The organism is Sphaerisporangium sp. NPDC051017 (genome assembly GCF_040683095.1).
In the GTDB taxonomy this organism is placed as follows: Bacteria; Actinomycetota; Actinomycetes; order Streptosporangiales; family Streptosporangiaceae; genus Sphaerisporangium.
On record NZ_JBFBCI010000060.1, the window covers coordinates 1 to 50701 of the forward strand.

The window sequence follows — 50701 nt, forward strand, 5'->3', positions numbered from 1 at the left end:
CTTACCGGGTCTCCACAGGCTTTCGAACCCGAGGGCTCCGTTCCCGCCCATCCGGCGGTACCTGACGCGAGCAGGCTAACAGACGCCGATCCGCCTTGGCGGCGGATCGGCTTTCCCTGCCCCGCTACGCGGGAGAGCCCGCATCACCCCTGGCCCGAAGGCCGGAGCACTACGGACGAATCCGGTAGCGCTTGTAGAAGTGCCAGCCCTCGTCGTCGTGGTAGTAGAAGTCGGCCCAGCCGTACTCGCGGTCACGGTCGAACAGGTCGAGTGGCGGCCTGGGCGGCGGTGCCGGTGGCGGCGAGTCCTGCGGCCAGCGAACCGGCGAGGGCGGTGCCGACGACCAGGTTGCGAATCTTTCGCACGGTGTTCCTCCTGATTGCGAGCCGCCCTCGGGATGAGGACGGTTTCCCCGTGCCGGCCGAGCTTTCGGTGCCGCTCGTTCCGGACATCGCTCACGTTAGGAAGATCTGACCGCGCGTTCCGCGTACGAATACACACTCGGGGCCGAACGTGCACTACTGCACGGAAGCGGATATCAGCCCTTACTGCCGCGGTTCTTTGGGTTGCTGCCGAATATGGTGCTGACCAGCAGAATCGCGCCCCAGGGCCCGGCGACCCACATCGGCCAGAAATATCCGCCGAAGTCAGACATGGCCCAGATGACCGTACACACCGCCACCGCCCCGGCCCAGGTCGCCCACGCCGCCTTGAGCCCCTTCTGAGCCTCGGTGGGCCCCTGGACGGCGCCTGGAGCGGGCGCGGGGACGGGGACGGGCCGCGCCTGCAGGTCGATGTCCGGCAGGTCGGCCGTCAGCTTCTGGAGATCGCCGTACGTCCTGCCCTGGTAGACGAGCTCCAGGCGCTCCTGGAACTCCTCCATGGTGAGCCGGCCCTGGGCGCAGTGCTCGCGGAGCGTGGCCGCGATCCTGTCCCTGTCGCCGTCGGACGCCCTCATGTCCGGTGTCGCCGCCATCGATCCCTCAACTTCCGCGCTGACGTCCGCCGCGGGGGCGCGGCGGGTCAAAGGGACTCAACGCCCTGTCTCTCCGCCGGCCACGGCCTGCCCACCCAGCAGTTCGCTGAGCCGTGCCTTCCCCCCATCAAGGGCGGTAAGCACCCAAGGACCATTATCGGTCACGGCGACGCTGTGCTCGAAGTGCGCGGACGCCTTTCCGTCGATCGTCACGACGGTCCAGTCGTCGCCGAGCACGCGGGTGCGGTCGGTGCCGAGGTTGAGCATCGGCTCGACCGCGAAGCACATGCCCGGCTCGAAGCGCGGGCCCTTGCCCGGCCTGCCGTGGTTGGCCACCCACGGCTCCATGTGCATCTCGGTGCCGATGCCGTGCCCGCCGTACTCCTGGGGGATGCCGTAGCGGCCCTGAGAACGAACGTAACGCTCTACCTCGTGCCCGATGTCGGAAAGGTGCCGCCCCACGGTCAGAGCGGCGACACCGCGCCACATGGCCTCTTCCGTGACCCGCATCAGCTCGGTGAGGGCGGGGTCCACCTCGCCGACGCTCACGGTGATCGCCGAGTCGCCGTGCCACCCGTCCAGGATCGCCCCGCAGTCGATGGAGATGATGTCGCCCTCGCGCAGCGCGCGCCGGGCGGTCGGGATGCCGTGGACCACCTCGTCGTTGACCGACGCGCAGATGGTGGCGGGAAACCCCTGATAGCCCTTGAAGGACGGGATCGCCCCCTCGTCGCGGATGGCCTTCTCGGCGATCGCGTCGAGGTCTAGCGGCGTGATCCCGGGTCGCACGGATTCCCGCAGGAGCTCGAGCGTCCGCCCGACGACGAGGCCGGCGGCCCGCATCTTCTCCACCTGCTCCGGCGTCTTGATCTGGATTCCGTGCTTGTTCTTCTTGAACACTTACTGGCACCCCCTGGGGTGATTCAACGGACGGCGCGGCGGCCCGATTCCCCCGATTGTCCCCCAACATGCCGAACGCCACCCCTGGAAAAATCCCCAGAAGTGGCGTTGGCACCGAATCGGATGTGTTCGGCGGTATTACGTCATTCCGCGAAGCGGCGAAGCTCTGCCATCGCGCGCTGAGTGATCTCCTCGACCGGCCCGGTGGCGTCCACGCCGCGCAGGATGCCCTCGTCGGCGTAGAACCTGATCAGCGGAGCGGTCTGGTCCTGGTAGACCTCCAGCCGGTGGCGGATGGTCTCTTCCCGGTCGTCGTCCCGCTGGAACAGATCGCCGCCGCACGCGTCGCAGACCCCCTCGTTACTGGGAGGGTCGAACACGACGTGCCACACCTTGCCGCAGGAACGGCACGTGCGCCGCCCCGCCAGGCGCCGCACGACCTCCTCCTCGTCGACGACGAGCTCCAGCACGACGTCGAGCGAGGTGTCGAACTCGGCCAGCATCTTGTTGAGGATCTGGGCCTGTGGCACGTTGCGCGGGAAGCCGTCCAGCAGGAAGCCCACCTGCGCGTCCGGCTCCGAGAGGCGGTCTCGGACCATGGCGACGGTCACCTCGTCGGGTACGAGGTCGCCGCGGTCCATGTACTCCTTGGCAAGCTTGCCGAGTTCCGTACCGCCCGACACGTTGGCACGGAAGATGTCCCCTGTCGAGATCTTCGGGATGGACAGGTTCGATGCGATGAACTGGGCCTGTGTCCCCTTGCCCGCTCCGGGGGGCCCGACCAGGACGACGCGCACTACTTGAGGAAGCCCTCGTAGTTCCGCTGCTGCAGCTGGCTCTCGATCTGCTTCACGGTGTCCAGCCCAACACCAACCATGATCAGAATGCTCGTGCCTCCGAACGGGAAGTTCTGGCTCGCTCCTGCCACCGCCAGTGCGATGATCGGCACCATGGAGATCAGGCCCAGATACAGCGAACCGGGAGCGGTCAGGCGCGTGAGTACGTAGCTCAGGTACTCAGCGGTCGGCCGTCCCGGGCGGATGCCCGGGATGAATCCACCGTACTTCTTCATGTTGTCGGCCACTTCAACGGGGTTGAAGGTGATGGACACGTAGAAGTAGGTGAAGAAGATGATCAGCACGAAGAACGTGAGCATGTAGACCGGGTGGTCGCCGCGCACGAAGTTCTGCGCCAGCCACTGGACCACCGCGTTCGGCTCCGCGCTGTTGCCGAACAGCGACACCACGAGCTGCGGGAGATAGAGCAGCGAGGAGGCGAAGATGACCGGGATGATGCCGGCCTGGTTCACCTTCAGAGGGATGTAGGTCGAGGTCCCGCCGTACATGCGCCGGCCCACCATGCGCTTGGCGTACTGCACCGGGATGCGCCGCTGCGCCTGCTCGACGAAGACGACCGCCGCGATCATGAACACCCCGACGACCATCACCACGACGAAGGTGAAGGCGTTCTGGCGGAAGATGTTCAGGAGCTCCGACGGGAAGACCGCGATGACCTGGGTGAAGATCAGGATGGACATGCCGTTGCCGACGCCCCGGTCGGTGACGAGCTCGCCCAGCCACATGATCACGGAGGTGCCCGCCGTCATCACGACCACCATCGTGACGATGGTGAAGACGTCGTTGTTGACCAGTAGCGGCTGACGGCAGTTGGGGAAGAGCTGCCCGGTACGCGCCAGCGCGATGAAGGCGGTCGACTGCAGGACCGCGAGGCCGATGGTGAGGTAACGCGTGTACTGTGTGATCTTGGTGGTGCCGGCCTGGCCTTCCTTCTTCAGAGCCTCGAGCCGCGGGATCACCACCGTCAGCAGTTGGAGGATGATGCTGGACGTGATGTACGGCATGATGCCCAGCGCGAACACTGAAAGTTTCAGCAGCGCGCCGCCGCTGAACAGCTGCACCATTCCGTAGATGTTGGCGGCGTCTCCGGCCTGCGCCTCCTTGAGACACTGCTGCACGTTGATCGTGTTGACGCCCGGCGTCGGCAGGACCGACCCGAGCCGGAACAACACGATGATGCCCAGCGTGAAGAGAAGCTTGTTGCGCAGGTCGGGCGTACGGAACGCCCGGCTAATCGCGGTCAGCACGGTCCCTCCTGCGCGCCTGTACGGCGGTATCGGTCAGCGAAGGTCTGCGGGTGATCCATCGGCACATCTCTGATCAACGAGCCCTGGACACCGTTTGTCCAGCGCACTCTAACGCACTACGGGCGCGGCGGCTCTCTCCGAGCCCCCGCGCCTCGTATTGCCTGCCTACTACAGCTCGGTGACGGAGCCACCGGCCGCAGCGATCTTCTCCTTCGCGGAGGCGGAGAACGCATGCGCACTCAGGTTCAACGCCACCGTGATCTCGCCGGTTCCCAGGATCTTGACCAGCTGGTTCTTGCGGACGGCGCCGCGCTCGACCAGCGTCTCCACGGTGACGTCGCCGCCCTCGGGGAAGAGCTCGCCCAGCCTGTCCAGGTTGACGACCTGGTAGGTCGTCTTGAACAGGGCGTTGGAGAAGCCCTTCCGCTTGGGCAGGCGCCGCTGGAGCGGAACCTGGCCACCCTCGAAGCCGTAGGGCACCGTCGTACGGGACTTGGTGCCCTTGGTGCCACGACCGGAGGTCTTGCCCTTGGACGCCTCGCCGCGACCCTTGCGGATCTTGGCCTTGTTGGCGCCGGGAGCCGGACGCAGGTGGTGGACGCGCAGCGGCGTGCCGCCGCCGGTGTTCTCAGCGTTAGCCATGACTAGTCGACCTCTTCCACCTCGACGAGGTGCGTCACCACGGCGACCATGCCCCGGATCTCCGGGCGGTCCTCCTTGACGACGACGTCGCCGATTCGCTTCAGGCCCAGCGAGCGCAGAGAGTCACGCTGGTTCTGCTTGCCACCGATCTTGGATCGGACCTGGGTGATCTTCAGACGAGCCATGGGCTAGCTCACCGCCTTCGCCGCGGCCGCGGCCTCGGCGATGCCCTCGGCGCGGGCCTTGAGCATGCGCACAGGGGCGACGTGCTCGATCGGCAGCCCACGACGCGCGGCGATCTCCTCGGGCCTGCTGAGGCCCTTCAGCGCCGCGACGGTGGCGTGGACGATGTTGATCGGGTTGTCCGAGCCGAGCGACTTGGACAGCACGTCGTGGATGCCGGCGCACTCCAGGACGGCGCGCACGGGGCCACCCGCGATGACACCGGTACCGGGCGAGGCCGGGCGCAGCAGGACGACGCCCGCGGCGTCCTCACCCTGCACGGTGTGCGGGATGGTGCCCTGGATGCGCGGCACCTTGAAGAAGTGCTTCTTGGCCTCCTCGACGCCCTTGGCGATCGCCGCGGGCACCTCCTTGGCCTTGCCGTACCCGACGCCGACCAGGCCGTTGCCGTCGCCGACGACGACCAGGGCGGTGAAGCTGAAGCGCCGGCCGCCCTTGACGACCTTGGCGACCCGGTTGATCTTTACGACGCGCTCGATGTACGAGACGCCCTTCTCGGCAGCGCCGCCGCGGCGATCGTCGCGACGGTCACGCCGCTCACCACCGCCGCCGGCACCGCGACGCGGAGCTGCAGCCATCAGTGGTTCCTCTCCTCGTTGCTCTTGATTGCGATCCTGGCCGGTTCCGATCCTCGGACACAGTGGCGTTCCTCGGACATCAGAACTCCAGCCCGCCTTCTCGGGCGCTGTCCGCGAGGGCCGCGATGCGGCCCGCGTAGCGGTTGCCACCGCGGTCGAACACGACAGCGGTGATCCCGGCGGCCTTGGCCCGCTGAGCGACGAGCTCGCCGACCTTCTTCGCCTTGTCCGTCTTGGTGCCCTCGGACGTACGCAGCGAGACGTCCAGGGTGGAGGCGCTCGCCAGCGTGTGGCCCGCGGTGTCGTCCACGATCTGGACGAAAATGTGGCGCGCTGAGCGGTTGATGACCAGGCGCGGACGGGCCGGAGAGCCGACGACCTTCTTGCGGACGCGACGGTGACGGCGCGAGCGCGACAGCGCACGGGCGGCCGTGTGCTTGGCAACCTTGGTGAAGGCCATGACTACTTACCAGCCTTTCCGACCTTGCGGCGGATGACTTCGCCCTGGTACCGCACGCCCTTGCCCTTGTAGGGGTCGGGCTTGCGCAGCTTGCGGATGTTCGCGGCGACCTCGCCGACCTTCTGCTTGTCGATGCCGTCCACGTGGAACAGGGTCGGCCGCTCGACGCGGAAGGAGACGCCCTCGGGGGCGTCGACGATCACCGGGTGGCTGAAGCCCAGCGAGAACTCCAACTGCGTCGGGCCCTTGGCCTGGACGCGGTAACCGACGCCGACGATCTCCAGCGTCTTGCTGTAGCCCTTGGTCACGCCGTCCACCATGTTGGAGATCAGCGTCCGGGACAGCCCGTGGAGCGCGCGTACCTTGTTCTCATCGTTCGGACGGGTGACGGTGATGTTGCCGTCATCCGCACGGGCGACGTCGATCGGCTCGGCGATCGTGTGCGAGAGCGTGCCCTTCGGCCCCTTGACCGTGACATCCCGGCCGTCGATGGTGATGTCCACACCATTCGGTACGGGGATGGGCAGCCGTCCAATTCGCGACATGCTGGATTCCTCCCCTCGTTACCAAACGTAGGCGAGGACTTCCCCGCCCACACCACGCTTGCCGGCCTGCTTGTCGGTCATGAGGCCACCGGACGTCGAGATGATCGCGACGCCGAGACCGCCCAGGACCTTGGGCAGGTTGTCCTTCTTTGCATAGACCCGCAGACCGGGCTTGGAAACCCGGCGCAGGCCCGCGATTGACCGTTCACGCGTGGGCCCGAACTTGAGCTCCACCACGAGGTTCTTTCCAACCTTGGCGTCCTCGACGGTCCAAGCCTGGATGTAACCCTCCTGCTGGAGGATCTCGGCGATGTGCGCCTTGATCTTCGAGTACGGCATGGCCACGGTGTCGTGGTATGCCGAGTTCGCGTTACGCAGACGCGTCAGCATGTCTGCGATCGGGTCGGTCATCGTCATGGCCGGTGGCCCTCCTCACCGCGGTTTCCCGAGAGGGACCTACGGTGTGGTCGTGGGCGCCTCGATCGGCGCCCGGTTGATATGACTTTGAAATGAGCCGGTACGGCGCGGGCCCCCTGGAGGAGGCCCGCACGCGGGCTACCAGCTCGACTTGGTGATGCCGGGCAGTTCGCCCCGGTGCGCCATCTCGCGGAAGCAGACGCGGCAGAGGCCGAACTTGCGGTAGACGGCGCGGGGCCGGCCACAACGCGAACAACGAGTGTACGCGCGGACACCGAACTTCGGCTTGCGCTCGGCCTTGGCGATCAGAGACTTCTTGGCCATTGCTCAGGCCTCCTTGTTGCGATCCACAGCCATCGTGACTGCCTACGCTTCCTTGAAGGGAAAGCCGAGAAGCTTGAGCAGCGCCCGGCCCTGGTCGTCGTTCGTGGCGGTGGTCACGACCGTGATGTCCATGCCCCGCTGGCGGTCGACCCTGTCGGGGTCCACCTCGTGGAACATGACCTGCTCGGTCAGCCCGAAGGTGTAGTTCCCGTTGCCGTCGAACTGCTTGGGCGAGAGGCCGCGGAAGTCCCGGATACGCGGAAGCGCGAGGGAGAGCAGCCGGTCGAGGAACTCCCACATGCGGTCGCCGCGCAGCGTCACGTGCGCGCCGATCGGCATGCCCTCACGCAGCTTGAACTGCGCGATGGACTTGCGGGCGTGGGCGACCGCCGGCTTCTGGCCGGTGATGGCCGTGAGGTCGCGGACCGCGCCCTCGATGAGCTTGGAGTCCCGGGCCGCCTCGCCGACGCCCATGTTCACCTTGATCTTGGTGAGCTTGGGGATCTGCATGACGTTCTCGATGCCGAACTGCTCGCGCAGCTTCTCCGCGATCTCCTCGCGGTACCGCTGCTTGAGGCGCGGCACGGGGCGCTCGGTCTCAGTGGTGGTGGCGGTCATCAGTTGTCCTCACCCGATTCGCCGGCCTCGGCGGCCTTCTTCGCGGGCTTGTCGTCCTTCTTCGCCTCGTCCTTCTTGGCCTCATCCTTGAGCTTCTTCACGTTGCTCACGTGGATGGGGGCCTCCAGGATCTGCACGCCGCCTTCCTTGGCGCCGCGCGGTCCCTGGTGGGTGACCTTGGAGTGCTTCTTGACCAGGTTCACGCCCTCGACGACCACGCGGTCCTCGGTCGGAATGGCGCGGATCACGCGGCCCTTGGCACCCTTGTCCTTACCGGCGATGACCTGGACGAGGTCACCCTTCTTCACATGCAGCTTCGGCATCTACAACACCTCCGGCGCGAGCGAGATGATGCGCATGAACTTCTTCTCGCGCAGCTCGCGACCCACCGGACCGAAGATACGCGTGCCCCGAGGGTCACCGCTGTCCTTGATGATGACCGCGGCGTTCTCGTCGAAGCGGATGTAGGAGCCGTCGGGGCGGCGGCGCTCCTTACTGGTGCGCACCACGACAGCCTTGACCACATCACCCTTTTTGACACCCGCGGCGGGAAGGGCGTCCTTCACCGTCGCGACGATGATGTCGCCGATACCCGCGTAGCGCCGACCCGAGCCACCGAGCACGCGGATGCACAAAAGCTCCTTGGCACCCGTGTTGTCGGCGACCTTGAGTCGCGACTCCTGCTGGATCACGTCAACTCCCGTGTGTCACGCCGGTTCTCATTCTCTGAGCCTGGCGGAACTAGATTCGGTCTTTACACCCCCGGCGGCGGCCCTGCCGGCTCCGAGGGGGGACGCCACACGGGAGACCCCCTTCCGGGGGGCCTCCCGCACGGCGACTTACTTGGCCCGCTCGAGGATCTCCACGACCCGCCACCGCTTGGTGGCGGACAGCGGCCGGGTCTCCATCAGGAGGACGCGGTCGCCGACGCCGCAGGAGTTCTGCTCGTCGTGAGCCTTGTACTTGGTCGTACGGCGGATGACCTTGCCGTACAGCGGGTGCTTGACGCGGTCCTCAACGGCGACGACGACGGTCTTGTCCATCTTGTCGCTGACGACCAGACCCTCGCGGGTCTTGCGGTAGTTCCGCGCCTGTGCGGTCTCGGTGGTCTCAGTTGTCTCAGCCATCGCTCGGCTCCTTCTCGACCGTGATGATGCCGAGCTCCCGCTCGCGCATCACGGTGTAGATACGGGCGATCTCGCGGCGGACGGCGCGGAGCCGCCCATGGCTCTCCAACTGACCGGTCGCCGCCTGGAAGCGGAGGTTGAACAGCTCCTCCTTGGCTTCCTTCAGCTTCTGGACCAGCTCTTCCTGGTCAGAAGTCCGCAGCTCACCGGCGGTCAGGCCCTTAGCCATCACGCCTCACCCACTTCACGCTTGACGAACCGGCACTTCATAGGGAGCTTGTGCATCGCGCGGCGCAGGGCCTCGCGGGCGACCGGCTCGGTGACGCCGGAAAGCTCGAACATGACGCGGCCGGGCTTGACGTTGGCGATCCACCACTCCGGCGAACCCTTACCGGAACCCATGCGGGTCTCGGCCGGCTTCTTGGTCAGAGGGCGGTCCGGGTAGATGTTGATCCACACCTTGCCGCCACGGCGGATGTGCCGGGTCATGGCGATACGAGCGGCCTCGATCTGGCGGTTGGTCACGTAGTGGTGCTCAAGCGCCTGGATGCCGTACTCGCCGAACACGACCCTGGTGCCGCCCTTGGCGGCGCCGCTGCGGTCGGGCCGGTGCTGCTTACGGTGCTTGACCCTGCGCGGGATCAGCATGGTCAGCTCCCCTCAGCACCCGGCTGCTCCGCCGGGCCGGTCTCGGGCGCCCCAGCGGGCGCGGTGTTCTCGGTCCTGGCTCCACTGGCTCCGCCACGACCGCCGCCACGAGGCGCGCCGCCGTCACGTCCACCACGACCGCCGCCGCCCGCGCCGCCACGACCGCGCTGCGGCCGGTCGGTGCGGTCACGACGCTGGCCGCCGGCGCGCGCACCGGCGGCGGCCGCCTCGCGCTCGGCGCGGCTGGTCGGGGCCTCGCCCTTGTAGATCCACACCTTCACGCCGATACGGCCGAAGGTGGTGCGGGCCTCGTAGAAGCCGTAGTCGATGTCCGCGCGGAGGGTGTGCAGCGGCACGCGGCCCTCGCGGTAGAACTCCGAGCGCGACATCTCGGCGCCGCCGAGACGGCCGGAGCACTGGACACGGATGCCCTTGGCGCCGCTCTTCATCGCCGACTGCATGGCCTTGCGCATCGCCCGCCGGAAGGAGACCCGGCTGGAGAGCTGCTCGGCCACGCCCTGGGCGACGAGCTGGGCGTCGACCTCGGGGTTCTTGACCTCGAGGATGTTGAGCTGGACCTGCTTCTTGGTCAGCTTCTCGAGGTCGCCACGGATGCGGTCCGCCTCGGCGCCGCGGCGGCCGATGACGATGCCCGGCCGGGCGGTGTGGATGTCGACCTGGACGCGGTCGGTGGTGCGCTCGATCTCGACCTTGGAGATGCCGGCGCGCTCCATGCCCTTCTGCAGCATGCGGCGGATCGACACGTCCTCGGCGACGTACGACTTGTACAGCTTGTCGGCGTACCACCGGCTCTTGAAGTCGGTCGTGATGCCGAGCCGGAACCCGTGCGGGTTAACCTTCTGGCCCACTAGCGGGTCCTTCCCTTCGGCTTGCCCTGGCGCTCGGGCCGGGACTCGACGATCACAGTGATGTGGCTCGTCCGCTTGTTGATCCGATAGGCACGGCCCTGGGCACGGGGGCGGAACCGCTTGAGCGTCGGGCCCTCGTCGACCCACGCGCGGCTCACGACCAGAGTGTCGCGCTCGAGCTTGAAGTTGTGCTCGGCGTTCGCCATCGCGCTCGACAGCACCTTGTAGATCGGCTCGCTCGCCGCCTGAGGGGCGAACTGCAGCACGGCCTGCGCCTCCGAAGCGGGCAGCCCGCGAATGAGGTCCACCACACGGCGGGCCTTCTGGGGCGTGACGCGGACGAACCGCGCCTGAGCCCTGGCTTCCATCGCTTACTCCTCGTTTCTGAAAGGCGCTTACCGCCGGCTACGCCGGTCTTCCTTGACGTGGCTGCGGAAGGTCCGCGTCGGCGCGAACTCGCCCAGCTTGTGGCCGATCATCGACTCGGTGACGAAGACCGGGACGTGCTTGCGCCCGTCGTGGACGGCGATCGTGTGGCCGAGCATGTCGGGCACGATCATGGAGCGCCGCGACCACGTCTTGATGACGTTCTTGGTGCCCTTTTCGTTCTGCGTGTCCACCTTCTTCATCAGGTGGTCATCGACGAAGGGGCCCTTCTTAAGGCTACGTGGCATTTAGGCTGCTCCTACCGCTTCTTCCTCTTGCTCCGCCGACGGATGATCAGTCGGTCGCTGGCCTTGTTGGCCTGACGGGTACGGCCCTCGGGCTTGCCCTTGGGGTTCACCGGGTGGCGACCGCCGGAGGTCTTGCCCTCACCACCACCGTGCGGGTGGTCGACCGGGTTCATGGCGACACCGCGGACGGTCGGGCGCTTGCCCTTCCAGCGGTTACGACCGGCCTTGCCGATGTTGATGTTGGCCTGCTCGGCGTTGCCGACCTGGCCGACCGAGGCGCGGCAGCGCACGTCCACCTGGCGCATTTCGCCGGAGGGCATACGCAGCGTGGCGTACTGCCCCTCCTTGGCCAGGAGCTGGATCTGCGCGCCGGCGGACCGGCCGAGCTTCGCGCCGCCACCGGGCTTCAGCTCCACGGCGTGGATGAAGGTACCGGTCGGGATGTTGCGCAGCGGCAGGCAGTTGCCCGGCTTGATGTCGGCCGCGGGGCCGTTCTCGATGCGGTCGCCCTGCTTGATGCCCGTGGGAGCGAGGATGTAGCGCTTCTCGCCGTCCGCGTAGTGCAGGAGCGCGATGCGCGAGGTCCGGTTCGGGTCGTACTCGATGTGAGCGACCTTCGCCGGGATGCCGTCCTTGTCATGGCGCCGGAAGTCGATGATCCGGTAGGCGCGCTTGTGCCCGCCGCCCTGGTGACGCGCGGTCACACGGCCGTGGACGTTACGGCCACCCTTGCTGTGCAGGGGAGCAAGCAGCGACTTCTCCGGCGTGCTGCGCGTGATCTCGGCGAAGTCCGAGACGCTCGCGCCGCGACGACCCGGAGTCGTCGGCTTGTATTTACGGATGCCCATCTTTTTCGTTCATCCCTCGTCGGTGTTGCGTGGCAATGCGGTGGTGATCAGCTGATCTGACCGAAGATGTCGATCCGGTCGCCTTCCACCAGGCTCACGATCGCCCGCTTGGTGCTGGGGCGCTGGCCGTAGCCGAACCTCGTGCGCTTGCGCTTGCCCTGCCTGTTGATCGTGTTCACGCTCGTGACCTTGACGCCGAAGATCTGCTCGATCGCGATCTTGACCTGGGTCTTGTTGGCCGTCTTGCGCACCAGGAACGTGTACTTGTTGTGCTCATCGATCAGGCCGTAGCTCTTCTCGGAGACGATCGGCTTGATGATGATGTCGCGCGGGTCGGCGATCTTCTGCATCAGGCGTCTTCCTTCCCGCTGCTGCCCAGCCGCTCCACGACCTGGTCGTAGGCCTCACGGGTGAAGACCAGGTCGTCGTAGCAGAGCACGTCATAGGTGTTGAGCTGGCCCGCGTCCAGGAGGTGGACCTCCGGGGCGTTGCGCAGGCTCAGCCAGGTGAACTCGTCACCCTCGTCGACCACGACGAGGACGCTGCGAGCCTTGGTGATGGTGCGCAGGGCCGCGAGCGCCGCCTTGGTCTTCGGGGTCTCCCCCGTGACCAGGCTGTCGACGATGTGAATCCGGCCACCGACCGCGCGGTCGCTGAGGGCTCCGCGAAGCGCCGCGGCCTTCATCTTCTTGGGCGTCCGCTGCGAGTAGTCGCGCGGCTGGGGACCGTGGACGGTGCCACCGCCGGTGAACTGCGGCGCGCGGGTCGAGCCCTGGCGGGCGCGGCCGGTGCCCTTCTGCCGGTACGGCTTCTTGCCGCCACCGCTGACATTGCCGCGGGTCTTCGTCTTGTGGGTGCCCTGCCGGCGCGCGGCCAGCTGGGCGACGACGACCTGGTGGATCAGCGGGATGTTGACCTTGGCCCCGAAGATGTCCTCGGGCAGGTCGACGCTTCCGGTCTTCGCGCCGGCCGCGTCGAGGATGTCAATGGTCGTGCTCACTTGGCAGCCCCCTTCTTGGCGGCGGTGCGAATGAGGACCAGGCTGCCGTTGGCGCCGGGGACGGCGCCCTTGAGCAGGATGAGGCCCTTTTCGGCGTCGATGGCGTGAACCTTGAGGTTCTGGACCGTGGTGCGGGTGTTGCCCATGCGGCCGGCCATGCGCAGGCCCTTGAAGACGCGGCCCGGGGTGGCGCAGCCACCGATGGAGCCGGGCGAGCGGTGCTTGCGCTGGGTACCGTGCGAGGAGCCCAGACCGCGGAAGCCGTGACGCTTCATGACACCCGCGAAGCCCTTGCCCTTGCTCTTGCCCGTGACGTCCACGAACTGGCCGGCCTCGAAGGTGTCGGCCAGGACCTCCTGGCCGAGGGTGTACTCGGAGGCGTCGCTGGTGCGGACCTCGACGAAGTAGCGGCGCGGGGTGATGTCGTGCTTGCGCAGGTAGTCACCCAGGGGCTTGTTGACCTTGCGCGGGTCGACCTGCCCGTAGCCGAGCTGAACAGCCGAGTAGCCGTCCTTTTCTTCACTGCGGACGCGGGTCACCACGCACGGACCGGCCTCGACGACGGTCACCGGGACCATCCGGTTGCCCTCGTCGAAGACCTGGGTCATGCCGAGCTTCTTGCCCAGGACGCCCTTGATCTGCTTAGCCATGTCAGTGCGTTCCCTCAGAGCTTGATCGAGATGTCGACGCCGGCCGGGAGGTCGAGGCGCATGAGCGAGTCGACCGTCTTCGGCGTCGGATCGATGATGTCAATCAGCCGCTTGTGCGTGCGCATTTCGAAGTGCTCACGGCTGTCCTTGTACTTGTGCGGCGAGCGGATGACGCAGTACACGTTCTTCTCGGTCGGCAACGGCACCGGGCCCGCGACCTTCGCGCCAGTCCGCGTCACCGTCTCGACGATCTTCTTGGCCGAGCTGTCGATGACCTCGTGGTCATAGGCCTTAAGCCGGATGCGGATCTTCTGTCCCGCCATAGTGGCCTCGGTGTCCTTCGCTGTCGTCCTGCAAAAGTTTCGTGCGGCCTTGTGCCGCTGTCAGGTGTCCCGGCCTGGGTGCCGCTGACCCGTCTCATACTTCCGTGATCTTGCAGTCGACTCGGTCCTGGGACCGAGACGGCTGCGAGATCACGGGCCTGGGTCGGGCTCGAAGCCTCGCCGGGGCTCGGGGGCCGACGTTCTCGGCCCCGTCGTGGTGCGGCGGTCGGACCCGGATTTCCGGCTCCGACCGCCGACCCGCGGTCGTGCTACTTGATGATCTTGGTGACGCGGCCCGCACCGACGGTGCGGCCACCCTCGCGGATGGCGAACTTGAGACCGTCCTCCATCGCGATGGGCTGGATGAGCTGGACGGTCATCTCGGTGTTGTCACCGGGCATGACCATCTCGGTGCCCTCGGGCAGGGTCACGACGCCCGTCACGTCCGTGGTACGGAAGTAGAACTGCGGGCGGTAGTTGTTGAAGAACGGCGTGTGGCGACCGCCCTCGTCCTTGGACAGGATGTAGACCTGAGCCTCGAACTCGGTGTGCGGGGTCGTCGTGCCCGGCTTGATGATGCACTGGCCGCGCTCGACGTCCTCGCGCTTGATACCGCGCAGGAGCAGACCGACGTTGTCACCGGCCCGGCCCTCGTCAAGGAGCTTGCGGAACATCTCGACACCGGTGACGGTGGTCGTGGTGCTCTTGTCCTTGATGCCGATGATGTCGACGGTCTCGTTGACCTTGACGATGCCGCGCTCGATACGGCCGGTCACGACGGTGCCGCGGCCGGTGATCGAGAACACGTCCTCGATCGGCATCAGGAACGGCTTCTCGGTGTCACGAACGGGCTCGGGGACGTTCTCGTCCACGGCGTTCATGAGCTCGATGATCGAGTCGCCCCACTTCTCGTCGCCCTCGAGCGCCTTCAGCGCCGAGACGCGCACGACCGGCAGGTCGTCGCCCGGGAACTCCTGGGCGGACAGCAGCTCGCGGACCTCGAGCTCGACGAGCTCCAGGATCTCCTCGTCGTCCACCATGTCGGCCTTGTTCAGGGCGACGACGATGTAGGGGACGCCGACCTGGCGGGCCAGGAGGACGTGCTCCTTCGTCTGCGGCATCGGGCCGTCGGTGGCGGCGACCACGAGGATCGCGCCGTCCATCTGGGCGGCACCGGTGATCATGTTCTTGACGTAGTCGGCGTGACCCGGGCAGTCCACGTGAGCGTAGTGACGCTTCTCGGTCTGGTACTCGACGTGGGCGATGGAGATGGTGATGCCGCGGGCCTTCTCCTCCGGCGCCTTGTCGATCTTGTCGAACGGGGTCGCCTCATTGAGGTGAGGGAAACGGTCGTGAAGCACCTTGGTGATCGCCGCGGTCAGAGTGGTCTTGCCGTGGTCGATGTGCCCAATGGTGCCGATGTTCACGTGCGGCTTGGTCCGCTCGAACTTGGCCTTGGCCACTGCTCTGTCTCCTTAGAGATTCTGACGTGCCTTGCTACTCACTCGGGCTCGGAGCCCGATCCCCGGGCGGCGATCGCTCGCCACCCGAGTCGGTCGGGGTCTGGGACCTTCGCCCCGAGCCCCTCGGCCCGCGGGCGGCGATCGTCTCGCCGCCCCGGCCTGAAGGGCGTCGGAACTATTCGCCCCGAGCCTTCGCGACGATCTCCTTGGCGATGCCCGGAGGCACCTCCGCGTAGGAGCTGAACTGCATGCTGTAGACCGCCCGGCCCTGGGTCTTGCTTCGCAGGTCGCCCACGTAGCCGAACATCTCTGACAGCGGAACCAGAGCCTGGATGACCTTGGCCCCGGTCCGGTCTTCCATCGCCTGGATCTGCCCGCGGCGGCCGTTGAGGTCGCCGATGACGTCACCCATGTAGTCCTCGGGCGTGGTGACCTCGACGGCCATCATCGGCTCCAGGATTACGGCGTCCGCACGGCGCGCGGCCTCCTTGAAGGCCATCGAACCGGCGATCTTGAAAGCCATTTCGGACGAGTCGACCTCGTGGTAGGCACCGTCCTGCAGGGTGACCTTGACGCCCACCATCGGGTAGCCGGCCAGCACGCCGAACTCGGCGGCCTCCTGCGCCCCCGCGTCCACCGACGGGATGTACTCCCGGGGGATGCGGCCACCGCTGACCTTGTTGGAGAACTCGTAGCCGTCGTTGCCCTCGCCCAGCGGCTCCAGGTCGATGATCACGCGCGCGAACTGGCCGGAACCACCGGTCTGCTTCTTGTGCGTGTACTCGACCTTCTCCACCTTGCGGCGGATGGTCTCGCGGTAGGCGACCTGCGGGCGGCCGACGTTGGCCTCGACCTTGAACTCGCGGCGCATGCGGTCGACGAGGATCTCCAGGTGGAGCTCGCCCATGCCCCAGATGACCGTCTGCCCGGTCTCATCGTCCCGGCGGACCTGGAAGGAGGGGTCCTCCTCGGCCAGGCGCTGGATCGCGGTGCCGAGCTTGTCCTGGTCACCCTTGGTCTTGGGCTCGATCGCGACGTTGATGACCGGCGCCGGGAAGTTCATCGACTCCAGGACGACCTGGTGCGCGGGGTCGCTGAGGGTGTCACCGGTGGTGGTGTCCTTCAGGCCCATGACGGCGACGATCTGACCGGCGATGGCCGACGGGCGCTCCTCGCGCTTGTTGGCGTGCATCTGGTAGATCTTGCCGATGCGCTCCTTCTTGCCCTTGACGGAGTTCACCACAGAGGTGCCCGTCTCGAGCGTGCCGGAGTAGATCCGGATGAAGGTGAGCTTGCCCAGGTGCTGGTCGCTCATGATCTTGAAGGCCAGAGCGGAGAACGGCTCGTTCGGGTCCGCGTGGCGCTCGATGACCTGCTCCTCGTTCCCGACCGCGTGCCCCTGGAGTCCGGGGATGTCGGTCGGGGCCGGGAGGTAGGCCACGATCGCGTCGAGCAGGGGCTGGACGCCCTTGTTCTTGAACGCGGTGCCGCACAGGACCGGGTTGAGCGCGCTGGAGAGCGTGGCGCGGCGAATGGCGGCCATGAGCTGCTCCTCGGACGGCTCGACGCCCTCCAGGTAGAGCTCCATGAGCTCGTCGTCGTTCTCGGCGACGGTCTCGATGAGCCTGTCGCGCCACTCGCGGGCGACCTCGGCGTGGTCGGCCGGGATGTCGACGGTGTCGTACATCTCGCCCTTGGCCGCCTCGGCGCTCCAGAGCAGGCCCTTCATCTTCACCAGGTCGATGATGCCCTTGAAGTCGGCCTCGACGCCCCACGGAAGCTGGATGACCAGCGGGGTGGCGCCAAGACGCGACACGATCATGTCCACGCAGCGGTGGAACTCGGCGCCGACGCGGTCCATCTTGTTGACGAAGCAGATGCGCGGAACGCCATAGCGGTCGGCCTGACGCCACACCGTCTCCGACTGGGGCTCGACGCCGGCGACGGCGTCGAACACGGCCACAGCACCGTCGAGAACGCGGAGCGAGCGCTCGACCTCGACGGTGAAGTCGACGTGGCCAGGGGTGTCGATGATGTTGATCGTGTGGTCAAGCCAAGTACAGGTGGTCGCGGCGGAGGTGATGGTGATGCCGCGCTCCTGCTCCTGCTCCATCCAGTCCATCGTGGCAGCGCCCTCGTGGACTTCACCGATCTTGTAGTTGATACCGGTGTAGAACAGGATGCGCTCGGTCGTGGTGGTCTTGCCCGCGTCAATATGGGCCATGATCCCGATGTTGCGGACCCTGGCCAGGTCAAGAGCGGTCGATGTGGCCACTTCTCTCGCGTCCTCGTCGTCTCGTCGTCGCCGCCGGGATTACCAGCGGTAGTGGGCGAAGGCCTTGTTGGACTCGGCCATCTTGTGCGTGTCCTCGCGCCGCTTCACGCTGGCACCGAGGCCGTTGCTCGCGTCGAGCAACTCGTTCATGAGGCGCTCGGTCATGGTCTTCTCGCGGCGGGCGCGGGAGTACTGCACCAGCCAGCGCAGCGCCAGCGTGGTGCTGCGCGCCGCGCGCACCTCCACCGGCACCTGGTAGGTCGCGCCACCGACACGGCGGCTGCGAACCTCGAGGGTGGGCTTGACGTTGTCGAGCGCCCGCTTGAGGGTGACGACCGGGTCGTTGCCCGACTTGTCCTTGCAGCCCTCGAGGGCGTCGTAGACGATCTTCTGAGCCAGAGACCGCTTGCCGCTCAGCAGCACCTTGTTGATCAGCGCGGTGACCAGCGGCGAGTTGAACACCGGGTCTGCGACAAGCTGTCGGCGCCCAGCGGGACCCTTGCGCGGCATCTCAGCTCTTCTCCCTCTTCGAGCCGTAACGGCTACGGGCCTGCTTACGGTTGCGGACACCCTGGGTGTCCAGCGCACCGCGGATGATCTTGTAACGCACACCCGGCAGGTCCTTCACACGACCGCCGCGCACGAGCACGATCGAGTGCTCCTGGAGGTTGTGGCCCACACCGGGAATGTAGGCGGTGACCTCGATGCCGCTGCTGAGGCGGACACGCGCGACCTTACGGAGCGCCGAGTTCGGCTTCTTGGGGGTCGTGGTGTAGACGCGCACGCAGTTACCCCGAAGCTGCGGGCTTCCCTTGAGTGCAGGAGTCTTGGTCTTACTGACCTTGTCCTGGCGGCCCTTGCGGACCAACTGCTGAATCGTGGGCACCGCGTCTCCGTTCATGCTTGGCCGGTGATTCGAAAAGTCATACGTTTCGCAGGCACTGCCGGTGTCATGACCTGCTGGTTTTGCTCCGGCTCCGACCCACGCGCTCGGGCGTGTCGCGCCCGGCTCACAACAATGCCTCTGATGCGGCCGAGCTTGTGGAGGAAGCCGACGGTGCCCCCCGAACGGGGACACCAGCGAGTGCCCACGAGACCGCAGGCACGACGACCAAGGCTACCCAGCCCGCCGTGGCTCGTCAAAACGACGGCCCCGCATGTTCCGTCCCGGCGCCGCGTGGACCCCGGACACCGGAGGCTGGGCGGGGCAGACCCCCTGTGACGCGCGGGACCCGCACCCTAGATCTTCGTGCCCACCTGCGCGAACCAGGCGGCGGACCCCTATGGGCCTCGCGGGCCGGAAATCAATGACCCCGGCCTAGGCAATCCTTAAGACTAGCACGGGAGATCAGGCCAGTCCACGAGAACGGCGCATGAGGACGGCGGGGCGCCCCGCCGTCCTCATGTACGTTCACGTACCAGGTATTCGCCGGTCACCACCCGCTCGCGGAAACGTCGAACGCGGGTGGCAGGCCCCCCTCCACCAGGTCCGCGACGTGCCGCAGGAAGCCGCCGGCGACGTCGCCGTCGCACACCCGATGGTCGAAGGTCAGCGAGAGCTGGGCGATCGCTCGCGGGCGCACCTCGCCGGCGACCACCCAGGGGCGCTCGATGACGCGTCCCATGCCGAGCATCGCGACCTCGGGGTGGTTGATGATCGGCGTGGAGCCGTCCACGCCGAACATTCCGTAGTTGTTGACGCTGAACGTGCCGCCGTTGGTCCGCACAGGGCGGCGTGCGCGGGCGGCGTCCACGACGCGCCGCACCTCGTCGGTCAGCTCGCCCGGCCCGAGGTCGTGGGCTCCGGGCAGCACGGGAACGACCAGGCCGTGCGCGGCTTGGACGACGAGGCCCAGGTGGACATCGGAGGACTCCACGATCTCCCGCCGCTCGGCGTCCACCCAGCCGTTGAGCGCGGGGAAGCGCCGCAGGCCGTCCAGGGCGAACCACGCGAGCAGCGCCAGCAGGCCGGGCCGGGCGGCGCGCCCGGCGCGGCGCCCCTCCAGCAGCCGGGTGGCGTCGGCGTCCACCCAGACGGTCACGTCGGGGATCTCGCGGCGGCTCGCCGTCACCTTCTCGGCCACCGCGCCGCGCGCGCCGCGCAGGGGGACGCGGCGAGTGGATGGTTCCACCGGCGCGGCGGAGGGTGGGGCGGCGACGTTCAGGGACGGCGGGGCCGGTTCGTCCTCCGGGCCGAGGGTGACCAGGGGTGAGCCGACGCCGATCGTGTCCCCTTCCTCGCCGTGCAGCCCGATGACCCGCCCGCGGTAGGGGCTCGGCAGTTCCACGACGCTCTTGGCGGTCTCGACCTCCACCACCGCCGCGTCCACATCGACCAGATCACCGGGCGCGACCAGCCAGCGGATGATCTCCGCCTCCACGAGCCCCTCGCCGAGGTCGGGCAGCAGGAACCGCCGGGCCGTGACCCGCTCGGAGACCGGCCGGGCGACGGCGACGGCCTCCGCGTGTTCCCTGTATTCCCGATGTTCCCCGTGCAGGTCGGCGAGGGCCGCGGTCACCCGTTCGACGGTGGGCAGGTGGAACCGTTCCAGCCGGGGCGGCGGGTAGGGCACGTCGAACCCGGTGACCCGGCGTACCGGGGCCTTGAGCCGCCCGAAGCACTGCTCACCGATCAACGCCGCCAGCTCGGCTCCTACCCCGCCGAACCCCGGGGCCTCGTGGACGATCAGCACGCGGCCGGTGCGGGCCGCGCTCTCGGCGATCGCGTCCTCGTCCAGCGGCACCAGCGTGCGCAGGTCGATCACCTCGACGTCCCAGCCGCGGGCGCTCCCCTGCTCGGCCGCGGCGAGCGCGGTGCTCACCATGGCCCCGTAGCAGATGATCGTCGCGGTGGTGCCCCTGCGGCGCACGGCGGCCCGGCCGAACACGGCGGGGGTGGCGGACACGGCGGCGGGCTCGGCCCAGTAGAGCTTCTTGGGCTCCAGGAAGATCACCGGGTCGTCGGAGGCGATACCGGCCCGCATCAGGGAGTACGCGTCGGCCGGACAGGAGGGCACGGCCACGTGCAGGCCGGGGGTGTGGACGTAGTACGCCTCGGAGGAGTCGCTGTGGTGCTCCACGGCGCCGATGCCGCCCCCGACCGGGATCCTGATCACCAGGGGCAGGCCCATCGCGCCTCGGGTACGGGAGCGCATCTTGGCGACGTGGCTGACGATCTGCTCGAACGCGGGGTAGGCGAACGCGTCGAACTGCAGCTCGACGACCGGCCGGTAGCCGTACATCGCCATGCCGACCGCCGTGCCGACGATTCCGGACTCCGCCAGCGGGGTGTCGAAACAGCGCTCCTCGCCGAACAGCTCGGACAGTCCCTCGGTGACCCGGAACACCCCGCCGAGCGGGCCGACGTCCTCACCGAAGACGACCACCCGGTCGTCCTCGGCCATGGCGTCGCGCAGGGCGGCGTTGATCGCGCGGGCGACCGTCATCTCGGCCGGCATTGCTCTCCGTTCCCGGGCGACGGCGGGTGGTCCGGCCTTCCCCCCGGTTCCGCCCCCAGCGCCGCGGCCTGGCGCCGCAGGCGGGGAGTCGGCGTGGAGTAGACGTGGGCGAACAGCTCGGCCAGCTCGGCGGGCTCGGCGGGGCCGTCCTCGGCCAGGCGGCGGCGCAGGTCGCCGGCGAGCCGTTCCGCCTCGCCGGCGATGTCGTCGTCGAGGGCGTCGTCGAGCAGGCCGCGACCGCGCAGGTGCGCCCGTAGCCGCTCGATGGGGTCGCGGCGGCGCCAGGGCTCCACCTCCTCCTCGCCGCGGTACCGGCTGGGGTCGTCGGAGTTGGTGTGCGGGCCGACCCGGTAGGTCAGCGCCTCGATCAGGCTCGGCCCCTCACCGGCGCGGGCCGCCTCCAGCGCCTCGGAGACGACCAGGGCGACGGCTACGGCGTCGTTGCCGTCGACGACGTGGGCGGACATGCCGTAGCCGATGGCCTTGTCGGCGAGCCGCTTCGCGGCGGTCTGCCGGGAAAGCGGGACGCTGATCGCGTACTGGTTGTTCTGCACCAGGAACACCACGGGCGAGCGGAACACGGCGGCGAAGTTGCACGCCTCGTGGAAGTCGCCCTCGCTGGTGGCGCCGTCGCCGATCAGGGCCAGCGCCACCGTGTCGTCGCCGCGCAGGCGCGCTCCGTGGGCGAGCCCGGCGGCGTGCACGGCCTGGGTGGCGAGCGGGGTGGTCTGGGGGGCGGTGCGGTGCAGGTAGGGGTCGTAGCCGCAGTGGTGGTCGCCGCGCATCAGGGTGAGGGCCTCCACCGGGTCGACGCCGCGGCTCATGACGGCGACGCAGTCCCGGTAGGTGGGGAAGAACCAGTCCCCGGGGCGCAGCGGCGCGACCGCGCCGACCTGGCACGCCTCCTGGCCGAGCGAGGATGGGTAGACGGCGAGCCTGCCCTGCTTGGCCAGCGCGGTGGCCTGCTGGTCAAGGCGGCGGCCCACCACCATGCGGCGGTAGAGGTCCAGGCACAGCTCAGCGGCGGGCGGGGCGACCCCGAGGCGGGCCGGCTCACCGGAGGGGCCGATCACGCGGCGGACGCGCGGATCGTCGCCGGCGAACAGGCCGACGTCGTTGACGGCCTGGGCGGTCATCCGGCGTCCTCCAGGGACGACTCCAGGGACGACGCGGTGCCTGCGGGTACGGCGCCGAGGGACGGGGCGAGGGCGTCCGGCGCGGCTTCGGGGGCACGCGTGCCGGGGGCTCCGGCGGGCGGGGAGTAGGGGTCGAGGGTGTCGGCGGGGTGGTACTCGACGCGCAGGGTCGAGCCGGCCCCCACCTCGTCGGCGGCCTCCAGCAGGACGTCCATCGCGAGGTGGTCCTCCAGGGCGAACCCCGTGGAGTCGAAGACGGTCAGACGGCCGCGGAGGCCGGTCGCCAGGTCGGGGGAGGCGCACAGCTCGGCGAGGCTCGGCCCGATGAGCTCGGCCGCCGAGGGCTCGTCCACGAGCTGCTGGCACTCCCCCTCGCGGTACGCCTGCTCAAGGTGGTCGGCGGTCACGAACGCCTTCAGGATCAGGGGCCTCGGCAGCTCGGTCTTGCCCACCAGGTCGGATCCCACGGCGTTGATGTGCAGGTGGGGACGGTAGGGCCCGGACGGCAGGACGGGGTCGCCGCCGACGGCCACCGAGGTCACCGTGCTGATCACGTCGGCGCGGGCCAGGATCACGCCGGGCGGGGCCACCTCGACGGGCAGGCCGAGGAACGCCACCCGCGACGCCAGGCTTTCCGCGTGGGCCGGGTCCACGTCCCACACCAGCACCTTTTCAAGGGGGAAGACCCGGGACAAGGCGTGGACCTGCGTGACGGCCTGGGCGCCCGCCCCGATCAGACCGAGCACCGAGCTCCGCGGGTCGGCCAGCAGGCGCGAGGCGACCGCGGAGGCGGCGCCGGTGCGCATGGCGGTGAGGACCACGCCGTCGGTGAGCGCCACCAGCCGGCCGGTCGCGCTGTCATAGCGGGCCAAGTTGCTCAAAATAGTAGGAAGGCCATAGCGCTGCGGGTTCATCGGGCTGTAGGAAACGGTCTTGATGGTGATGCTGTCGCCCGACACGTAGTGGGGCATCCACTCAAGGACGCCAGGTGTCGGATAATCCCGGTCGAAACCGCCACGCGGCGGGGATATCTCCCTTTTCTCCCGGCCGAGCTCGGCCAGGCCCTCGGCCAGCCGGTCGATGACCCGATCCATCAGATCGTGCCGCCCGATGGCCCGAACGATCCGTTCGATGTCGAACTGACTGATCAGTCGCGTTTCCATGATTCCCTCGCTCGCTCCGGAGTCTTCGTCCCACGGGGGTCGCTCTCACGCGACTCGCCAAGACCGGGCTCACGTGACCTCCCGACCCACTTCCGTTCCAGATTGACGATCAGCTCCGGGCTGTACAGCAGCCGTGACTGCTCCAGCGCGTAGCACGCCATGTACTCGCGGAACAGGGCGAGCGGCTCCTCGGCCATGCGCAGCATGCGCCGGTTGACGATCGCGGCGGGGCCACGCAGCCGTCTCGCCGCCTCCTCGATCGCCGTGTCCATCTCCGCCGGGGGGACCACCTCGTCGCACAGCAGGCGTCCCTCGGGTCCGTCCGCCTCGTACCTGCGGTCCCCGAAGATGACCTGCCGGGTCCGCCTGCTGCCCATCACGCGGTGCAGCCGGAAGTTCGCGGCGCCCGGGATGATGCCTTCCCGCATGGCCGGCAGGGTGAAGTAGGCGTCCTCGGCGGCCACCACCCAGTCCAGCACCAGCGTGATCTGGGTGCCGCCGCCGATGGCGAAGGTGTCGACGGCGCCGATCCATGGCTTCTCGTCGCCATAGGGACGGCCGGAGTCGGGACGCTCCAGGCCCCGGACGAGCTTGCTGATGTACCCGACCTCCCGGCGCAGCAGGAAGTCCAGGAAGCCGATCTTCCCCTGGTGGAGGTGGGTCAGGTTGATGCCGGCGTTGAACACCCGGCGGCCCGCGTACCGGGGGTGGGTCATGGTGCCGCCGCGCAGCGCGCCGACCTCGATGCCGTCGTCCAGCAGGGCCAGGTCGACGGCGCTCTCCAGATCTTCGACGACCGTGTCGTCCTCGGCGTTGAGGTAGCGCTCGTTGCGCACGGTGATGTAGCCGATGCCGTCGCGCCGTTCGAGGGTCGCGGTGGGGAACTCGGCCTTGCCGCTCCGGGCGAAGCCGGCGGCCAGCTCGACGGCCGCGCGGGTAGGCCGCAGCATGGCCCGCAGCAGGTGCTCGCCGGCCACGGGAGCGGCGAACAGCCCCCAGAAGAGGATCCCCTGGTCCAGTTCCCAGCCCTGCTTGTCCGCCTGGACGGCCTTGCGGTCGCCGGCGATCTGCTCGCGGGTGGGCGTCAGCCCCGGGTACCGCTCCGCGGCGGCGTAGGCCAGCTCGTCCAGGCGCGCGTACCGCCGGCGGCCGTCGGTCAGCTCGTCGTAGACGCCCTCGGCGTGCGCGGCCATGAACCGCGTCCGGGCCGCCCGGCACGCCCTGGTGACGGCGTCCCTGCGGCGGTCGGGCAGGGGGCGGGCGAGCAGGTCGCCGCCCGCCTCCAGGTGGGCCCGGACCCGGGCCCAGTCGCGCCGCACGTCCCCGGACATCTCGAGGGCGGAGTCGAGCACCCGGTCGGCCGGGCTCGGATGGTACGCGGGGGAAACGCGCGGCCGGTCGAGGGCCCGCCCGTCCGTTCCTGTGTGGGCCAACGTTCCTATCCTTTCTCTCGCGCCCGGTCAGGCGCGGCGAACCGAGAGGGACGTGCTTTTGATCCCGAGCACCCCGGGCGTGGTGTGGAAGACCGGGTCGACCAGCGAGATTTCGGCGTAGCGGGTGAACAGCAGGTCCAGGGCGACCTTCGCCTCGATGCGGCCGAGCAACGCGCCGAGGCAGTAGTGCACGCCGTGCCCCCAGCTCAGGTGGGCGTTCGGCGTCCGGTCCGCGTGGAAGGTGTCGGGATCATGGAACTGGTCCGGATCGCGGTTCGCCGACATGATCCACGCGACCACCGCCATGTTGGGGGCGATCGGCTGTCCCAGGAGGGTCGCACCCGGCTTGACCAGGCGGTGCGCCAGCATCACCGGCGGCCGGTAGCGCAGGACCTCCTCCACGGCCCGCGGGATGAGCGAGCGGTCGGCGCGCAGCGCGGCGTCCACGCCCGGCTCCTCCTGGAAGGTGTGCAATGCCGTGCCGAGCGTCACCGTGGAGCTGATCTGGCCGCCCATGAGAATGGCCGAGGCCATGCCGTAGGCCTCGGTGTCGCTCAGCCTGTCCCCGTCCACCTCGGCCGCCAGCAGGCGGCTGATCAGGTCGTCCCGCGGCTGCCGCCTGCGCCGGACCACCTGGTCGCGCATGTACTCCTCGAGGGCCCGCAGATTCTCCACGACGATGTCGGCCACCGTGACGTCCGACAGGTCCCCGATGGGGTTGTCGAACGAGTTGAACGCGTCCTCCATCCACTTGCGGAACATCGGCTGGTCCTCGAACGGCACGCCGAGCAACTCGGCGATCACCAGAGCCGGCAGCGGGTTGGCCAAGGTGTCCACCAGGTCGAACCGGTCCTGGCCCTCGACCGCGTCGAGCAGGTCCTCGGCGATCTTGCGGACTCGCGGCTCCAGCGCGGCGATCTCCTTCTGCGGGAACGCCTGGTTGACCAGGGTGCGCAGCCTGCGGTGCGCGGGCGGGTCCACGGTGCCGAGGTTGACGTACTCGGGCATGTCCTCCTGCGGCGGCGCGAAGGAACTCCAGTCGGAGGAGAAGTGGGCGTGGTCGTACATCACCCCCTTCACGTCGGCGTAGGTGAAGACGTGGTGGGCGCCGGTGCGCTCGTCCACCCAGACGGGGGACTGGTCTCGCATGCCTTTCAACCACGACGCCAGCTTGGCTCCGCCGTCCTCGGCACTCGGTATCTCGGCGCTGTCGAAGGTCAGGAACTGCATGCGCGGTGCTCCCCTCGTCGGGACTGCTCTGGCTCTGTACCGCGTCCGGTCATGAGTCCGGTCATGAGCGGGCGCCGGCCCCGGGGGCGAGGCGGGGTCGTACGGGCAGCCGGGTCAGGCCGTTGATGAAGTTCGACGCCAGGTGCTCCACCTCACCGGCCGGCTCGAACGCCTCGAAGTCGGCGGCCAGCTCCTCGACCATGACGTTCAGCACCGCCCGAGCGGCGGGCCCGCCGATGCAGTAGTGCGGGCCGATGGAGAAGGCCATGTGCGGGTTGGGCTTGCGGTCGGGCTTGAACTCGTACGGGTCGTCGAAGTACTGCTCGTCCCGGTTGGCCGAGGCCAGCCACGCGCAGACGATCTCGCCCTCGCCGATCTTCACGCCCTCGATCTCGACGTCCCGGGTGGTCTTGCGCATCAGGTGGTTGGTGGGGGTGGCCCAGCGCAGGGCCTCCTCCACGCACGAGGACGCCAGCCTGGGATCGGCTCGCACCAGGCGCCAGGCTTCCGGCCGCTCCGCCATGGCCGCCACAAGGTGGGAGGCCACGTAGGGCGTCGTGGTGTTGGCGCCCATCACCATCGAGTAGCAGTTGAGCAGCACCTCGTGGTCGTCCAGGCCGCGCCCGCCGAAGTCCAGGCCGACCAGCACGCTGATCAGGTCGTCCTTGGGGTTGCGGCGGCGGTCGGCGATCACCTCGGAGAACATCGCGAAGAGCTGGTAGTGGGCCTTGCGCAGGGTGCGCTCGGTCGTGCCGGCGCTGTAGACGGGGTCCTCGGGGGCGACGCCGGACATGGTCCACGCCGGGATGTCCGGCCACACCGACTCCGGGATGCCGAGGATCTCGCCGACCGCCAGCATCGGCAGGTGCAGCATGATGCCGGCGATGTCGACCACCCCGCCGTCGTAGCAGGGCTCCAGCATCCGGCGCAGCCGCGCGCGGATGTCCTCCTCCCTGCGCCGCACCACCAGCGTCGACATGGTGCGGATGGACGGCCCGCGCAGCCAGCCGTGGGACGGCGGGTCCATCAGCGGCATCGTGTAGCCGCCCGCGCTGTCCCCGCCCTCGGCCACGTCGAGCACATTGCCGTGGGTGGAGGAGTACGACCCGGTGTCCTTGATCATGGCGCGCACCGCGTCGTACCGGGTGACGTTCCAGAACGCGGGCCGGCCGGGGCGCTCCTGGCGCCAGACCGGCGCCTGGGCCCGCAGGGTGGCCCAGTCCAGGTGCTGGGGGTGTGTGCGGTAGCGGTGCGGGTCGAACAGGTCGATCGAGTCCAGGGACACGCGCTCATGGCCCTTGGGGCCCGTCATCAACATGGTCGTCCTCTCTCGAGATCGCTTACGGCGTGCGTCCGTCAGGCCGTCACGGCGCCGGGCGTGAAGCGCATGGGCATGCTGGTGATGCCGTTGATCCAGTTGGAGTAGAGGTGCCGGATCTCCCCGGTGACCTCGAACCGGACCCGGCGCAGCGCCAGCGCCTCAAAGATGACCGACAGGGCGAAGCGGGACGCCGGCGCGCCGATGCAGTAATGCGCGCCCGCGCCGAAGCCGAGGTGCGGGTTCGGCGAGCGTCCGAGATCGAAGTCATAGGGGCCGTCGAACACCTGCTCGTCCCGGTTGGCCGAGGCCACCCAGGCGCACACCCAGTCGCCCTTGGCCATCTGGGCGCCGCTCAGCTCGACGTCGGTGGTGACGCGCCGGATCAGGTGGTGGGTCGGGGAGGTCCAGCGGGCGCCCTCCTCGACCAGGGCCGGGATCACGGAGGGGTTCTCCACGACGGTCCGCCAGATGTCGGGACGCTGTGCGAGGGCGAGCAGGGTGTGGCAGGCGACGTGCGGCGTGGTGGAGTTCGCGCCGAGCGCCACGCTGTAGCAGTTGAGCATCACCCGGCGGTCCTCGAGGGGCCGCCCGTCGATCTCCAGGCCGAGCAACGCGGAGACGACGTCGTCGCCGGGGTCGCGCCGCCGGGTCTCGATCGCGTCGGTGAAGCAGGCGAACAGCTGGTGGTGGACGCGCCGGAGGGTGTCGCCGACGTTCCTGCCGACGGCGTACTCGGGGTCCTCCGGGGCGATGCTGGCGGTGGTGTTGAAGGCGATGGTCTCCCAGTACTTCTCCGGGATGCCGAGGATGTCGCCGGCGGCCACCATGGGCAGCAGCCGCATCAGCCGCGCCACGTCGTGCTCGCCGCCGTGCAACAGCGGGTCGATCAGCGCCAGCACCTTCTCGCGGACGGCGTCGGCGCGGCGCCGCACCACCGACTGGCGCATGGTGCGCATGAGGGGACGCCGGAGCGCGCCGTGGTCGGGCGGGTCCATGAGCGTGATCGTCTGCCCGCCCGCCGAGTCGCCGACGCCGACCGAGGCCAGGATGGTGCCCTCCTCGGAGCTGTACGTCGCCGTGTCCTTGACGATCTTGTCGCAGTCCGCGTAGCCGGCGAACGACCAGTACTTGGTGCCGTCGGGCATCTCGTCCACCCCGACCGGCCGCTGCCGGCGCAGCGCCAGCCACACGTCGTGCCGGCACTCCTCCACGTAGGACGCGGGATCGTGGAGTCTCAGCCCTTCCAGCGAGTCGAGGGGTTTGGGCTCCCCGAAGTCGATACGCATCGTGCACCTCCTCCTGCGGTAGAAGCCGTCATCCCGCGGCCGCGGGGGTGCCCGCCGGCCACGCCGACCGGTCCTCCCGGCCGTCCTCTCCCCGGGCCGCGGCCTCGACGGCGGCGGCCAGTTCGGCGATGGTCTGGTAGTCGAACAGGTCGTCGGCCAGGACCTTGATGTTCTGGTCCTCCAGCCGCTTGAGCAGGGTGACGCTGCGCAGCGAGTCCCCGCCGAGCTGGAAGAAGTTGTCGTCCACACCCACCGTGTCCAGGCCGAGCACCTCGGTCCACACCGTCGACATGGTCCGCTCCAGCGGCGTGCGCGGCTCGGCGTACTCCTCCTCCAGGCCGAGCGCGGCCCGCCGGGTCCAGGGGTACGGCAGCGCGCGCCGGTCGGTCTTGCCGTTCCGGTCGCGCGGCATGTCCGTCAAGATGATCATGCCGAGCGGCTGCATGTACGCGGGGAGACGCTCGGCGAGGTAGCGGTTCAGGTCACCGGTGGTGACCTTGGCGCCCTCCACGGGCACGACGAACGCCGCCAGGCGCTTGAGGTCGGGGCCGTCGTCGAACACCTCGGCCGCGCCCGCGGCCACCTGCGGGTGGGAGTTGAGCACCGCCTCCACCTCGCCCAGCTCCACGCGGTAGCCGCGGATCTTGACCTGCCGGTCGACGCGCCCATGGAACTCGAATTCCCCGCCGGGCAGTTCGGCGGCCAGGTCTCCGGTCCGGTACATGCGCGAGCCGTCCGCGGCGAAGGGGTCGGCGAGGAAGCGCTCGGCGGTGATCCCCGGGCGGTCCAGGTAGCCGCGCGCGACGCCGTGCCCGGACACGTACAGCTCGCCCACGGCGCCCGGCTCGGCCGGCCGCAGCCCGGCGTCCAGCACCCGCAGCGTCATGCCCTGAAGCGGCGAGCCGATCGGCACGCGCTCCGGCTCCGCGTCCGGGTCCACCAGGTGCAGGGACGCGAACACCGTGGTCTCGGTGGGGCCGTAGGCCGCGTAGGCGCGGCGGCGGGTGACGCCCGCGCCGGCCCGCACGGTCCGCGGCGACAGCACGTCACCGCCGGTGATCACCGTGCCGACGTGCGAGAGGGCCTGCAGGTCCTGCTGTACCAGCACCTGGAACAGGCCAGAGGTCAGGAACATCCAGTCCGGCTCGATCTTGCGAAGCTGCTCGCCGAGGCCGCCCGCCGACTGCTGCGGGTTGGAGAGCAGCGCCACCTGGCCGCCGCGGCACAGCGCCGACCACAGCTCGAACACCGACGCGTCGAAGGAGAACGGCGCGAGCTGCGCCACGACCTCGCCGGGCTGAACGTCCAGCCGTGGGTCGGCCACCAGCCGCACGACGTCGGCGTGCTCCACCATGACGCCCTTGGGCACCCCGGTCGAGCCGGAGGTGTAGACGATGTAGGCGAGGTTCCCCGCCCGGGCCCCGTCGCCGAGGCCGGCGAGGTCGCCGGGCTCGGCGGTCACCGCGTCCTCGTACGTCAGGACCTTCAGGTCCCCGCCGTCCAGCTCGGCGGCCGGCGCGTCATCGGTGATCACGGTGGCGGCGGCGGAGTCGCTCAGCAGGAAGGCGCGGCGCCCGGCCGGGTACGACGCGTCGACCGGCACGTACGCGCCGCCGGCCTTCAGCACGCCGAGCAGCGCCTCCACCAGTCGCGGGGAGCGCGCCATGACGACCCCGACCCGGTCGTCGGGCCCGACGCCGCTCGCGCGCAGGCTCGCCGCGATCCGGTCGGACCGGTCGTCCAGCTCCGCATAGGAAACGGTCTCCTCTCCGGACGACACCGCCGTCGCGGTGGGCGTGGAACGAGCCCACCGCCGCACCAGGTCGTGCACGCGCGTGCCGGTCAAGTCCAGCTCTCGTTCGTCCATTCCACACCCATCCACTCGGTCTCGTAGGTTCGTGCGAACGCGCCGGTCAGCTGAACCTCTCGATGCCGCGCAGGACCGGCGCCAACGTCTCGTCAAGCAGGCTCTGCAGGAAGAAGTGGTTGCCGGGCAGCACCACGAACTCGAACGGCCCGCTGGTCTCCTTGCCCCAGGGCTGCACCTTCTCCGGCGGGGCGATCACGTCGTCCTCGCCGGCCAGGGCGAGGATCGGCACGTCCAGCGGCCTCGGGTAGGTCAGCACGCTGGTCTCCGACAGCTGGAGGTCGCACCTGATCACCGGGAGCATCAGCTCCAGCAGCGCCGGGTTCTCCACCACCTGGGGCGGCACGCCACCGAGGTGGATCAGGTGCTCGATCAGCTCCTTCTCCGGCAGGTGGTGGGCGTGCTTCCAATCGGTGACGCTCGGCGCGGGCGTGCCCGACACCACCAGCAGCTCCGGCAGCGGCAGGCCCCTGGCCACCAGTTCGTGGGTCAGCGCGAACGACACCCGGGCGCCCATGCTGTGGCCGAACAGCAGGAACGGCGGGCACAGCACGGTCGCCAGCTCGTCCGCGAGCGCCTGGACCAGCGGGCGCATGGCGCTGTAGGGACGCTCTCTGAAACGGTTCTCCCGGCCGGGGAGCTGGATCAGCCGCAGGTCCACCCATTCGGGGATCTTGCCGATCCACTGCTGGAAGGAGGACGTGCCGCCCCCGGCGTAGTGGAAGCACAGGAGCTGTACCCGCGGCTCGGCGTCGCGCGGCGGGCGGCGTATCCACTTGTTCGGCGACGGCCTGCCCGCGGCGCGCGGGTCGTTGGCGGCGTTCATACCCATCGCACTCTCAGCGGGACCTTCCTGATCAGCGAGTACGAGCCGAAGAACTCGACACTCGGGAGCACCTCGATGGACGGCATCCGCGCCAGCATCCGGCCGATCGCGACGCGCGCCTCGAGCCGCCCGAGCGGCGCCCCGAGGCAGAAGTGCACGCCGTGCCCGAAGCCGAGGTGGCGATTGTGCGTGCGCGTGACGTCGAACCGCCCAGGGTCCGCGAACGCCGACGCGTCGCGGTTGGCGCTGCCGGTCCACAGCAGGACGCGGGCCCCGGCGGGGATCACACGGCCGGACAACTCGACCTCGCGGGTGGTGGTGCGCACCAGCCGGTCTGCCGAGTTGCGGAACCGCAGGACCTCCTCGATGGCGCCGGGCAGCGCCTCGGGGTCGGCCCGCACGCGGGCGGCCTCGCCGGGATGCTCGTCCAGGCACAGCACCGTGTTGGCCACCAGCATGGTCGCCATCAGATGCCCGGCGATCAGCAGCAGGCTGACGATGCCGACCAGCTCGTCATCGGCCAGCCGGTCGTCGTCCACCTCCGCGAGGACGAGCCGGCTCACCAGGTCGGCGCCGGGCGCGCGGCGGCGCCGGGCGATCACGTCGAGCAGGTACTCGTTCATCTCCCGCAGCGAGGCGGCGGGGTCCTGCGGCGCGGACCCGGCCGTCACGTCCACCCCGGTGAGCACCTTGGCCCAGGTGAACAGCAGCGGCCGGTCGGCCCGGGGCAGGCCGAGAAGGTCGGCGAGCACGTACACCGGCATGGGATGCGCCAGCGCCGTGATCAGCTCGAACTCGTCGGCGCCCTTCACCTCGTCCAGCAGGTCGTCCACGATCGTGGTCACCTGCGGCTCGAGCCGTTCCATGGCCCGCCGGCCGAACGCCGTGCTCACCAGGCCGCGGAGCCTGCGGTGATCGGGCGGGTCCATCACCATGAAGTTGCCCTTGGCGAACGGCTGGAACTCCGGCAGGGCGGCCATCGCGGCCCGCTGGTCGGAAGAGAACGTGGCGGGGTCCGACAGCGCGGCTTCGATGTCCGCGTGGCGGAAGACGTGCCACATGCCGAACTGGTCGTCGCGCCAGACCGGCTCTTGTTCCCGCATCAGCGCGAACCACGGGGCGGGGTCCGAGGTGTCCACCAGCGAGCGGTTCACCGCGCCGCCGGTCGTCTCACCAGGTTGTGTCATTCAACACCTCCCAAGGTGCTGTCGGGGGACGGCCGCGGGGGCGGCGCGTGGACGCCGCCCCGGCGTTCAGGACCTGCCCTCCGCCTCCATCGCCACGACGAGGCTCTTCGGCCGGAGGTCGGTCCAGTGCTCCTCGACGTAGGCGAGGGCGGCGTCACGCGGCCCCGGGCCGAACACGCTGCTCCACCCCGCGGGGACGTCCGCGAAGACGGGCCACAGCGAGTGCTGGCCCTCGTCGTTGACCAGGACGAGGAAGGTGCCGTCGGCGTCTTCGAAGGGGTTGGTCATCCTTGTTTTCCTTTCAGTGGGTACCGGCGGAGAACGTCAGGTTCGGGGGCCCGCGAGCCTGTCGCGCAGGACGCGGCCGATCTCGCCGAGGTGCTCGGGCCAGGTCATCCGGTGGTGAGCGCACTCGACGTCGTGCACGTCGATCGCGCCGTCGACGAACGGCCCCCACGAACCGGGCAGGGGCGTGCCGTCGACGCGGTCCTGGGTCGCCATGAAGAACAGCAGGTCACCGTGGTACCTGCCGGGGACGTACCGGTCGGTGATAGCGCTGATGTTGGCGTACACCTCGACCATCGCGACCACGTCGTCCTCGGTGAGGCCGGCCAGGGCGCTTCCCTCGGAGCGGAACAGCGCGGCGACGCGGGAGAAGTCCAGCGGGCCGTCCATCAGGTGCCGCTGGCCGAAGCCCATGGCCTCGACGAGCGCCATGAGCATGCCTTCCTTGCTGAACGCGCGGCGAAGCAGGTCACCCGCCTCGCTCTTGAGCCCCTCCTCCAGGCCGGGCAGCGCGGTCGGCGGGTAGGCGTCCATGATCGACAGCAGGCCGACGTCCTGGCCTTGGGCCTGGAGTTGGACGGCCATCTCGAAGGCGACCGGCCCGCCGGACGACCAGCCGAGCAGGTGGTACGGGCCCTCGGGCCGCACCCGGCGCACCTGGTCCAGGTAGTCCGCCGCCATCTCCTCGATGCTGCCCGGGAGTGGCTCGGGACGGGCCAGGCCGCGCGCCTGCAGGCCGTAGATCGGGCGCTCGGCGCCGAGGTGGCGGATCAGCCCCGAGTACGACCAGCTGATGCCCCACCCGGCGTGGACGCAGAACAGCGGGGGCCTGTCGCCACGCGGACGCAGCGGCAGGAGCACGTCCAGCGAGGACTCCACCTTGCCCGAGCCGAGCCGCTCGGCCAAGCCCGCCACCGTCGGCGCCTCGAACAGTGTGCGGATGGCCAGGTCGCCGCCGAGGGTCGCCCGGATGCGGCCGACCAGCCGGGCGGCCAGCAGCGAATGCCCGCCCAGGCTGAAGAAGTCGTCGTCCACGCCGACCCGCTCGACGCCGAGCACCTCGGCGAACAGGTCGCACAGAACCTCCTCGTCGAGCGTCCTCGGCCCGCGCCCCGCCACCGAGGTGATCTCGGGAGCGGGAAGCGCCCTGCGGTCGAGCTTGCCGCGCGGCGTGAGCGGCAGTTCCTGGAGGGGGACCACCGCCGAGGGCACCATGTACTCGGGCAGCCGCTCCTCCAGGTACGCGCGCAGCCTGCCGAGCAGCACGCTGTTCTCCCGGGTGCCCGCCGGGCTGTTGGTGTGCCGCAGCGGCCCGCCGTGGTCGCCGCCCCGGTACAGGCCGGTCAGCGGCCGGGCCCGGCCGGGCTCGCGCGGCAGGAACACCGCCTCCATGCCGTCCACCGACTCGGCGCTCCAGGAGATCGCGACGCGGTGACCGATCCGCTCCCCCAGCGCGTGCAGGTCCTCGGGGTCGACGCCCTCGGGCCGCTCCAGCGCGGCCCGCACCTCCGCCAAGGGCAGTCCCTCGTCCAGTGCCCTCGCCGCCGTGGCCTCCGGCGCCACCCGCGCGTTCAACAGGCCCGTCACGCGCAGCGGTTCGGCGCGCCCGGCGAGCAGGGCGGCGAGCTCGGGCAGGTCGGCGACGTCGCGTCCGTACGTCACGCGCTCGGCGCCGGCCAGGTCGAGGGGCTCGTGAGGCTCCTTGTGCAGGACCACCTCGTAGCGGTGCCGGGTCAGTTCGTTCTGGTACGCGCCCCGCTTGAGCCGCATGTCCACTCCGGCCAGGCCGGGCAGCTCGCCGCGCAGCGCGGTGAAGAAGTCGGGGTCCACCAGGAGCTCCTTCTCCAGCAGGAGCGCGTGCTCGACCGCCCGGCGCACCACCGCCGGGTCGCCGTCGCCGCGCGCCCGGCCGATCCGCACGGCCGACATCAGCTCCCGCTGCGAGCGGCGGTTGCGCACGTCGCCGATGAACACCGCGCCGCCGGGCCGCAGCAGCCCGAACGCCTGGCGCAGCACCGTGAGCAGGTACTCACCGCTCGGGAAGTACTGCACGACGGAGTTGAGCACCACGACGTCGAAATACTCGGCGGGCAGCCCGGTCAGGTCGTCCGCGGACTGGGCCCGCAGCCGCACCCGCCCGGCCAGCTCGGGCCGGGCCGCGACCTCGCCACCGAGCCGCGCGATCACCTCGGCGGAGAAGTCGGTGCCCCAGTAGGTCTCGGCGTGCGGGGCGAGCCGCGACAGCAGCAGGCCGGAGCCGACGCCCAGCTCGATGACCCTGGCGGGGGCCAGCTCGCGGACGTGGTCCACGGCGGCGGCGCGCCAGTCGCGCATCTGGTCCGGCGGCAGCGGGGCACCCTCGTCGTAGTTGCTGTTCCAGCCCGAGAAGTCCTCGCCGAAGCCCGCCTCGGTCTCGGCGGCGTATCCCGCGTCGAAGATCTCCCGCCACTCGCCGACCTGTTCGTCCGCCAGCCCCGCCAGCGCCGCGCCGCCCTCGACCTCGGGCACGACGTACGCGACCAGCCGCTGGTCGCCCGGCCGGTCCTCGCGGACCAGCACCGCCGCGGCGGCCACGCCCTCGTGCCGGGTGAGCACCGACTCGATCTCGCCCGGCTCGATGCGGAAGCCCCGCAGCTTGACCTGGTCGTCGGCCCGGCCGAGGTATTCGAGGTCTCCGCCGGCGTTCCAGCGGACCAGGTCGCCGGTGCGGTACATGCGCGAGCCGTCCCCGGCGAAGGGGTCGGCGACGAATCGCGCGGCGGTCAGCCCTGGCCGGCGGACGTACCCGCGGGCGACGCCGCACCCGGCGACGTACAGCTCGCCGGCGACGCCCCGCGGCACCGGGTTGAGCCCGCCATCGAGTACCCGCACGTCCACGTTGCGCACGGCCCCGCCGATGGGCACGGCGATGGGCGCGGCGGTGCCGTCGATGGGGCCGCTGGTGGTGGCCACGATGGTCGTCTCGGTGGGGCCGTAGGCGTTGAACACCCTGCGTCCGGCGGCCAGGCGGGCCACCAGCTCGGGGGCGCACGCCTCACCCGCCGTGACCACGCACGCCAGGTCGGGTAGCTCCCGCGCGGGCAGGGTGTTCAGCACGGCCGGGGGCGCGATCATGTGGGTGACCCGGGCTTCGGTGAGCACCGCCGCCAGTTCGTCGCCGAGGACCTGCCCCCGGGACTCGGGCAGCACCAGCGTCCCCCCGCCGAGCAGGCTCAGCAACAGGTCGCCCACCGCCATGTCGAACGAGGTGGAGACGACCTGGAGCACCGAGCCGCCCGGACCGGCGCCGAACCGCGCGGTCTGGTCCAGTCCCACGTTGACCAGCGACCGGTGGGACAGGGCCACGCCCTTCGGGCGGCCGGTGGAGCCGGAGGTGTAGATGATGTACGCCGTGTTGCCCGGCAGCACGCCCCTGCCCTCGGGGTTCGTGTCCGGGTACCGGCTCAGCGTGCGGTGGCCGAACGGGTCGTCCAGGTAGAAGTACGGCAGCGCCGGCGCGGCCGGCACCTCGGCGCCGAGCTCGACGTGCCGCAGCACGAACACCGGCGCGACGTCGTCGAACATGCCCGCGACCCGGCCGACCGGCGTCCCGGAGTCCAGCGGCAGGCACACCCCGCCCGCCTTGAGCACCGCCAGGGCGCTCACCACGTAGTCCGCCGACCGGGGCACCGCGAGCGCCACGACCCGCTCGGGGCCGGCCCCGGATGCGATCAGGTGGTGGGCCAGGCGGTTCGCTCGGGCGTTCAGCTCGGCGTACGTCAGTTCGGTGGCTCCGTCCCGCAAGGCGACCGCGTCGGGCGTGCGGGCCGCCCAGTCCTCGAACAGCTCGGCGACGGTCGCGTCCGGGAGGCCGGTGCGCGGCCCGGCGCCGAGGGCGAGCAACTCCCGCCGCTCGTCCGGCTCGAGCAGGCCGACCTGTTCGATCGTGGTGTCCGGGGCGGCGACGACGCCGGCCAGGAACCGGCGGTAGCGCTCGACGATCCCCTCGATCGTGCCCCGATCGAAGATGTCGGTGTTGTACTCGGCGAACCCGTAGAACCCGGCGGGCTCGCCGTCCTGGTCACGCCGCTCGCTCAGGCTGATGAAGATGTCGTCGCGGGCGGTGCCGATGGCCGCCTGCACGTACTCCAGATCCAGCCCGGCCAGGTGGAACCGCACCTCGGGGGTGTTCTGCAACACCAGCGACACCTGGTACAGCGGGCTGCGCGACATCGAGCGGTCCGGGTTGAGCACCTCGACCAGCAGCTCGAACGGCACGTCCTGGTGGGCGTACGCGGCGAGCGCGGTTTCCTTGACCCGGTCCAGCAGCGCGCGGAAGGCCGGGTTGCCCGAGGTGTCGGCGCGCAGCACCAGCGTGTTGACGAAGAAGCCGACCAGCTCGTCCAGCGCCGCGTCCGTGCGCCCGGCGATGCCGCTGCCGATGGGGATGTCGGTGCCCGCGCCGAGCCGGGTGAGCAGCCCGGCCAGCCCCGCCTGGAGCACCATGAACAGGCTGGCGCCGGCCTCGTGGGCCAGCCGGGCCAGACCCCGGTGCAGCTCGGCGTCGAGCTCGAAGGCCAGCACCTCGCCCCGGTGGGTGACCTCCGCGGGGCGGGGACGGTCGGCGGGCAGCCGGATCTCCGGTGGCAGGTCGGCCAGATGGCGCTTCCAGTAGTCGAGCTGACGGCCGAGCACGCTGCCGGCGTCGTCGCCGTCGCCGAGTAGCTCGTGCTGCCACAACGTGTAGTCGGCGTACTGCACCGGCAGGTCCGGCAGCCGCGCCTCCTCACCCTGGCGGCGGGCCTCGTAACAGGCCATCAGGTCGCGGGCCAGCGGCGCGAACGACCAGCCGTCCCCGGTGATGTGGTGGAACAGCAGCAGCAGCGCGTGGTCGTCGTCGCCGAGCGCGAACAGCCGGGCCTTGACGGGGATCTCCCGGCGCAGGTCGAACCCGTACCGGGCGGCCTCGTCCACCACCTCCCGCAGCGCCGACGGCCCGGCCACCGCGGTCGTCTCCAGCTCGGGCACCGCGTCGGCGGGGTCCAGGACGTGCTGGTACGGCTCACCGTCCACGTCGGGGAACACCGTGCGCAGCGACTCGTGCCGGGCGACCACGTCGGCCAGCGCGCCGCGCAGGGCGCCGACGTCCAGGTGACCACGCATGCGGATCACCCACGGCATGTTGTAGGTGGCGCTCGGCCCCTCCAGCCGATGCAGGAACCACAGCCGGCGCTGCGCGAACGACAGCGGCACCCGCTCGGGTCTCGGACGGGCCACCAGTGGCGGCCGCTCGGAGACGTCGAGCCGCTGGGCCAGCTGCGCGACGGTCGGCGCCTCGAACAGCGCCCGGATCGCGACCTCCACCCCGAGCAGGCGCCTGGCCCGGGACGCCAGGCGGGTCGCCAGCAGGGAGTGGCCGCCGAGGTCGAAGAAGTCATCGTCGACGCCGACGTTCGCCACGCCCAGGACCTCGGCGAACAGGTCGCACAGAATCTGCTCGCGCGGGGACCGCGGGCCCCGTCCACCGCCGCCGTCCCAGCGCGGCGCGGGCAGCGCGGCCCGGTCGACCTTGCCGTTGGCGGTGAGCGGCAGCCCGTCCAGCACGACGACGGCGGCCGGGATCATGTACTCGGGCAGCCGGCTCTCGGCGTACGCGCGCAGCTCGCGGGCCAGCGAACCCCGGTCGCGGACGGCCAGAGGGTCGTTGACGCAGGCGCGCGGGTCGCGGCCGGCGCCGCTTGCCGTGCCGACCGTCGGCAGGTCCCCTGCCGCGCCGGACGCCTTGACGAACACCGCGTCGAACAGCTCCGGGGCCGTCTCCGACCAGGTGGTGGCGACGCGGTAGCCGAGCCGCTCGCCCAGCCCGTGGCAGTCCTCCGGGTCCACCCCGTCCGGGGCGCGCAGGCGAGCCAGGACCTCGGCCAGGGGCAGACCCGCGTCCAGGGCGGCCACCGCGGCGGCCTCGTGCGTCACGCGGGCGTTCGGGAGGCCGGTCACCCGCACGACGTCCTCGGCCTGATCGCGCAGGCGGGCCTCCAAGTCGGCCAGGCCGGCGACGTCGGCGCCGAAGACCAGCCGGGGCGCCGTGGAGACGTCCAGCAGCTCGCGGCCGGTCTTGTACAGCACGACCTCGTACCGGTGCCGGGTCAGCTCGTTGTGGTAGGCGCCGCGCTTGAGCCGCACGTCCACCCCGGCCAGGTCCGGGATCACCTGCCGCAGAGCGGGGAAGAACGCCGGGTCGGCGACGAGCTCCTTCTCCAGCGCGACCGCCTGGTCCACCGCCGTGCGGACCCGGGCGGCGTCGGCGGTCTCGTCCGCGCGGGTCAGCTCGACCGCTGCGCGGAAGGCACGCGACAGCCTTCGGTCGCGCACGTCGCCGACGAACACCGCACCGCCGTGGGCCAGGGCGCGCATCGCACCGGCGAGCACGCCGATCAGGTAATCGGCGCCCGGGAAGTACTGCACGACGCTGTTCAGCACCACCGCGTCGAAGTGGCCCTCGGGGATGCCGGTGAAGTCGTCGGCGGCGCCCGCCCGCAGCACGACCTTGCCCGCCAGTTCGGGCCGCGCGCCGACCTCGGCGGCGAGCGCCCGGACGACCTCCTCCGACAGGTCCGTCGCCCAGTACTCCTCGGCGGGCGGGGCCAGCCGGGACAACAGCAGCCCGGTGCCGGCGCCGATCTCCAGGACGCGGCGGGGACGCAGCTCGGCGACCCGCTCGACCACGGCGTCCCGCCACAGGGCCATCTCCTGCAGCGGGATCGGGGAGCCGTCGTAGCTGCTGTTCCACCCGGCGAAGTTCTCGCCGAACGCCACGGGCGCCGCGGTGGTGTAGGCGGTGTCGAAGATCTGCCGCCATTCCTCGACCTGCTCACCCGCCGCGCCGTCCTGCGGGATCTCGGCCGGGACGACGTAGGCGACCAGGCGCTTGTCGCCGGGGGCGTCCTCACGGGCGAGGACGAGCGCCTGTTCCACGTCGCGGTGGGAGGACAGCACGGCCTCGACCTCGCCGGGCTCGACCCGGAAGCCGCGGATCTTCACCTGGGCGTCGGCCCTGCCGGCGAACTCCAGCACGCCGCCGGCGACCCAGCGGACCAGGTCGCCGGTCCGGTACATGCGCGCCCCGGGCGGGCCGCCCGGCTCGGCGACGAACCTCTCGGCGGTCGGCGCGCCCCGGCCCACGTACCCGCGGGCCACCCCGGCTCCGGCGACGTACAGCTCCCCGGTCACGCCCACGGGAACGGGCTGGAGGAACCGGTCCAGCACGTGTACCCGCATCCCGTCCAACGGGCGGCCGACCGGGAACGACGTCGCGTCGGCGGCAAGCTCGTCCACCGGGTTGACCAGCGAGAACGTCGTCGCCTCCGTCGGGCCGTACCCGTTGACGACCCGCAGGCCCGGGCAGGCGGCCAGCACCCGGCGGGTGGCGCGCGGCGACACCACGTCCCCGCCGGTCCACACCTCGCGGACGCGGGCGAAGCAGCCGGGGAACTCGTCGGCGAGCACGGAGAACAGCCCGGCGGTGACCCACAGGCCGGTCACCCCGCGCCCGGCGATCTGCTTCGCCAGCACGGACACGTCGAGCTCGCCGGGCGGCGCGACCACCACCTCACCGCCGGACAGCAGGGGCGCCCACAACTCGAACGTCGAGGCGTCGAACGCCGTCGGCGAGTGCAGCAGCACCCGCCCGCCGGTGCCCACACGGCGGGTCGAGCCGAGCGCGAGAGCCGCCACGTCGTAGTGGGTGACCGCGACGCCCTTCGGTGTGCCGGTAGAGCCCGAGGTGTACATGACGTACGCGAGGTTCGCCCCGGTCGCCGGGACACCGGCCGCGCCGGTGGCACCGGCGGGGCCGCCGTCCACGTGGATCACCCGCAGTCCCGCGGGGACCCGGGACTCCAGGGCGGGGTGGGCGACGGCGACCCGGGCCTCGGTCTCGGCCGCGATGGCCCGCACCCGGGACGCCGGGAATCTTGGATCGACCGGGACGTACGCGCCCCCGGCCTTGATCACGCCGAGGATCGCCACGACCAGTTCGGCCGACCGCTCCATCGGCAGCAACACCGCCGCCTCCGGGCCCACCCCTGCCGCGCGCAGCCGGCCGGCGAGCGCGTCCGCCCGCGCGTCCAGCTCGGCGTAGGTCAGCGACTCCGCCTCCGAAGACACCGCCTCCGAGGACACCGCCACCGCGTCCGGGGTCCTGGCGACCTGCGCGGCGAACAGTTCCCCCAGCCCGGGCGCGCCGGCGAAGTCCAGCGGCGCGCCGTGCCCCGCCTCGGCGAGCGCGGCGCGCTCGGCGCCGTCCAGCAGGTCGATGCGGCCCAGCGGGACGCCCGGGTCGGTGGCCACCGCACGCAGCACACGTTCCATCCGGGTCACCAGCCCGGCGACGGTGTCCCGGTCGAACAGGTCGGTGTCGTATTCGACGAACCCGAGCAGCCCGCCATCGGCGGTGTCGAGGGGGTTCTCGGTGACGTTCCAGTACAGGTCCATCCGGGCGGTCCCGGTGGTGACCCACTCGGGGGTGATCTCGAGGCCACCGGTGGCGACGACCCCGGCGGGCGCGTTCTGCAAGGCAAGGATGACCTGGAACAGCGGCTGGTAGGCCGCCGACCTGGCGGGGTTCAGCACCTCCACCAGGTGCTCGAACGGCACGTCCTGGTTGGCGTACGCGGCGAGAGCCGTCTCGCGCACCTGCTTCAGCAGATCGCGGAAGCTCGGATCACCGGAGGTGTCCACCCGCATGACCATCGAGTTGACGAAGAACCCGACCAGCTCGTTCAGCGCCCGGTCGGTGCGGCCCGCGATCGGGGCGCCGATCGGGATGTCGGTGCCCGCGCCGAGCCGGGTCAGCAGGGTGGCCAGCGCGGCCTGCAGCACCATGTAGAGGCTGGTGCCGGTCTCGCGGGTGACCCTGAGCAGGCCCTGGTGCAGGCCGGCGTCCCAGGCGAAGGTGACGACGTCGCCGCGGGTCGAGGCGACCGGGGGGCGGGGGCGGTCGGCGGGGAGCTGGATCTGCTCGGGCAGCCCGGCCAGCCGGTCGCGCCAGTACGCGGTCTGCCGGGCGATCACACTGTTCGGGTCGTCCGGGTCGCCCAGCAGTTCACGCTGCCACAGGGTGTAGTCCACGTACTGGACCGGCAGCTCCGGCAGGTCCGCGGCCTTCCCCGCGCACCTGGCCTCGTAGGACGCCATGAGGTCGCGCGAGAGCGGCGCCGCCGACCAGCCGTCGCAGACGATGTGGTGCATGAGCAGCATCAGCACGTGCTCGCGCGGACCGAGCGCGAACAGGTGCGCCCGGACCAGCGGCTCGCCGCCGAGGTCGAAGCCGTGGCGGGCCGTACCCTCCAGCAGCGCGGGCAGTTCCTCCTCGGTCGCCTCGACGACCTCCAGCATCGGCTTGGCCTCGTCCGGCTCCAGGATGTGCTGGTACGGCTCGCCGTCCCGCTCGGGAAAGACCGTGCGCAGCGCCTCGTGCCGCTCCACCACGTCCGCCAGCGCCGACCGCAGCGCCTCGACATCCAAAGGCCCGCGGAAGCGCAGCGCCCACGGCACGTTGTAGGTCGCGCTCGGACCTTCGAGCCGGTGCAGGAACCACAGCCGTCGCTGGGCGAAGGACAGGGGGATCATGCCGCTCCTTGGGGTCGGGGCCTGCGGACCAGCGCCGGTCTGATCTCGGCCGGGGCGTCCAGCCGCCCGGCCAGTTCGGCGACGGTGGGCGCCTCGAACAGGTGCCTGATGGGGATCTCGGCGCCGAGTTCCTCGCGGATCTCGCTGACCAGGCGGGTGGCGAGCAGTGAGTGGCCGCCGAGGTCGAAGAAGTCGTCGTCGACGCCGACCCGCTCGACCCCGAGGACCTGGGCGAACAGACGGCACAGCACCTCCTCGCGGGCGTCGCGCGGGCCGCGCCCGCGGCCGCCCTCCCATGCGGGGGCGGGCAGCGCGGCGCGGTCCAGCTTGCCGTTCGGCGTCAGCGGCAGCCGATCCACGACCACGACGGCCGCGGGCACCATGTACTCGGGCAGCCGCTCGCGGACGAACCCGCGCAACGACCGCCCGTCGTCGTGGATCTCCTGCTCGGCGACCACGTAGGCGACGAGCCGGGTGTCCCCGCCGGGAGAACGCCACGGCGTCACCACCGCCTGGCCGACCGCCGGGTGGGCGGCCAGGGTGGCGGCGATCTCGCCGGGCTCCACGCGGAACCCGCGCACCTTGACCTGGTCGTCCCCACGGCCGAGGTATTCGAGCCGCCCGGCCTTGTCCCACCGCACCACGTCCCCGGTGCGGTACATGCGCGAGCCGGCCGGGCCGAAGGGATCGGGGACGAACCGCTCGGCGGTCAGCCCGGCCCTGCGGACGTACCCGCGCGCCACGCCCGCGCCGGCCACGTACAGCTCGCCGGGGGCGCCGTCCGGCACCGGTGCCAGCCCGGCGTCGAGCACGTACACCCGGGTGTTGGCGATGGCCCGGCCGATCGGCGCCGCACCCCCCGGGACGAGAGGCTCGCTGGTGGTGGCGCACACCGTGGTCTCGGTGGGCCCGTACGCGTTGAACATCACCGACCGGGCGGTGAACCGCTCGATGATCTCGGGCGGGCACGCCTCCCCGGCGGCGACGACGTTGCGCAGCGCCGGGTGGTCGCGGGTGGGCAGTGACGCGAGCACGGCGGGCGGGACGACCATGTGGGTCACGCCGTTCTCGTCGATCAGGTCGGCGAGGTCCGCGCCCGCCGCGCGCTCCTCCGGGGGAAGCACGAGCCTGGCACCGCTGAGCAGCGCCATCACCAGGTCGCCGACCGCCATGTCGAAGCCGGTGGCGGCGAACTGCAGCACGCGGGCGTCCGCGCCGACGCCGAACCGGCCGATCTGGTCGAGCGCGACGTTCACCAGCCCGGCGTGCGTGACGGCCACGCCCTTCGGCCGGCCGGACGACCCCGAGGTGAAGATCACGTAGGCGGGCAGGCCGGGGTGGACGGGCCCGCCGCGCTCCCGGTCGGCGAGGTCGTGGTCCCGGGTCGCGGCCAGGGCGTCCACGGTGCCGGGCCGGTCCACGACGAGCCTCGGCGGGCCGTCCCGCCGCAACGCCGCGTCGCCCTTCTCGTCGGTGAGGACGAGCACCGGCTGGGCGTCGTCCAGCATCTGCTCCAGGCGGGCGGCGGGGGTGGCGGGGTCCACGGTCAGGCAGGCGCCGCCCGCCTTCAGGACGCCGAGCACGCCCGCGACCAGGTCGGCCGAGCGCGGCAGCAGCAGCGCGACCACCCGCTCGGGGCCGGCGCCGTGGCCGGCGAGCACGCGGGCGAGCCGGTTGGCGCGGGCGTTGAGCTCGGCGTAGGTCACGGATCCCTCGTGGGAGGTGATCGCCGTCGCGCCGGGCGTCCGCGCGGCCTGCGCCTCGAACAGCTCGACCAGGCCGCGGTCCGGACGCGGGACCGCGGTGGCGTTGCGCGCGTGCAGCAGTTCGTCGCGCTCGGCCTCGGTGAGCAGGTCGAGTGCGCCGATCCGCCGCGCCGGGTCGGCGGCGGCCGCCCGCAGCAGCCGCGCCCACCGCTCCACCAGCGTGGCGATGGTCGCGGGGTCGAACAGGTCGGTGCTGTACTCGACGGCGATGTCCAGACCGTCCGGCCCGCCCCGCGCGTCGCGCAGTTCGATCAGGCTGAGGAAGGCGTCCATCTTGGCGGTCCCGGTGCGAGGGACGCCCGCGGAGGTCACGGTCAGGCCGGGCACGCCGAGGTCGCCCTCGGGGGTGTTCTGCAAGGCCATCGACACCTGGAACAGCGGGTGCCCGGCCATCGACCTGAGCGGGTTGAGCACCTCGACGAGCTGCTCGAACGGCACGTCCTGGTGGGCGTAGGCGGCGAGCGCCGTCTCCTTGACCCGGCCGACCAGCTCGGCGAACGACGGCTCGCCCGAGGTGTCGGTGCGGATGACGAGGTTGTTCACGAAGAAGCCGACCAGGTCGTCCAGCGCGTCGTCGACGCGGCCCGCGATCGGGGCGCCGATCGGGATGTCGGTGCCCGCGCCGAGCCGGCTCAGCAGCGCGGCGAGCCCGGCCTGGAGCACCATGAACAGGCTGGCGCCGGACTCGCGGGCCAGCCGCAGCAGGCCGTCGTGCAGCTCGGCGTCCCATCGGAAGGTCGCCAGGTCGCCGCGGTGGGTCGCCACCGGCGGACGGGGCCGGTCGGTGGGGAGCCGCAGCCGCTCGGGCAGCCCGGAGAGGTGCTCGCGCCAGTAGGCGAGCTGGCGGGCGAACCGGCTGCCTGGCTCGTGCTCGTCGCCGAGCAGCTCGCGCTGCCACAGCGCGTAGTCGGCGTACTGGACCGGCAGATCCGCCCAGCCGGGCGCCGTCCCGGACCGGCGGGCCTCGTACGCGGTGACCAGGTCGCGGGACAACGGGGCGAAGGACCAGGCGTCGGTGACGATGTGGTGGAACACGACGGTGAGGACATGATCGTCCGGTGCCAGCCGCCAGAGCCTGCCCCGCAGCGGGATCTCCTCGGCCAGGTCGAACGCGTGCCGCGCGGCCTCGTCCAGCGCGGCGGGCACCCCGGCCTCGGACAGCTCTCGCACCCCGGGCTCCAGCACGGGGCCGTACGCGCCGATGGGCAGCACCTTCTGGTACGGGACGCCCTCGTGCTCGGCGAACACGGTCCGCAGGGACTCGTGCCGGGCCACCACGTCCTCCAGCGCCGCCCGCAACGCCTCGACGTCCAGATCACCACGCAACCGCAACGCCCACGGCATGTTGTACGTCGCACCCGGCCCCTCCAGCCGGTGCAGGAACCACAACCGCCACTGCGCGAACGACAACGGCACCCGCTCCGGCCGCTCCCGGCGCACCAGCGCGAGCCGCGCCTCACCCGCCTGCGGGCCGGAGCCGATCCGCGCGGCCAGTTCCGCCACCGTCGGCGCCTCGAACAGGTGCCTGATGGGGATCTCGGCGTTCAGCTTGTCGCGGATCTCACCCGCGAGCCGGGTCGCCAGCAGCGAGTGGCCGCCCAGGTCGAAGAAGTTGTCATCGATGCTCACCCGCTCGACCCCGAGGACCTGGGCGAACAGCTCGCACAGCGCCTCCTCGCGCGGGTTACGGGGTGCCCGCCCACCGCCGCTCTCCCAGCTCGGCGCGGGCAGCGCGGCCCGGTCCAGCTTGCCGTTCAACGTCAACGGCAACCGATCCACCACCACCACGGCGGCGGGCACCATGAACTCCGGCAACCGATCGCGGACATACGCCCGCACCTCCTGCCCGTCCACCTCACCCACGGGCACCACGTACGCGACCAGCCGCGTGTCCGCACCAGGCCCCTGCCAGGGCGCCACAACGCTCTGCGCCACACCCGGATGCGCCGACACCACCGCGGCGACCTCACCCGGCTCCACCCGGAACCCGCGTACCTTCACCTGGTCATCGGCACGCCCGAGATATTCGAGGGTTCCCCGCGTGTTCCACCGGACCACGTCCCCGGTCCGATACATCCGCGACCCCGGCGGACCGAACGGGTCGGCCACGAACCGCTCAGCCGTCAGCCCAGGCCGGCGCACATACCCGCGCGCCAACCCGGCCCCGGCCACGTACAGCTCGCCGGGCGCGCCGTCCGGCACCAGCCCGAGACCGGCGTCCAGCACGTACACCCGGGTGTTGCCGATCGGCCCGCCGATGGAGATCTCACCCGGCCAGTCCCGCGGATCACCGTCCACCGAGAGGGCGGTGACCATGTGGGTCTCCGCCGGTCCGTAGATGTTGTGCGCGCGGCGACCGCCGGGCCCGCGGCCGTAGAACGCGCGGAAGTGCTCGCTGATCGTGAACGCCTGGCCGCCCTGGAACACGTCGGTGAGCGAGGCCAGGTCGCTGCCCATCTCGCGGGCCGTCTCGAACAGCGCCTCGATGGTGAGGGTCGGGCCGAAGATCTCGTTCACGCCGTGCCGGTCCATCCAGCGGACCAGCGCCCCGGCGTCCTTGCGCAGTTCGTCGGACGGGACGACCAGGCACTTGCCCGTGACCAGAGCCGAGAAGATCTCCTGGACGGAGAAGTCGAAGGTGACGGCGGTGAACTGCGCGGTACGGGTCCCCACGCCGCCGGGGAGACTCGCGCGGTGCCAGGTCAGCAGGTTCACCAGCCCGGCGGCCGGCATGAGCACGCCCTTGGGGCGGCCGGTGGAGCCGGAGGTGTACACCAGGTACGCCGGGTGCTCCGGCCGCAGCGCGCACGTCCGCTCGGCGTCGGCGACCGTCTCCGGCGAGGCTTTCCCGATCTCCGCGACCGTTCGCGGGTCGTCCAGGACGAGCAGCCGCCCCGCCCAGCGTGCCGGGAACCGGTCCGCCACCTCGCTCGTCGTCACCACGGCCACCGGATCGGCGTCCTCCAGCGTGTAGTCGACGCGCTCGGCAGGGTGGCCGGGGTCCATGGGCAGGTACGCGGCCCCGGCGGTCACCGCGGCCAGCATGGCCACCACCATCTCCGCCGACCGGGGCATCGCGATCGCCACCACCCGGTCCGGGCCGGCGCCGCGCCCGATCAGCACCCGCGCCAGCCGGTTGGCCCGCTCGTCCAGCTCGGCGAAGGTCAGCTCGACGCCGTCACCGATGACGGCGGTGGCGCCCGGGGTCCTGGCCACGGCCGCGGACACCATGTGCGGCACGGTCACCGGGGGAACCGCCATCGCGGTGGCGTTGCGCCGGACGAGCAGTTCCTCCCGCTCGGCGGCGTCCAGCACGTCCATCGTTCCGAGGCGCCGGTGCGGATCGGCGACGGCGGCGGCGAGCAGGCGCCGCAGCCGCTCCACCAGCGTGACGACCGAGGACCGGTCGAACAGCTCGGTACTGAACTCCACCAGCCCGTCGAGCCCGGCCGCGGCACCGCGGCGCTCGGTGAGGCTGAGGAACATGTCGAACCGCGAGGTGCCGGCGCGCGGGACGTCGGCGAGGGTCACCTCCAGGCCGGGCACGCCGAGGTCGCCCTCGGGGGTGTTCTGCAGCGCCATCGACACCTGGAACAGCGGGTGGTGGGCCATCGACCTGGCCGGGTTCAGGACCTCGACGAGCTGCTCGAACGGTACGTCCTGGTGGGCGTAGGCGGCGAGCGCCGTCTCCTTGACCCGGCCGACCAGCTCGGCGAACGTCGGCTCCCCCGAGGTGTCGGTGCGGATCACCAGCGTGTTGACGAAGAACCCCACCACGTCGTCCAGCGCCTCGTCGGTCCGCCCGGCGATCGGCACGCCCACCGGCACGTCCGTGTCCGCGCCGAGCCGGGACAGCAGCGCCGCGAAGCCGGCCTGCAGCACCATGAAGAGGCTCGCGCCGCACCGCCGGGCCAGCTCCAGCAGAGCCGCGTGCAGGCCGGCGTCCCACTCGAAGGTGAGCACGTCGCCCTCGTGCGACACGACCGGGGGCCGGGGACGATCCGCCGGGAGCGCGATCTGTTCCGGCAGCCCGGCGAGCTGCCCCTGCCAGTAGGCGAGCTGCCGGGCGAACCGGCTGTCCTCCTCGCCCTGGTCGCCGAGCACCTCCCGCTGCCACAGCGCGTAGTCGGCGTACTGGACCGGCAGCTCCGCCCAGCCGGGCGCCGTCCCGGACCGGCGCGACTCGTACGCCGTCATCAGGTCCCGGGACAGCGGCGCGAACGACCAGGCGTCGCTGACGATGTGGTGCAGCATGACCATCAACACGTGATCATCGGACGCCACCCGCCACATGCGCGCCCGTACCGGGATCTCCCGGGACAGGTCGAACGTCCCGCGCGCCGCCTCGTCCAGCACCGCCTGGATGTCCGCCTCCGCCATGTCCTCGATCGGCAGCTCGGGGCGCACGTCGCGCAGGATCCGCTGGTAGGGGGTGCCCTCATGCTCGGGGAAGAGTGTCCGCAGGGACTCGTGCCGCTCGACCACATCGGCGAGCGCGGCGCGCAGTGCGTCCACGTCGAGCGAGCCGCGCAGCCGCAGCGACCAGGGCACGTTGTAGGTGGCGTTCGGGCCCTCCAGGCGGTTCAGGAACCACAGCCGGCGCTGCGCGAACGACAACGGGATCCGCTCGGGCCGCTCCCGCCGTTCCAGCGCGAGCTGCGCCTCGCCGGCCCCGTCCTCGTCCAGACACTCGGCCAGGTCGGCGACGGTCGGCGCCTCGAACAGGGTGCGCACGCCCAGCTCGACGCCCAGGCGGACGCGGACGCGGCTGACCACCTGGGTGGCGAGCAGCGAGTGGAAGCCCAGTTCGAAGAAGTTGTCCTCCGGGTCGATCGCGTCCAGGCCGAGGACCTCGGTGAAGATCACGCACAGGGCTTCCTCGGTGGGCGTCAGGGCGCCGTCCTCCCGGCCCGCCGGGGCATCGCCGGGCTCGGCGGGGGCGGGCGCGGCCACGACCTCGGCGAGCCGCCGCGCCGCGCCGTCCCAGCGGACACGCAGGCCGGTGGGCCACATGCGCGCACCAGGGGTCCCGAAGGGGTCGGCGACCAGGCCGTCCCCTGGCCCCTCCGCGATGAGGTACAGCTCGCCGGGCGTCCCGGGCGGCACCGGCCGCAGCCAGTCGTCCAGGACGTACGCGCCGCGGTGCCCCCCGCCGAGGTCCCCCGGCAAGGCGGCCAGGTCGGCGGCGGACCGGCGGAGCGGCAGGACGGCCCGCCGTTCGTCGTCGTCCAGCAGTTCGACACGGTGGATCGCCAGATCCGGGTCGGCGGCCACGGCGGACAGCAGGCGGCGGTATCGGTCCACGAACCGCTGGACGGTGTCGCGGTCGTAGATGCCGGTGTCGTACTCGACGAACCCGAAGTACCCCTCGTCGTCGCCGGACATCCCCTGCACGTGGACGGCCAGGTCGAACCGGGACGTCCCGGTGAACCCCTCCTCCGGCACGGACGTCACGCCGTCCACCGTGAACGGGTCCAGCGGCTCGTTCTGGAAGCCCAGCGAGATCTGGAACAGCGGGCTGCGGGACATGGACCGGTCGGGGTTGAGCACCTCGACCAGGTACTCGAACGGCACGTCCTGGTGGGCGTAGGCGGCGAGCGCCGTCTCCTTGACCCGGCCGACCAGCTCGGCGAACGTCGGCTCCCCCGAGACGTCGGTGCGGATCACCAGCGTGTTGACGAAGAACCCGACCAAGGCGTCCAGCGCCTCGTCGGTGCGGCCGGCGATGGGTGTGCCGAGGGGGATGTCCGTACCGGCGCCGAGGCGGGACAGCAGCGCGGCCAGGCCCGCCTGTAACACCATGAAGACGCTGGCCCCGTGGGCCTGCGCCAGTGTGGTCAGCCCCCTTTTCAGCTCGGCGTCGAAGCCGAACACCAGCACCGCGCCCTCATGCGACACCCGGGCGGGACGGGGGCGGTCGGCGGCGAGGGTCACCTCGTCGGGCAGCCCGGCGAGCTGTTCGCGCCAGTAGGCGAGCTGGCGGGCGAACCGGCTGCCGGGCTCGTGCTCGTCGCCGAGCAGCTCGCGCTGCCACAGCGCGTAGTCGGCGTACTGGACGGGCAGCTCGGCGAACCCGGGCGCCTCGCCCCGCCTGCGCGCCTCGTACGCGGTCATCAGATCGCGGGACAGCGGAGCGAACGACCAGGCGTCGGTGACGATGTGGTGGAAGACGATCAGGAGCACGTGCTCGTCCGGGGCCGGCCGCCACAGCCATCCCCGCAGCGGGATCTCCTCGGCCAGGTCGAACGCGTAGCGCGCCGCGCCGTCCAGCGCGCCGCGCAGCTCCGGCTCGGTCAGCTCGCCGATTTCGAGCACGGGCCGGGCGTCGTCCAGGACGCGCTGGTAGGCGATGCCGTCGTGCTCGGCGAACACGGTCCGCAGGGACTCGTGCCGGGCCACCACGTCCTCCAGCGCCGCCCGCAACGCCTCGACGTCCAGATCACCACGCAA

The 50701-nt window shown here is 70.8% G+C and carries 42 protein-coding genes and 1 pseudogene; all 43 read right to left on the reverse strand.

All coding sequences use genetic code 11. The features are described 5' to 3' along the window. Positions 1–538: 538 nt before the first annotated feature. Positions 539–976 carry a DUF1707 domain-containing protein gene (locus tag AB0M95_RS33080; RefSeq protein WP_363773219.1) on the reverse strand — a complete coding sequence of 146 codons (438 nt, stop codon included), beginning with the start codon at positions 974–976 and terminating at the stop codon, positions 539–541. Between the two features lie 57 nt (positions 977–1033). After that, positions 1034–1876 carry a type I methionyl aminopeptidase gene (gene map, locus AB0M95_RS33085; protein ID WP_358524487.1) on the reverse strand — a complete coding sequence of 281 codons (843 nt, stop codon included), beginning with the start codon at positions 1874–1876 and terminating at the stop codon, positions 1034–1036. A gap of 143 nt (positions 1877–2019) precedes the next feature. After that, the gene (locus AB0M95_RS33090) at positions 2020–2673 is read right to left on the reverse strand and encodes an adenylate kinase (protein WP_358524489.1); all 654 of its coding nucleotides are present in this window, start codon (positions 2671–2673) and stop codon (positions 2020–2022) included. Further along, positions 2673–3980: a preprotein translocase subunit SecY gene (gene secY / locus AB0M95_RS33095; protein ID WP_363773223.1), complete on the reverse strand. Its 1308-nt coding sequence runs from the start codon at positions 3978–3980 to the stop codon at positions 2673–2675. The genes AB0M95_RS33090 and secY overlap by 1 nt, the downstream gene beginning before the upstream one ends. 168 nt (positions 3981–4148) lie before the next feature. Continuing rightward, on the reverse strand, positions 4149–4622 hold the full coding sequence (gene rplO / locus AB0M95_RS33100; protein ID WP_363773226.1) for a 50S ribosomal protein L15: 474 nt from the start codon (positions 4620–4622) through the stop codon (positions 4149–4151). 2 nt (positions 4623–4624) lie between these two features. Then, the gene (gene rpmD / locus AB0M95_RS33105) at positions 4625–4807 is read right to left on the reverse strand and encodes a 50S ribosomal protein L30 (RefSeq protein ID WP_020542293.1); all 183 of its coding nucleotides are present in this window, start codon (positions 4805–4807) and stop codon (positions 4625–4627) included. Positions 4808–4810: 3 nt separating this feature from the next. Beyond that, positions 4811–5443 (reverse strand): 30S ribosomal protein S5, encoded by a 633-nt coding sequence (gene rpsE, locus AB0M95_RS33110; protein ID WP_114032746.1) that lies wholly within the window; start codon positions 5441–5443, stop codon positions 4811–4813. A gap of 79 nt (positions 5444–5522) precedes the next feature. Beyond that, positions 5523–5903: a 50S ribosomal protein L18 gene (gene rplR, locus AB0M95_RS33115; RefSeq protein WP_363773229.1), complete on the reverse strand. Its 381-nt coding sequence runs from the start codon at positions 5901–5903 to the stop codon at positions 5523–5525. A gap of 2 nt (positions 5904–5905) precedes the next feature. After that, on the reverse strand, positions 5906–6448 hold the full coding sequence (gene rplF / locus AB0M95_RS33120) for a 50S ribosomal protein L6 (protein ID WP_358524500.1): 543 nt from the start codon (positions 6446–6448) through the stop codon (positions 5906–5908). Between the two features lie 18 nt (positions 6449–6466). Further along, positions 6467–6865: a 30S ribosomal protein S8 gene (gene rpsH / locus AB0M95_RS33125; RefSeq protein ID WP_189162753.1), complete on the reverse strand. Its 399-nt coding sequence runs from the start codon at positions 6863–6865 to the stop codon at positions 6467–6469. Positions 6866–7003: 138 nt separating this feature from the next. After that, positions 7004–7189, reverse strand: coding sequence for a type Z 30S ribosomal protein S14 (locus AB0M95_RS33130; protein ID WP_114032742.1), 186 nt, complete (start codon positions 7187–7189; stop codon positions 7004–7006). A gap of 42 nt (positions 7190–7231) precedes the next feature. After that, the gene (rplE, locus tag AB0M95_RS33135) at positions 7232–7807 is read right to left on the reverse strand and encodes a 50S ribosomal protein L5 (RefSeq protein ID WP_358524503.1); all 576 of its coding nucleotides are present in this window, start codon (positions 7805–7807) and stop codon (positions 7232–7234) included. Beyond that, complete coding sequence (gene rplX, locus AB0M95_RS33140) at positions 7807–8121, reverse strand: 50S ribosomal protein L24 (RefSeq protein WP_363773288.1); 315 nt, start codon at positions 8119–8121, stop codon at positions 7807–7809. Before rplX ends, rplE begins: the two co-directional genes overlap by 1 nt. Before the next feature lie 9 nt (positions 8122–8130). Continuing rightward, the gene (gene rplN, locus AB0M95_RS33145) at positions 8131–8499 is read right to left on the reverse strand and encodes a 50S ribosomal protein L14 (protein ID WP_114032739.1); all 369 of its coding nucleotides are present in this window, start codon (positions 8497–8499) and stop codon (positions 8131–8133) included. A gap of 147 nt (positions 8500–8646) precedes the next feature. Further along, on the reverse strand, positions 8647–8934 hold the full coding sequence (gene rpsQ / locus AB0M95_RS33150; RefSeq protein ID WP_114032738.1) for a 30S ribosomal protein S17: 288 nt from the start codon (positions 8932–8934) through the stop codon (positions 8647–8649). Continuing rightward, the gene (gene rpmC, locus AB0M95_RS33155; protein WP_184608220.1) at positions 8927–9163 is read right to left on the reverse strand and encodes a 50S ribosomal protein L29; all 237 of its coding nucleotides are present in this window, start codon (positions 9161–9163) and stop codon (positions 8927–8929) included. Before rpmC ends, rpsQ begins: the two co-directional genes overlap by 8 nt. Further along, positions 9163–9582 carry a 50S ribosomal protein L16 gene (rplP, locus tag AB0M95_RS33160; protein ID WP_114032737.1) on the reverse strand — a complete coding sequence of 140 codons (420 nt, stop codon included), beginning with the start codon at positions 9580–9582 and terminating at the stop codon, positions 9163–9165. Before rplP ends, rpmC begins: the two co-directional genes overlap by 1 nt. A 2-nt stretch (positions 9583–9584) precedes the next feature. Beyond that, on the reverse strand, positions 9585–10451 hold the full coding sequence (rpsC, locus tag AB0M95_RS33165) for a 30S ribosomal protein S3 (protein ID WP_358524509.1): 867 nt from the start codon (positions 10449–10451) through the stop codon (positions 9585–9587). After that, positions 10451–10819 (reverse strand): 50S ribosomal protein L22, encoded by a 369-nt coding sequence (rplV, locus tag AB0M95_RS33170; RefSeq protein ID WP_358524511.1) that lies wholly within the window; start codon positions 10817–10819, stop codon positions 10451–10453. The genes rpsC and rplV overlap by 1 nt, the downstream gene beginning before the upstream one ends. A gap of 27 nt (positions 10820–10846) precedes the next feature. Further along, the gene (gene rpsS, locus AB0M95_RS33175; protein WP_184608224.1) at positions 10847–11125 is read right to left on the reverse strand and encodes a 30S ribosomal protein S19; all 279 of its coding nucleotides are present in this window, start codon (positions 11123–11125) and stop codon (positions 10847–10849) included. An 11-nt stretch (positions 11126–11136) separates the two neighbouring features. After that, a complete protein-coding gene (rplB, locus tag AB0M95_RS33180; protein ID WP_214414915.1) occupies positions 11137–11973 on the reverse strand; it encodes a 50S ribosomal protein L2 in 837 nt (278 codons plus the stop codon). Positions 11974–12020: 47 nt separating this feature from the next. Then, positions 12021–12323: a 50S ribosomal protein L23 gene (gene rplW, locus AB0M95_RS33185; RefSeq protein ID WP_363773238.1), complete on the reverse strand. Its 303-nt coding sequence runs from the start codon at positions 12321–12323 to the stop codon at positions 12021–12023. Then, positions 12323–12973: a 50S ribosomal protein L4 gene (gene rplD / locus AB0M95_RS33190; protein WP_363773241.1), complete on the reverse strand. Its 651-nt coding sequence runs from the start codon at positions 12971–12973 to the stop codon at positions 12323–12325. Before rplD ends, rplW begins: the two co-directional genes overlap by 1 nt. After that, positions 12970–13623, reverse strand: coding sequence for a 50S ribosomal protein L3 (gene rplC, locus AB0M95_RS33195; protein WP_363773244.1), 654 nt, complete (start codon positions 13621–13623; stop codon positions 12970–12972). Before rplC ends, rplD begins: the two co-directional genes overlap by 4 nt. Positions 13624–13637: 14 nt before the next feature. Further along, positions 13638–13946 carry a 30S ribosomal protein S10 gene (gene rpsJ, locus AB0M95_RS33200; protein WP_012887830.1) on the reverse strand — a complete coding sequence of 103 codons (309 nt, stop codon included), beginning with the start codon at positions 13944–13946 and terminating at the stop codon, positions 13638–13640. Between the two features lie 269 nt (positions 13947–14215). After that, a complete protein-coding gene (tuf, locus tag AB0M95_RS33205) occupies positions 14216–15409 on the reverse strand; it encodes an elongation factor Tu (protein ID WP_114032729.1) in 1194 nt (397 codons plus the stop codon). A gap of 175 nt (positions 15410–15584) precedes the next feature. Beyond that, complete coding sequence (fusA, locus tag AB0M95_RS33210) at positions 15585–17684, reverse strand: elongation factor G (protein ID WP_363773248.1); 2100 nt, start codon at positions 17682–17684, stop codon at positions 15585–15587. A gap of 39 nt (positions 17685–17723) precedes the next feature. Beyond that, positions 17724–18194: a 30S ribosomal protein S7 gene (gene rpsG, locus AB0M95_RS33215; protein WP_358524527.1), complete on the reverse strand. Its 471-nt coding sequence runs from the start codon at positions 18192–18194 to the stop codon at positions 17724–17726. 1 nt (position 18195) lies between these two features. Further along, positions 18196–18570: a 30S ribosomal protein S12 gene (gene rpsL / locus AB0M95_RS33220; protein ID WP_358524530.1), complete on the reverse strand. Its 375-nt coding sequence runs from the start codon at positions 18568–18570 to the stop codon at positions 18196–18198. A gap of 547 nt (positions 18571–19117) precedes the next feature. Continuing rightward, complete coding sequence (locus AB0M95_RS33225; RefSeq protein ID WP_363773290.1) at positions 19118–20182, reverse strand: dihydrolipoamide acetyltransferase family protein; 1065 nt, start codon at positions 20180–20182, stop codon at positions 19118–19120. Next, positions 20165–21142 (reverse strand): annotated as a pseudogene (locus tag AB0M95_RS33230) (alpha-ketoacid dehydrogenase subunit beta); the annotation flags it as partial. The pseudogene AB0M95_RS33230 and the gene AB0M95_RS33225, both read right to left, overlap by 18 nt. Beyond that, positions 21127–22278, reverse strand: a complete 1152-nt coding sequence (locus AB0M95_RS33235) for a thiamine pyrophosphate-dependent dehydrogenase E1 component subunit alpha (RefSeq protein WP_363773255.1) — start codon at positions 22276–22278, stop codon at positions 21127–21129. The pseudogene AB0M95_RS33230 and the gene AB0M95_RS33235, both read right to left, overlap by 16 nt. Then, complete coding sequence (locus AB0M95_RS33240; protein ID WP_363773258.1) at positions 22275–23441, reverse strand: ornithine cyclodeaminase family protein; 1167 nt, start codon at positions 23439–23441, stop codon at positions 22275–22277. Before AB0M95_RS33240 ends, AB0M95_RS33235 begins: the two co-directional genes overlap by 4 nt. Next, a complete protein-coding gene (locus AB0M95_RS33245) occupies positions 23426–24874 on the reverse strand; it encodes an enoyl-CoA hydratase/isomerase family protein (protein ID WP_363773261.1) in 1449 nt (482 codons plus the stop codon). The genes AB0M95_RS33240 and AB0M95_RS33245 overlap by 16 nt, the downstream gene beginning before the upstream one ends. A gap of 27 nt (positions 24875–24901) precedes the next feature. Next, positions 24902–26104 (reverse strand): cytochrome P450, encoded by a 1203-nt coding sequence (locus AB0M95_RS33250; RefSeq protein WP_358524542.1) that lies wholly within the window; start codon positions 26102–26104, stop codon positions 24902–24904. A 61-nt stretch (positions 26105–26165) separates the two neighbouring features. After that, complete coding sequence (locus AB0M95_RS33255; RefSeq protein ID WP_363773265.1) at positions 26166–27416, reverse strand: cytochrome P450; 1251 nt, start codon at positions 27414–27416, stop codon at positions 26166–26168. A gap of 44 nt (positions 27417–27460) precedes the next feature. Next, the gene (locus AB0M95_RS33260) at positions 27461–28711 is read right to left on the reverse strand and encodes a cytochrome P450 (RefSeq protein ID WP_363773268.1); all 1251 of its coding nucleotides are present in this window, start codon (positions 28709–28711) and stop codon (positions 27461–27463) included. 28 nt (positions 28712–28739) lie between these two features. After that, on the reverse strand, positions 28740–30578 hold the full coding sequence (locus AB0M95_RS33265) for a non-ribosomal peptide synthetase (protein WP_363773271.1): 1839 nt from the start codon (positions 30576–30578) through the stop codon (positions 28740–28742). Positions 30579–30624: 46 nt separating this feature from the next. Then, a complete protein-coding gene (locus tag AB0M95_RS33270) occupies positions 30625–31410 on the reverse strand; it encodes an alpha/beta fold hydrolase (protein ID WP_363773274.1) in 786 nt (261 codons plus the stop codon). Further along, the gene (locus AB0M95_RS33275) at positions 31401–32591 is read right to left on the reverse strand and encodes a cytochrome P450 (protein ID WP_363773276.1); all 1191 of its coding nucleotides are present in this window, start codon (positions 32589–32591) and stop codon (positions 31401–31403) included. Before AB0M95_RS33275 ends, AB0M95_RS33270 begins: the two co-directional genes overlap by 10 nt. 66 nt (positions 32592–32657) lie before the next feature. Then, positions 32658–32879, reverse strand: coding sequence for an MbtH family protein (locus tag AB0M95_RS33280; protein ID WP_363773279.1), 222 nt, complete (start codon positions 32877–32879; stop codon positions 32658–32660). 36 nt (positions 32880–32915) lie between these two features. Further along, the gene (locus AB0M95_RS33285) at positions 32916–42485 is read right to left on the reverse strand and encodes an amino acid adenylation domain-containing protein (RefSeq protein WP_363773282.1); all 9570 of its coding nucleotides are present in this window, start codon (positions 42483–42485) and stop codon (positions 32916–32918) included. After that, positions 42482–50701: an amino acid adenylation domain-containing protein gene (locus tag AB0M95_RS33290; RefSeq protein ID WP_363773285.1), complete on the reverse strand. Its 8220-nt coding sequence runs from the start codon at positions 50699–50701 to the stop codon at positions 42482–42484. The genes AB0M95_RS33285 and AB0M95_RS33290 overlap by 4 nt, the downstream gene beginning before the upstream one ends.

What these genes read in the sequence shown, in the direction of transcription:
- AB0M95_RS33080 (WP_363773219.1), bottom strand. Translation starts at nt 976, where the DNA reads ATGGCGGCGACACCGGACATGAGGGCGTCCGACGGCGACAGGGACAGG.
- rplO (WP_363773226.1), bottom strand. Translation starts at nt 4,622, where the DNA reads ATGGCTAACGCTGAGAACACCGGCGGCGGCACGCCGCTGCGCGTCCAC.
- rpmD (WP_020542293.1), bottom strand. Translation starts at nt 4,807, where the DNA reads ATGGCTCGTCTGAAGATCACCCAGGTCCGATCCAAGATCGGTGGCAAG.
- rpsE (WP_114032746.1), bottom strand. Translation starts at nt 5,443, where the DNA reads ATGGCTGCAGCTCCGCGTCGCGGTGCCGGCGGCGGTGGTGAGCGGCGT.
- rplR (WP_363773229.1), bottom strand. Translation starts at nt 5,903, where the DNA reads ATGGCCTTCACCAAGGTTGCCAAGCACACGGCCGCCCGTGCGCTGTCG.
- rplF (WP_358524500.1), bottom strand. Translation starts at nt 6,448, where the DNA reads ATGTCGCGAATTGGACGGCTGCCCATCCCCGTACCGAATGGTGTGGAC.
- rpsH (WP_189162753.1), bottom strand. Translation starts at nt 6,865, where the DNA reads ATGACGATGACCGACCCGATCGCAGACATGCTGACGCGTCTGCGTAAC.
- AB0M95_RS33130 (WP_114032742.1), bottom strand. Translation starts at nt 7,189, where the DNA reads ATGGCCAAGAAGTCTCTGATCGCCAAGGCCGAGCGCAAGCCGAAGTTC.
- rplE (WP_358524503.1), bottom strand. Translation starts at nt 7,807, where the DNA reads ATGACCGCCACCACCACTGAGACCGAGCGCCCCGTGCCGCGCCTCAAG.
- rpsQ (WP_114032738.1), bottom strand. Translation starts at nt 8,934, where the DNA reads ATGGCTGAGACAACTGAGACCACCGAGACCGCACAGGCGCGGAACTAC.
- rpmC (WP_184608220.1), bottom strand. Translation starts at nt 9,163, where the DNA reads ATGGCTAAGGGCCTGACCGCCGGTGAGCTGCGGACTTCTGACCAGGAA.
- rplP (WP_114032737.1), bottom strand. Translation starts at nt 9,582, where the DNA reads ATGCTGATCCCGCGCAGGGTCAAGCACCGTAAGCAGCACCGGCCCGAC.
- rplV (WP_358524511.1), bottom strand. Translation starts at nt 10,819, where the DNA reads ATGGAAGCCAGGGCTCAGGCGCGGTTCGTCCGCGTCACGCCCCAGAAG.
- rpsS (WP_184608224.1), bottom strand. Translation starts at nt 11,125, where the DNA reads ATGCCACGTAGCCTTAAGAAGGGCCCCTTCGTCGATGACCACCTGATG.
- rplB (WP_214414915.1), bottom strand. Translation starts at nt 11,973, where the DNA reads ATGGGCATCCGTAAATACAAGCCGACGACTCCGGGTCGTCGCGGCGCG.
- rplW (WP_363773238.1), bottom strand. Translation starts at nt 12,323, where the DNA reads ATGCAGAAGATCGCCGACCCGCGCGACATCATCATCAAGCCGATCGTC.
- rplC (WP_363773244.1), bottom strand. Translation starts at nt 13,623, where the DNA reads ATGGCTAAGCAGATCAAGGGCGTCCTGGGCAAGAAGCTCGGCATGACC.
- rpsJ (WP_012887830.1), bottom strand. Translation starts at nt 13,946, where the DNA reads ATGGCGGGACAGAAGATCCGCATCCGGCTTAAGGCCTATGACCACGAG.
- rpsG (WP_358524527.1), bottom strand. Translation starts at nt 18,194, where the DNA reads ATGCCGCGCAAGGGTCCCGCTGGGCGCCGACAGCTTGTCGCAGACCCG.
- AB0M95_RS33235 (WP_363773255.1), bottom strand. Translation starts at nt 22,278, where the DNA reads ATGACCGCCCAGGCCGTCAACGACGTCGGCCTGTTCGCCGGCGACGAT.
- AB0M95_RS33240 (WP_363773258.1), bottom strand. Translation starts at nt 23,441, where the DNA reads ATGGAAACGCGACTGATCAGTCAGTTCGACATCGAACGGATCGTTCGG.
- AB0M95_RS33250 (WP_358524542.1), bottom strand. Translation starts at nt 26,104, where the DNA reads ATGCAGTTCCTGACCTTCGACAGCGCCGAGATACCGAGTGCCGAGGAC.
- AB0M95_RS33255 (WP_363773265.1), bottom strand. Translation starts at nt 27,416, where the DNA reads ATGACGGGCCCCAAGGGCCATGAGCGCGTGTCCCTGGACTCGATCGAC.
- AB0M95_RS33260 (WP_363773268.1), bottom strand. Translation starts at nt 28,711, where the DNA reads ATGCGTATCGACTTCGGGGAGCCCAAACCCCTCGACTCGCTGGAAGGG.
- AB0M95_RS33265 (WP_363773271.1), bottom strand. Translation starts at nt 30,578, where the DNA reads ATGGACGAACGAGAGCTGGACTTGACCGGCACGCGCGTGCACGACCTG.
- AB0M95_RS33270 (WP_363773274.1), bottom strand. Translation starts at nt 31,410, where the DNA reads ATGGGTATGAACGCCGCCAACGACCCGCGCGCCGCGGGCAGGCCGTCG.
- AB0M95_RS33275 (WP_363773276.1), bottom strand. Translation starts at nt 32,591, where the DNA reads ATGACACAACCTGGTGAGACGACCGGCGGCGCGGTGAACCGCTCGCTG.
- AB0M95_RS33280 (WP_363773279.1), bottom strand. Translation starts at nt 32,879, where the DNA reads ATGACCAACCCCTTCGAAGACGCCGACGGCACCTTCCTCGTCCTGGTC.
- AB0M95_RS33285 (WP_363773282.1), bottom strand. Translation starts at nt 42,485, where the DNA reads ATGATCCCCCTGTCCTTCGCCCAGCGACGGCTGTGGTTCCTGCACCGG.